General features: G+C 69.6%; 53 protein-coding genes, 1 tRNA gene, 2 pseudogenes and 1 riboswitch (2 of these 57 cut by a window edge). Of the genes and pseudogenes, 27 read left to right on the top strand and 29 right to left on the bottom strand.

Going from position 1 to position 54874, the window contains the following annotated elements; translation table 11 throughout:
- Both acnA and PGN25_16155 read right to left on the bottom strand, forming a co-directional pair.
- Positions 1–454, bottom strand: the beginning of a protein-coding gene (gene acnA / locus PGN25_16150) for an aconitate hydratase AcnA (GenBank protein ID MEH3119070.1). 2246 nt of this gene lie to the left of the window's left edge; 454 of the gene's 2700 nt are visible here — the first part of the coding sequence; it begins with the start codon at positions 452–454; its stop codon lies beyond the left edge, outside the window.
- Positions 455–756: 302 nt separating this feature from the next.
- The gene (locus tag PGN25_16155; protein ID MEH3119071.1) at positions 757–930 is read right to left on the bottom strand and encodes a hypothetical protein; all 174 of its coding nucleotides are present in this window, start codon (positions 928–930) and stop codon (positions 757–759) included.
- A gap of 209 nt (positions 931–1139) precedes the next feature.
- Between PGN25_16155 and ccmA the strand changes: the two genes are divergently transcribed.
- Together ccmA and ccmB are read left to right on the top strand one after the other, a co-directional pair.
- Positions 1140–1775, top strand: a complete 636-nt coding sequence (gene ccmA, locus PGN25_16160; GenBank protein MEH3119072.1) for a heme ABC exporter ATP-binding protein CcmA — start codon at positions 1140–1142, stop codon at positions 1773–1775.
- On the top strand, positions 1772–2440 hold the full coding sequence (gene ccmB, locus PGN25_16165; GenBank protein ID MEH3119073.1) for a heme exporter protein CcmB: 669 nt from the start codon (positions 1772–1774) through the stop codon (positions 2438–2440). Before ccmA ends, ccmB begins: the two co-directional genes overlap by 4 nt.
- Positions 2441–2513: 73 nt before the next feature.
- Here ccmB and PGN25_16170 read toward each other — a convergent pair whose 3' ends face one another.
- Together PGN25_16170 and PGN25_16175 are read right to left on the bottom strand one after the other, a co-directional pair.
- The gene (locus tag PGN25_16170) at positions 2514–2777 is read right to left on the bottom strand and encodes a hypothetical protein (protein MEH3119074.1); all 264 of its coding nucleotides are present in this window, start codon (positions 2775–2777) and stop codon (positions 2514–2516) included.
- Positions 2778–2863: 86 nt separating this feature from the next.
- Positions 2864–3268 (bottom strand): hypothetical protein, encoded by a 405-nt coding sequence (locus tag PGN25_16175; protein ID MEH3119075.1) that lies wholly within the window; start codon positions 3266–3268, stop codon positions 2864–2866.
- A gap of 377 nt (positions 3269–3645) precedes the next feature.
- A riboswitch (cobalamin riboswitch) is annotated at positions 3646–3846 on the top strand.
- A gap of 120 nt (positions 3847–3966) precedes the next feature.
- On the opposite strand from PGN25_16175, the gene PGN25_16180 reads away from it, so the two are divergent.
- The 5 genes from PGN25_16180 (at position 3967) to PGN25_16200 (ending at position 10350) form a co-directional block, all read left to right on the top strand.
- Positions 3967–6207, top strand: coding sequence for a TonB-dependent siderophore receptor (locus PGN25_16180; protein ID MEH3119076.1), 2241 nt, complete (start codon positions 3967–3969; stop codon positions 6205–6207).
- A 165-nt stretch (positions 6208–6372) separates the two neighbouring features.
- Entirely contained in the window at positions 6373–6660 is a 288-nt protein-coding gene (locus PGN25_16185) for a hypothetical protein (protein ID MEH3119077.1), read from the top strand.
- Positions 6661–6826: 166 nt separating this feature from the next.
- The gene (locus tag PGN25_16190; GenBank protein MEH3119078.1) at positions 6827–7141 is read left to right on the top strand and encodes a hypothetical protein; all 315 of its coding nucleotides are present in this window, start codon (positions 6827–6829) and stop codon (positions 7139–7141) included.
- 278 nt (positions 7142–7419) lie between these two features.
- Entirely contained in the window at positions 7420–8628 is a 1209-nt protein-coding gene (locus PGN25_16195; protein ID MEH3119079.1) for an IS701 family transposase, read from the top strand.
- 525 nt (positions 8629–9153) lie between these two features.
- Positions 9154–10350 (top strand): lytic murein transglycosylase, encoded by a 1197-nt coding sequence (locus tag PGN25_16200; GenBank protein ID MEH3119080.1) that lies wholly within the window; start codon positions 9154–9156, stop codon positions 10348–10350.
- 55 nt (positions 10351–10405) lie between these two features.
- Here PGN25_16200 and PGN25_16205 read toward each other — a convergent pair whose 3' ends face one another.
- The 7 genes and pseudogenes from PGN25_16205 to PGN25_16235 all read right to left on the bottom strand — a co-directional run bounded on the left by PGN25_16205 (position 10406) and on the right by PGN25_16235 (position 15931).
- Positions 10406–10798 (bottom strand): HEPN domain-containing protein, encoded by a 393-nt coding sequence (locus tag PGN25_16205; GenBank protein MEH3119081.1) that lies wholly within the window; start codon positions 10796–10798, stop codon positions 10406–10408.
- On the bottom strand, positions 10795–11169 hold the full coding sequence (locus tag PGN25_16210; protein ID MEH3119082.1) for a nucleotidyltransferase domain-containing protein: 375 nt from the start codon (positions 11167–11169) through the stop codon (positions 10795–10797). The genes PGN25_16205 and PGN25_16210 overlap by 4 nt, the downstream gene beginning before the upstream one ends.
- A gap of 142 nt (positions 11170–11311) precedes the next feature.
- Positions 11312–11719, bottom strand: a complete 408-nt coding sequence (gene rplS / locus PGN25_16215; GenBank protein ID MEH3119083.1) for a 50S ribosomal protein L19 — start codon at positions 11717–11719, stop codon at positions 11312–11314.
- Positions 11720–12123: 404 nt separating this feature from the next.
- Positions 12124–12590, bottom strand: a pseudogene (locus PGN25_16220) (polyphosphate kinase 2).
- 123 nt (positions 12591–12713) lie between these two features.
- The gene (locus tag PGN25_16225) at positions 12714–14108 is read right to left on the bottom strand and encodes a murein L,D-transpeptidase (GenBank protein MEH3119084.1); all 1395 of its coding nucleotides are present in this window, start codon (positions 14106–14108) and stop codon (positions 12714–12716) included.
- A 147-nt stretch (positions 14109–14255) separates the two neighbouring features.
- Entirely contained in the window at positions 14256–14981 is a 726-nt protein-coding gene (locus PGN25_16230; GenBank protein MEH3119085.1) for a DUF1796 family putative cysteine peptidase, read from the bottom strand.
- The gene (locus PGN25_16235) at positions 14978–15931 is read right to left on the bottom strand and encodes an acetyl-CoA carboxylase carboxyltransferase subunit alpha (GenBank protein MEH3119086.1); all 954 of its coding nucleotides are present in this window, start codon (positions 15929–15931) and stop codon (positions 14978–14980) included. Before PGN25_16235 ends, PGN25_16230 begins: the two co-directional genes overlap by 4 nt.
- A 230-nt stretch (positions 15932–16161) precedes the next feature.
- Here PGN25_16235 and PGN25_16240 point away from each other — a divergent pair, with 230 nt between their 5' ends.
- Entirely contained in the window at positions 16162–16947 is a 786-nt protein-coding gene (locus tag PGN25_16240; protein ID MEH3119087.1) for a 3-hydroxybutyrate dehydrogenase, read from the top strand.
- A 48-nt stretch (positions 16948–16995) separates the two neighbouring features.
- Here the strand turns inward: PGN25_16240 and PGN25_16245 are convergent, their stop codons facing one another.
- A complete protein-coding gene (locus PGN25_16245; protein ID MEH3119088.1) occupies positions 16996–17352 on the bottom strand; it encodes a CsbD family protein in 357 nt (118 codons plus the stop codon).
- A 137-nt stretch (positions 17353–17489) separates the two neighbouring features.
- Positions 17490–18899 carry a malonyl-CoA decarboxylase gene (locus PGN25_16250; protein MEH3119089.1) on the bottom strand — a complete coding sequence of 470 codons (1410 nt, stop codon included), beginning with the start codon at positions 18897–18899 and terminating at the stop codon, positions 17490–17492.
- 334 nt (positions 18900–19233) lie between these two features.
- Here PGN25_16250 and PGN25_16255 point away from each other — a divergent pair, with 334 nt between their 5' ends.
- From PGN25_16255 to PGN25_16265, 3 genes are read left to right on the top strand one after another with little or no spacing between them, the layout of a single operon-like run.
- On the top strand, positions 19234–20529 hold the full coding sequence (locus tag PGN25_16255; protein MEH3119090.1) for a pilus assembly protein TadG-related protein: 1296 nt from the start codon (positions 19234–19236) through the stop codon (positions 20527–20529).
- Complete coding sequence (locus PGN25_16260; GenBank protein MEH3119091.1) at positions 20526–21128, top strand: pilus assembly protein; 603 nt, start codon at positions 20526–20528, stop codon at positions 21126–21128. Before PGN25_16255 ends, PGN25_16260 begins: the two co-directional genes overlap by 4 nt.
- Before the next feature lies 1 nt (position 21129).
- Positions 21130–21777, top strand: a complete 648-nt coding sequence (locus PGN25_16265; protein ID MEH3119092.1) for a pilus assembly protein — start codon at positions 21130–21132, stop codon at positions 21775–21777.
- Between the two features lie 341 nt (positions 21778–22118).
- Here the strand turns inward: PGN25_16265 and PGN25_16270 are convergent, their stop codons facing one another.
- Entirely contained in the window at positions 22119–22322 is a 204-nt protein-coding gene (locus PGN25_16270) for a hypothetical protein (protein MEH3119093.1), read from the bottom strand.
- A 327-nt stretch (positions 22323–22649) separates the two neighbouring features.
- Here PGN25_16270 and PGN25_16275 point away from each other — a divergent pair, with 327 nt between their 5' ends.
- The gene (locus tag PGN25_16275) at positions 22650–23834 is read left to right on the top strand and encodes an MFS transporter (GenBank protein ID MEH3119094.1); all 1185 of its coding nucleotides are present in this window, start codon (positions 22650–22652) and stop codon (positions 23832–23834) included.
- Here the strand turns inward: PGN25_16275 and cobD are convergent.
- Entirely contained in the window at positions 23827–24819 is a 993-nt protein-coding gene (gene cobD / locus PGN25_16280) for a threonine-phosphate decarboxylase CobD (GenBank protein MEH3119095.1), read from the bottom strand. The genes PGN25_16275 and cobD overlap by 8 nt on opposite strands.
- Before the next feature lie 17 nt (positions 24820–24836).
- On the opposite strand from cobD, the gene cbiB reads away from it, so the two are divergent.
- Positions 24837–25838 carry an adenosylcobinamide-phosphate synthase CbiB gene (gene cbiB / locus PGN25_16285; protein ID MEH3119096.1) on the top strand — a complete coding sequence of 334 codons (1002 nt, stop codon included), beginning with the start codon at positions 24837–24839 and terminating at the stop codon, positions 25836–25838.
- Positions 25839–25844: 6 nt separating this feature from the next.
- On the opposite strand, the gene PGN25_16290 is transcribed toward cbiB, so the two are convergent.
- Complete coding sequence (locus tag PGN25_16290) at positions 25845–27287, bottom strand: cobyric acid synthase (protein MEH3119097.1); 1443 nt, start codon at positions 27285–27287, stop codon at positions 25845–25847.
- A 168-nt stretch (positions 27288–27455) separates the two neighbouring features.
- A complete protein-coding gene (locus PGN25_16295) occupies positions 27456–28199 on the bottom strand; it encodes a cobalt-precorrin-6A reductase (protein MEH3119098.1) in 744 nt (247 codons plus the stop codon).
- Between the two features lie 115 nt (positions 28200–28314).
- On the opposite strand from PGN25_16295, the gene PGN25_16300 reads away from it, so the two are divergent.
- Positions 28315–29595: a DNA polymerase IV gene (locus PGN25_16300; protein ID MEH3119099.1), complete on the top strand. Its 1281-nt coding sequence runs from the start codon at positions 28315–28317 to the stop codon at positions 29593–29595.
- A 7-nt stretch (positions 29596–29602) separates the two neighbouring features.
- Here the strand turns inward: PGN25_16300 and PGN25_16305 are convergent, their stop codons facing one another.
- Positions 29603–30484, bottom strand: a complete 882-nt coding sequence (locus PGN25_16305) for a cell envelope integrity EipB family protein (GenBank protein ID MEH3119100.1) — start codon at positions 30482–30484, stop codon at positions 29603–29605.
- Between the two features lie 512 nt (positions 30485–30996).
- Here PGN25_16305 and PGN25_16310 point away from each other — a divergent pair.
- Positions 30997–31542, top strand: a complete 546-nt coding sequence (locus PGN25_16310) for a GcrA cell cycle regulator (GenBank protein ID MEH3119101.1) — start codon at positions 30997–30999, stop codon at positions 31540–31542.
- Positions 31543–31754: 212 nt separating this feature from the next.
- Here the strand turns inward: PGN25_16310 and phoB are convergent, their stop codons facing one another.
- The 6 genes from phoB to pstS form a co-directional block, all read right to left on the bottom strand.
- Complete coding sequence (gene phoB, locus PGN25_16315) at positions 31755–32459, bottom strand: phosphate regulon transcriptional regulator PhoB (GenBank protein MEH3119102.1); 705 nt, start codon at positions 32457–32459, stop codon at positions 31755–31757.
- A gap of 98 nt (positions 32460–32557) precedes the next feature.
- Positions 32558–33271 (bottom strand): phosphate signaling complex protein PhoU, encoded by a 714-nt coding sequence (phoU, locus tag PGN25_16320; GenBank protein ID MEH3119103.1) that lies wholly within the window; start codon positions 33269–33271, stop codon positions 32558–32560.
- 93 nt (positions 33272–33364) lie between these two features.
- Positions 33365–34180: a phosphate ABC transporter ATP-binding protein PstB gene (gene pstB, locus PGN25_16325; GenBank protein MEH3119104.1), complete on the bottom strand. Its 816-nt coding sequence runs from the start codon at positions 34178–34180 to the stop codon at positions 33365–33367.
- A 39-nt stretch (positions 34181–34219) separates the two neighbouring features.
- Positions 34220–35113, bottom strand: a complete 894-nt coding sequence (gene pstA, locus PGN25_16330) for a phosphate ABC transporter permease PstA (protein MEH3119105.1) — start codon at positions 35111–35113, stop codon at positions 34220–34222.
- A 44-nt stretch (positions 35114–35157) separates the two neighbouring features.
- Complete coding sequence (gene pstC / locus PGN25_16335; GenBank protein ID MEH3119106.1) at positions 35158–36132, bottom strand: phosphate ABC transporter permease subunit PstC; 975 nt, start codon at positions 36130–36132, stop codon at positions 35158–35160.
- A 112-nt stretch (positions 36133–36244) separates the two neighbouring features.
- Positions 36245–37285 carry a phosphate ABC transporter substrate-binding protein PstS gene (gene pstS, locus PGN25_16340; GenBank protein ID MEH3119107.1) on the bottom strand — a complete coding sequence of 347 codons (1041 nt, stop codon included), beginning with the start codon at positions 37283–37285 and terminating at the stop codon, positions 36245–36247.
- A gap of 335 nt (positions 37286–37620) precedes the next feature.
- Here pstS and PGN25_16345 point away from each other — a divergent pair, with 335 nt between their 5' ends.
- Positions 37621–37896 (top strand): hypothetical protein, encoded by a 276-nt coding sequence (locus PGN25_16345; protein ID MEH3119108.1) that lies wholly within the window; start codon positions 37621–37623, stop codon positions 37894–37896.
- 115 nt (positions 37897–38011) lie between these two features.
- Here the strand turns inward: PGN25_16345 and PGN25_16350 are convergent, their stop codons facing one another.
- Both PGN25_16350 and PGN25_16355 read right to left on the bottom strand, forming a co-directional pair.
- Positions 38012–38218: a hypothetical protein gene (locus PGN25_16350; GenBank protein ID MEH3119109.1), complete on the bottom strand. Its 207-nt coding sequence runs from the start codon at positions 38216–38218 to the stop codon at positions 38012–38014.
- Positions 38219–38989: 771 nt separating this feature from the next.
- Positions 38990–39241: a PilZ domain-containing protein gene (locus PGN25_16355; GenBank protein ID MEH3119110.1), complete on the bottom strand. Its 252-nt coding sequence runs from the start codon at positions 39239–39241 to the stop codon at positions 38990–38992.
- A 782-nt stretch (positions 39242–40023) separates the two neighbouring features.
- Between PGN25_16355 and PGN25_16360 the strand changes: the two genes are divergently transcribed.
- The 6 genes from PGN25_16360 (at position 40024) to PGN25_16385 (ending at position 48350) form a co-directional block, all read left to right on the top strand.
- Positions 40024–41319 carry an N-acetylmuramoyl-L-alanine amidase gene (locus tag PGN25_16360; protein ID MEH3119111.1) on the top strand — a complete coding sequence of 432 codons (1296 nt, stop codon included), beginning with the start codon at positions 40024–40026 and terminating at the stop codon, positions 41317–41319.
- A 141-nt stretch (positions 41320–41460) separates the two neighbouring features.
- Complete coding sequence (locus PGN25_16365; GenBank protein ID MEH3119112.1) at positions 41461–43878, top strand: penicillin-binding protein 1A; 2418 nt, start codon at positions 41461–41463, stop codon at positions 43876–43878.
- Between the two features lie 397 nt (positions 43879–44275).
- A complete protein-coding gene (sfnG, locus tag PGN25_16370; protein ID MEH3119113.1) occupies positions 44276–45388 on the top strand; it encodes a dimethyl sulfone monooxygenase SfnG in 1113 nt (370 codons plus the stop codon).
- Positions 45389–45458: 70 nt separating this feature from the next.
- On the top strand, positions 45459–46718 hold the full coding sequence (locus tag PGN25_16375; GenBank protein MEH3119114.1) for an SfnB family sulfur acquisition oxidoreductase: 1260 nt from the start codon (positions 45459–45461) through the stop codon (positions 46716–46718).
- Between the two features lie 74 nt (positions 46719–46792).
- Positions 46793–47212: a hypothetical protein gene (locus tag PGN25_16380; GenBank protein MEH3119115.1), complete on the top strand. Its 420-nt coding sequence runs from the start codon at positions 46793–46795 to the stop codon at positions 47210–47212.
- 19 nt (positions 47213–47231) lie between these two features.
- Positions 47232–48350, top strand: coding sequence for a hypothetical protein (locus PGN25_16385; protein MEH3119116.1), 1119 nt, complete (start codon positions 47232–47234; stop codon positions 48348–48350).
- Between the two features lie 263 nt (positions 48351–48613).
- On the opposite strand, the gene rpsA is transcribed toward PGN25_16385, so the two are convergent.
- Entirely contained in the window at positions 48614–50326 is a 1713-nt protein-coding gene (rpsA, locus tag PGN25_16390) for a 30S ribosomal protein S1 (GenBank protein ID MEH3119117.1), read from the bottom strand.
- A gap of 551 nt (positions 50327–50877) precedes the next feature.
- Positions 50878–51735, bottom strand: coding sequence for a 23S rRNA (guanosine(2251)-2'-O)-methyltransferase RlmB (rlmB, locus tag PGN25_16395; GenBank protein ID MEH3119118.1), 858 nt, complete (start codon positions 51733–51735; stop codon positions 50878–50880).
- Positions 51736–51881: 146 nt separating this feature from the next.
- Here rlmB and PGN25_16400 point away from each other — a divergent pair.
- Positions 51882–51956 (top strand) — tRNA-Glu (locus PGN25_16400).
- A 14-nt stretch (positions 51957–51970) separates the two neighbouring features.
- On the opposite strand, the pseudogene PGN25_16405 reads toward PGN25_16400, so the two are convergent.
- Positions 51971–52514 (bottom strand): annotated as a pseudogene (locus PGN25_16405) (DDE-type integrase/transposase/recombinase).
- Positions 52515–52867: 353 nt separating this feature from the next.
- Between PGN25_16405 and sppA the strand changes: the two are divergent.
- The 4 genes from sppA to PGN25_16425 form a co-directional block, all read left to right on the top strand.
- Positions 52868–53836, top strand: a complete 969-nt coding sequence (gene sppA, locus PGN25_16410; protein ID MEH3119119.1) for a signal peptide peptidase SppA — start codon at positions 52868–52870, stop codon at positions 53834–53836.
- Positions 53837–53877: 41 nt separating this feature from the next.
- Positions 53878–54186: an integration host factor subunit beta gene (ihfB, locus tag PGN25_16415; GenBank protein ID MEH3119120.1), complete on the top strand. Its 309-nt coding sequence runs from the start codon at positions 53878–53880 to the stop codon at positions 54184–54186.
- A gap of 138 nt (positions 54187–54324) precedes the next feature.
- Positions 54325–54693 (top strand): LapA family protein, encoded by a 369-nt coding sequence (locus PGN25_16420; GenBank protein MEH3119121.1) that lies wholly within the window; start codon positions 54325–54327, stop codon positions 54691–54693.
- A gap of 23 nt (positions 54694–54716) precedes the next feature.
- On the top strand, positions 54717–54874 hold the 5' end (the start) of the coding sequence (locus PGN25_16425; GenBank protein MEH3119122.1) for a phosphoribosylanthranilate isomerase. 490 nt of this gene lie beyond the right edge of the window; 158 of the gene's 648 nt are visible here — the first part of the coding sequence; the start codon lies at positions 54717–54719; the stop codon falls past the right edge of the window.

A 54874-nucleotide genomic window follows, 5' to 3' on the forward strand; every position in this document is an offset into this window, starting at 1 on the left:
ATTCCAGCGCCACGTTCTCGTCGAGGGCCTTCGGGGTGCCGAATTCGTCCACGATCACCGAGTGGTCGATGACGAGATCGACCGGCACCAGCGGATTGATCTTCTGGGGGTCGCCGCCGAGGTTCGCCATGGCGTCGCGCATGGCGGCGAGGTCCACCACCGCCGGAACGCCGGTGAAGTCCTGCATCAGCACGCGGGAGGGACGGAAGGCGATCTCGGTCTCGGCCTTGCCCCGGTTGCCGAGCCACGCGACGGCGGCCTCGATGTCGCCCTTGCGGACCGAGCGGTCGTCCTCGAAGCGGAGGAGATTCTCGAGGATCACCTTCATCGAGAACGGCAGGGCGGCCGCATCGGCCAAGCCGTTCTTCTGTGCCTCGGGGATCGAGTAATAGGTGTAGGTCTTGCCATCTGCCTCAAGCGTCTGGCGAGCCTTGAAACTGTCGAGCGATGCCACGGCGAGTCGAGTCCTGAGCTGGCGTTAGCGAACACGGAGCAGGCATGACCTGCGCCACGAGAGGTGTTCGGCCGGTGCGCTCCGAGGAGCGCGCGCCGCCCCGGGGGTGCCCGGGTAGCGAGTGCCCTCGACGGAGCCCCGGCGCCGGGACATTCGCGAAAAGCACTCAGGATGGTGCGCGAGGGGCGGTTTGGACGCCCTTGAATGATCGCGCGGCGCAGCCTGGGCCGGTCTATAGAACGTTTCGAAAATGGCCGCTACTGGCCCGATGACACAGGCGCGCGACTGACAGTGCGGTCGGATCAGGCTTCCGCCGCGGAGGCGGAGCAGCGGCGGACCGCTTCCCGGAACGCTTCGAGCTGGGCCGGGACGAGTCGGGCTGTCAGCCGCTCGCGCCCCGCCACGGCGGCGGGTGCGCGGGCCGCCGCCGCCTCGCTCGGGCGGGACAGGGCCCGCGGGGTCGTCTCGGCATCCATGACCGGACCCTCCTGCCGGCATTCGTTCGCCGGCTGCCGGGTCAATTCCCGGCAAGCGCGGGCGGTTCGCACCGTGGGCGGCGATCGGCTATAGGCCGCCCGTGACAGCCCCGCACCCCGCTCCGGCGGGACGCGCGGACCATCGATCAGCGCCATTCCGCTCCGGGACGACGAGACGTGCGGACTTTCCCAATGCCGAAGGACGATCCGTGCGGCTGATCGTCGAGAATCTCGCCTGCCGCCGCTCCGGACGCCGGATCTTTTCCGGTCTCTCCTTCGATCTCGGACCCGGCGAGGCGCTGATGGTCACCGGGCGGAACGGGGCGGGCAAGTCGAGCCTGCTCGCGATGCTGTCAGGGCGGCTCAAGCCCGATGCCGGGGCGATCCGGGCCGAGGGGATCGGCGAGGCGAGCCTGCCGGAATGCCTTCACGTGGTCGGTCATCGGGACGGGCTGAAATCGGCGCTGACGGCTGCCGAGAACCTCGCATTCGCCCGCGACCTCCTCGGCCATCCGGCAGCCTCCCCGAAAGCCGCGCTCGAAGCGATGGGCCTGCCGCACGTGGCACGCCTGCCGGTCGGCTACCTCTCGGCGGGACAGCGGCGCCGGGTGGCGCTGGCGCGGCTGCTGGTCTGCCGCCGTCCGCTCTGGCTGCTCGACGAGCCGACCGCGGCCCTCGATCTCGCCTCGCAGGGCGTACTCGCCGGCCTGATGAACCACCATCGCGCCGGGGGCGGCCTCGTGGTGGCCGCGACCCATCAGGCGCTCGGCCTGGAGGACGCGCGCGAGCTGCGCATCGGCCCAGGCGCACCCGAGGCGGCGGCTCCGGCGGAGGATCAGCTATGATGCGCGCCTTCTCCGCCCTGCTCGCCCGCGACCTCAAGCTCGCCGCCCGGGTCGGCGGCTCCGGCGCGCTCTCGCTCGTCTTCTTCCTGATGATCGTGGTGCTGGTGCCCTTCGCCCTCGGGCCCGACCTGAACCTGCTCTCGCGGATCGGACCGGCGATCCTGTGGCTCTCGGCGGTGCTCGCGACGCTGATCGGTCTCGACCGGCTGTTTCAGTCGGACGAGGAGGACGGCTCGCTCGACCTGATGACCGGTGCGGCGGTGCCGCTGGAACTCGTCGTGCTCGCCAAGGTGCTCGCCTCCTGGCTCACCACGGGCCTGCCGTTGGCACTCGCCTCGCCCTTGTTCGGCCTGCTGGTGGCGCTCTCGCCGGCCGCCATGGGCGCCACCGCCCTGACGCTGGCGCTCGGCACGCCGGCGCTCGCCTTCATCGGCGCGGTCGGTGCGGCGCTGACCGCCTCGATCCGCCGGGGTGGGCTGATCCTGGCCATCGTCGTGCTGCCGCTGATGATCCCGACGCTGATCTTCGGCGTCTCGGCCGCGGAAGCGGCGCTCGGCGGAACCGTGCCGTTCACGACGCCGCTGGCGGTGCTGGCTGCCTTGAGCCTGATCGCGGCGGTGGTCGGCACCCTGGCCGCCGCCGCCGCGCTGCGCTGGCCGGAATGACCCGAGATCCCGGACGACCTTATGCCAACCGGCGATGATCCCGACGCATCGCCGGTTGCCCTGCGGCTTGGCATTATTTGTCGCAGCCGATGCAGATCCCGGTATCGATCTTGTCGTCCTTCTTCTCCATGCGCGATTCGCGCTCCGACACGGTCGAGTCGCGGCGTTCGCCCCCTCCCCCCGCGGGCGGCATGGTGCGGCCGACGGAGGAGGTGTTGGGCACGTAGATGGTCGAACCGGGGCCGCCGCCGGTCCCGGTCTGAGTCGGTGCCTGAGCTGCGGCCGATGCCGCGAACGCCGTCGCCATGGCCGCGGTGAACAGGATGCGTGTGATCATCGTCGAACTCCCTTGGAGTTCGAACGCAGGAGGCTCGTACCGGTTCACCGGTCGCACGGCTGTCGGCCGGCGCTCGCCGAATCGGCTCAGTCCGGCCAGCCGATCGTGGCCTCGCGCAGTCCCATCACGCGCGCCTCGTCGAGCCCGAACGAGCGGGACGCATCGAACACCTCGCCGGAGATGCTGACATCGCAATCCTCGCCGAGCTCGCCGCCTTGGCAAAGCGCGAGCGCGCGGGCTCGGCTGCGGAATTCGGCCGATGCCACTCGGATCAGCAGCTTGCCGACCGCCCTCACATCGCCGGCCTCGCCATCCGGGGCGAGGCCGACACAGGTCATCTCGTCCGGCGTCGCGTAAACGAGATGGCAATGGTCGAGCGTGACGCGTTCGCCGATACGGTGACGCGCCGTTCCCATGAAGGCCGCGACGTCCACATGGGTCTCCTCCGCCTGCGATCCGGCGGGCAGGAACACCGCAGCCAGCGACAGCACCCACGAGACCCGCATCGACCGAAACGCCTTCGAGTGAGGCCGATCCTCAACCCAACGCAAGTTCCAAGGCAAGTTGCGGGCCGCCAAGAGGGATGACAATCACCCGCAGCCACGGCGGTCGTCGCCCTATCATATGCGAAAAATGCATGCCCCAACCGTGATCGAATCGATTGCTTTGTGCACTGCAGCGTGAGAAACAATGGCCATGCAGGTTCGCGATGGCGTCGCGGCCCTGCTGCCCTTCTTGGGCGTTTCCTCCCTAGACTTCGGGCCGCTCCAACCGGAGCGGCCTTTTTTCTGCCTATCGACTCTGTTGCATCGAAGGCACAGGCCTACAGGCACGCTCGCGGCCACGTTGACCGGAATGGACCACGCCCTCTAGCGTGGCCGCCGACGGTTCCCGCAAGGGATCAAAAGGGAATGCGGTGACGGGCATCGCGCTCGGACTCCGCGGCTGCCCCCGCAACTGTGAGCGGAGAGCCCCCCATCATGACGTCACTGGGCGTGCCTCGCCTGGGAAGACGATGGGGGACGACGACCCGCGAGCCAGGAGACCTGCCGTCAGCCGTGGTCACACGCGAGCCATGCCGGGCGGGGTGCTCCAGCAGGTGTCGAAGCGCGTCGGGCCGTCGGCCCGGGCGTGTCGGCCTCGGTCGCGGTGACGTGCCACCGTTACTGCCCGAGGCTTCGTCCGTCCCATGCCACCCCTCCCCCGCCGCTTCCGCGGCCGGTCCCTCCTGTATGCCGCCCTCCCTCTCGCGATCGCGGCTCCCGCGCAGGCACAGGAAGCGCCGGTCGCGCGTCTCGATGAGATCGCCGTTCAAGGCGCCGCCGGTCTCGGCCTGCCCTCCGATGCTCCCGCCGACGCCGTGGGGGCGGAAGCCGCCGCCGCGCTGCGCAGCCCGAGCCTGACGCAGTCCTCGCCGGTCGGCCTCAACCTGCGTACGCCGTCGCGCTCGGCGAGCCGCCTCGGCCTCACGCCGCTGGAAACCCCGGCGAGCCTCGACGTCATCTCGGGCGAGACCGCGCGCCTGCGCGGCCAGACCAGCGTGCTGGAAGCGGTTTCCCAGAACGGCACCGGCATCACCGCCTTCGGCTCGCCGGGCTCGGGGCTCGGATTCTTCACCGCCCGAGGTTTCGCCGGTCAGAACTCGATCCAGACGCTGTTCGACGGCACTCGGCTCTATGTCGGCGCCAACACCGTCACCTTCCCGTTCGACACCTGGAACGTGGAGCGCATCGAGGTGCTGCGCGGGCCGGCCTCCGTCCTCTACGGGGACGGGGCGATCGGCGGCATCGTCAACGTCGTCTCGAAGAAACCGCTGTTCACGCCCCTCAACGTCGCGCGCTTCGGCCTCGGCGAGGACGGGATCGCCCGCGCGGCGGTCGATTCGACCGGGCCGATCGGCGAATCGCTCGCCTATCGCCTCAACGTCAGCGGCAACCGCGCCGGCGGATGGATCATGCCGGAGGGTGACTTCCGCAATCTCGCGGTTTCGGGGGCGCTGACGCTCCAGGCCAACCCGGACCTCGCCCTCACCCTCAGCCACGATCTCGGCTACCAGGAGCCCACCCGCTACTGGGGGACGCCGCTGGTGAACGGGCGTATCCTCGATGCCATCCGCTTCAACAACTACAACGTTCGCGATTCGAAGATCGCCTGGACCGACAACTGGACGCAGTTCCGGACGGAGTGGACCCCCTCGGCCGACGTGAGCGTGCGCAACACCGCCTACCGTCTCCAGAGCCGCCGCCACTGGCGCGATGTCGAGCAGTACCGCTTCAACCCGGCGACCGGTCTGGTCGACCGTTCGGATTATCTCGAGATCTATCACAGCCAGGAACAGATCGGGAATCGCTTCGACGCGACCTTCCGCCATTCGCTGTTCGGCCTCGCCAACCAGTTCTCGGCGGGCTTCGACGTGAACCACGTCAGCTTCCGCCACACCAACAACTTCAACTTCTCCGAGACGCCGACCAGCGTGCCGCTGACCGGCTACGATCCCGGCCTCTTTCCGGTCGGAGGCCGGGCGAGCCCGGCCTATGCCACACGCACCAATCAAGCCTCGGTCTTCGCCGAAGACCGGCTGTTCCTGACCGAGCGGCTGTCATTCCTCACCGGCGTGCGCTTCGACGCGCCGAGCCTCTACCGGGAGGATCTGCGCAGCGGGGCCACCTTCGAACGTTCGTTCCGGGCGCTCGGCTACCGCTTCGCCCTGCTCTACGAGCCGAAGCCGGACACCTCGCTCTACGCGCAATACGCCACCGCGACCGACCCGGTGAACAGCCTGATCACCCTGTCGCAGCCGCTCGCCGGCTTCGAGCTCTCCACCGGCCGCCAGGTCGAGGTCGGCGCCAAGGGTCTCGTCTTCGGCGGCGCGGTCGAATGGACGCTCGCCGGCTACCGCATCGTCAAGGACAACCCGATCTCGGCGGTGCCGGGGCAGCCCACGGTCTCGACGCAGGTCGGCCAGCAATCCTCGCTCGGCGCGGAGGCCGCCCTGTCCTGGCTTCCCGCGCCCGGCTGGCGCATCGACGCCAACCTCGCCCTGCTGCACGCTCAGTACGACGACTTCACCCAGAACGTCGGCGGCGTCGCCGTCTCCTATGCCGGCAGGCAGCCGATCAACGTGCCGGAGCAGGTGGCCAATCTCTGGGTGAACTGGGCCTTCGCTCGGGACTGGGAGGGACGCGTCGGCCTCCAGCATGTCGGCGAGGTGTTCAGCGACTTCGGCAACACCGCCCGGCGGCCCGCCTATACGCTGGTCAATCTCGGCCTCGACCATCAGGTCACGACCGGCTCCCGCCTGTCGCTCCGGGTCTTCAACCTGTTCGACAAGATCTACGCGATCGACGGCAGCGCGGTGGACGGCGTCGGCACGGCGTGGTTGCTGGGGCGCCCGCGCTCCTTCGAGGTCGCCTACACGATCGCGTGGTGACGGGTAATCGCGGAAGCCGGCGCAAGGGTTGGCGGTTCGGACGGCAGGCGGAGCCGTCATCACGCCGCAGGGGAATCCGGAAACTTCTCGGACCATGGCGGCATTGTCTCCCGATGGTCGCTCCGGCGGATCATCCGCCGGAGCCTTCGCGTCCGGAGCAATCCCATGCGTCGCGTCGTCGTCACCCTCGCCGCCCTGAGCTGTCTCGGCTCAGGCGCGGCCTTCGCCCAGGCACAGCCCCCGGGCGCTCCCGGCGGCCCGTTCCCGCCGGGAACGATCATCCAGCGCCAGACCAACACCACCGGAAACACGGTCGATTACGTGATTGCGCCGGGCGCCACCGGAGCCGACACCATCACCACGGACTCGGCGGCGGGCGGCAATGCCGGTCAGCCGGAGCGGGCGATCCCGCAGGGCAGCGCAGGCGGAGGCGGAGGCGGCAGTTCACGCTGAGGGTCTTCGAGCCGATACTGGTCGATTCGAGCCATGGCTCGGCAGCATTCTGAGGAAAACTAAACGTTGCCAGCGCTGCAACGTCGCGAGGCATGCGGCGTTGGCAAGAGCCGGTAAGCCGACCGTCGACACTCATCCTCGACGGCGTGCCGGGGAGGAAAGCACGATGGGACGAGCGGCCGCGGTCTGCATTCTGGCGATCCTGGCATGCACGGGATCTTCGTGGGCGGCGGCCCGGCTGAAAATGGACGACAAGGCCTCGCTCTGGCCGAGAGCGGGCGCGAGCGAGAAGTTCGACTTCACCGAACGTGTCGGCAAGTCGATGAACACACTCTCGCCCGGGCTCGACAGCCACTATTTCATGCGGTGCCTGGAGGAAGTCGCCAATATCGGCGACACCAAGGAACTCACGATGAGCGACATGGTGAGAACCTGCGTGTCGCTGCACGGCAGTCGTTCCGGAGAAGCCGGTGCGGAGTGATCACTCAAGGCGAAAGCCGCGCTGTCGCCGAGACCGATCGTGAGGAGGGTGCAGCGTCGTGAAATGGTGCGCCATTCAGAACAAAAGTGCGAACACGTATGTGCTTGAGTTCACAAGATAGTTTCAGAGGCATGTCGTCGCTTGGTGTCGAGCGGCTGGTGTGTGCCCTCACCGAGCTACACTCCACGAGGGTGGTCCGCGATCCCAGGCCTCGATGACGGGCAGAGAGCTAGCATTACAGTTGCGTTTTTGGCGAGGTTCTGACTCCTTGCGGCACCATGATTCGCGCATCATGGACGCCGGGGGCCTCGATTGAGGCGACGCTGGAGCTCTGGGCCTCTTCGCTGCGGGAGGTGAAGGGACGCATGCGCCCGCTGTTTTCTCAGGAGCGGGTGGCGGCCTCGGCGGGAGCATTCCTGGACGGACTGCTCGGCGCGGAGCGGCGCAAGACCAGTTGGATGCGGGCGGAAGCTGCGGGCGATCCCGGGCCCTGGCGTCAGCAGGCCGTGCTCGGTCGCGGACGCTGGGATGCCGACGCCCTGCGCGACGTCGTGCGGGACTATGCCCTGGAAACCCTGGCCGACCCGGACGCGGTTCTGGTTCTCGACGAGACTGGCTTTCTCAAGCAGGGCAAAGCCTCGTGCGGTGTGCATCGCCAGTACACCGGCTCGGCCGGAAAGATCACGAACTGTCAGATCGGCGTGTTCGCGGCTTACGCCTCGCACCACGGTCACGCGTTCATCGATCGGGCCTTGTACCTGCCCAAGACCTGGACCTCGGATCCGGCCCGGCTGGCCGCCGCCCACGTGCCGGAGGGGACGAGCTTTTCGACCAAGCCGGGATTGGCTCTAACGATGATCGAGCGGGCGATGACCGCCGACGTGCCGTTCTCCTGGGTTGCGGCCGACACCGTCTATGGGGTCGGCGACATCGAGATGGCTCTACGGCGCGCGGGCAAGGGCTACGTGCTCGGGGTCAAGACCGATCACCTGTTCAATTCCTGGGTCGGCAAGCCGCTGGTGGCCGGCACCGCCGAGGCGATCGCGAACGGCCTCGCTCCGACGGCCTGGACGCGCCTGTCGGCGGGCGAGGGCACGAAGGGCGCGCGGCTGTACGACTGGGCTTACTGCGAGTTGGCCGACCTCGACGGTGCCGACTACGATCAGGCCGGCCTGTGGACGCGCGGCCTGCTGATCCGCCGTAGCCTGACTGACGGCGAGCGGGCGTACTTCACGACGTGGTGCCCGGCCGGCACGTCGGTCGCGACCCTGGCGACGGTCGAGGGCCAGCGTTGGACGATCGAGGACGCGTTCGAGACGGCCAAGACCGAACTTGGGCTCGCTCATAATGAGACCCGTTCCTGGCACGGCTGGCACCGGCACGTCAGCTTGGTGATGATGGCCTTCGCCCTGCTGGCCGTAATCCGCCATCACGCCAACGCGCCGCCCCCAAAAAGACGGGCGCGGCCGAGACCGCCCGCGCGCTGATCCGCTGGTCGGTCCAGGAGATCCGCCGCATCGCGGTGCGGCTGGCACAGCGGCGCATCCAGCCCGCTCACGTCATCGCATGGTCGCTCTGGCGACGGGCGCATCAGGCGACCGCCCGAAACGCCCATCTCAAACGCCGTGCGTCAGCCGACAGGGGACGTCAACGGCGTAAGCCCAGCACAATGAACAGCAAGCAAAAATGCTTTAAAACGCAACTGTAATGCTAAGAGGCATGTCGTCGCTTGGTGTCGAGCGGCTGGTGTGTGCCCTCACCGAGCTACACTCCACGAGGGTCCGCGATCCCAGGCCTCGATGACGGGCAGAGTGCACCATCAAACCCTGGGATCAAACAGCTAATCTCAATCCCGACTACCTCGAAGCCCTCGTCCGACAGACACCCATCCAAGCGAAAGAAACCTGAAGCGATTCCCCTGCGCTCCTGCACGATCCTCACCCTTCGTTAACCCTCGTATCGCCTGAATCGCACGCGAGACATCCCCTTCAACTCACACGGAGCGCCGACCCATGCCGACGCCAGCCACCCGCGCCAGCCTGATCGGGCTTGCGCTGACCAGCGGCCTCCTCGCCGGCCCGGCACGTGCGGATTTCCAGTCCTGCCTCTCGGGCATCCAGGCGCAGGCCGCAGGGGCCGGCGTCTCGGCGCAGACCTTCCGGGCGGCCACGGCGAACATCGCCTACGACGACAAGGTGATCGAGCTGTCCCAGGCGCAGCCCGAGTTCAAGACGCCGATCTGGGACTACATGTCGGCGCTGGTCGACGACGAGCGGGTCGAGGACGGACGCGCCGCCATGCGCCAGCACGCCCAGGCGCTCGCCAATGCGGAGGCGCGCTACGGAGTCGACCGCTACACCATCGCCGCGGTCTGGGGCGTCGAATCGAATTTCGGCAAGAATCTCGGCAAGATGCCGCTGGTGCAGTCCCTGGCGACGCTCGCCTGCTCCGGCCATCGCCGCCGCGACTTCTTCCGCACCGAGCTGATCGCCACCCTGAAGATCATCGAGCGGGGCGACATCGAGGCCTCGCGGCTGACCGGCTCCTGGGCCGGCGCCTTCGGCCAGACGCAGTTCATGCCGACCACCTATCAGCGGCTCGCCGTCGACGGCGACGGCGACGGGCGGCGCGACGTGGTCGATTCGGTGGCCGACGCGGTCGCCTCCACCGCCAACTTCCTGCGCGTCGCCAAGTGGTCGAACGCGCAAGGCTGGGGCTACGAGGTGCGGTTGCCGCGCGGCTTCACCGTCGCGGCCGCCGGCCGCAAGAACAAGAAGCCGATCGGCCACTGGGCTTCTCTCGGCGTCACCCGCGTCGACGGCAAGCCGCTGACGGGGGCGGGGCCCGCCGGCATCCTGGCGCCGGCCGGCATCGACGGCCCGGCCTTCCTCGTGACGAAGAACTTCGACGCGATCTACTCCTACAACGCCGCCGAGTCCTACGGCCTGGCCATCGCCGTGCTTTCGGACCGCCTGCGCGGACGCCCCGGCGTCCAGGCCGACTGGCCGACCGACGACCCGCCGCTCTCGCGGGCCGAACGCCGCGACCTCCAGAGCCGCCTGATCGCCCGCGGCTACGATGTCGGCGAGCCGGACGGCAAGGTCGGCTCCAAGACCCGCGAGGCGATCAAGGACGTCGAGCGCCAGCTCGGCATGCCGGCCACGGGCCGGCCGGGAGGCAAGGTGCTGGAGGCGCTGCGGCGGAGTTAGCCAGCGACGCGGCGCGTGCCCGATCGTCCATCTCGCATGCGGGAGAGAGCAAGCGTCATTCTGAGAAGAACCGTCTTCGCATCGTCACCACGAATGCTTCGGCCTGGGTGAGAGCCCACTCGGCTTCCTCGACCGAAGGTGCGCCGGCCATGTAGTCTGCACGGATGCGAACATCCTGAAGGCGGTTGAAAGCGCGACCGAACGCGGCATCGACTTGGCCGGTCTGCACCAGCGCTTGGCCGAAGGCGGCGATCACCCCTGCATGCGTCTTGACGTTCATCCCCTCACGGAGATGACCGGTCACCATCAACGAGGCTCTCGCCGCGTCGAACATGGCGTAATAGGCCCGGCTGCAAGCGCCTTCGGTATCGCCGGCCCCAAGGAGGCGAGCCGCCTGCAACGCTCGCTCGGCCTTGCCGATGAAGGCGAGGGCGAGCGCGTTCGTCACAGGCGCACACCATCTCGCCGGATGCTCGCGATCAAAGTGGGGTTGGGAAACCGCTCGGGATCCCGCCACTCGCTCTCCCATAGCGGCACGGCCTGAACCAGCAGACCGGTCTCCATCAGGATGTCGAAGGCAATCTCGGCCATCTCACCCGAAACATGGCTGCGCTCGGCGTTGTCACCGTCCAACACGACGGCCAGATCGGCATCGCTGTCAGCCTGATGCGTTCCCCGGGCTCGACTTCCGAACAGGAAGACCGCGCGAACAGGATAATTTTCACCGATCCGCTTGAGAAAAGCGCGCACGCCGCGCTCCGTCACGTCGTCCGGAAACGGCGATCGACGAGCTTCCGTATTCGGCTTCAGATCGGACATCGGCCTGTGATGCGTTCCGCACCGGCTCCGCATACCGGTCCGTCATATATGTGCATGAAAACTTGAAACAAAAAACCCGCCCCGAGGATCTCGGGACGGGCGCGTCGGCGAAAGCGGCCCGCAGAGCCGCTTCCGGAAAAGATCACTCCGCGGCGGTGGCGGCGGCAGCCTTCTCGGCCTTGGCGGCCTTCTCGGTGCGGTCGGTGCGCTCGACGATACGGGCCGACTTACCGCGACGGTCGCGCAGGTAGTACAGCTTGGCGCGGCGGACCTTGCCGCGGCGGGCCACCTTGATCGAATCGATCATCGGCGAGTGCACGGGGAAGACGCGCTCGACGCCCTCGCCGTAGGAGATCTTGCGGACGGTGAAGCTCTCGTTGAGGCCGCCGCCGCTCCGGGCGATGCAGACGCCCTCGTAGGCCTGGACGCGGGTGCGCTCGCCTTCCTTGACGCGGACGTTGACGATGACCGTGTCGCCCGGCTCGAAGTCGGGAATGGTCTTGGCGAGGCGGGCGATCTCTTCCCGCTCGAGCTGCTCGATGATGTTCATTGGAAACGCTCCGGCCGTTGCGCCCGTCCGGCAAGGACCGGGCGTCAGGATTTCGGCATCCTGTTGTGAGTTGGCCGGGCCTGTACAGGATGCGCGCGGCTTTGTCGATGGGCTCGCTCAGTCGCGGGACGGAACGGTCATCGCCTGCGGGATCGGCGCCCGGAGTCGTCGGCGCGACGCACGCGGTCCGGCAGCACGACGGGCGGATGCTCGACGGGACCGTAGGGGATCTGTTCGAGCAGGTGGCTGATGCCGTTGATACCGTTTCCGCTTGATCGCTTCGGGTTTGGCCCCCCCTCCGTCATCGCGAGCGGCCGCGAAGCGATCCAGGGCGCGACAGGTCCGGAAAGGGCGCGCCCTGGTTTGCCACGGCTTCGCCTCGCAAGGACGCAGGACAGGCCGAACTCATCAACCGGATATCGTATGAGCCAGGCGCGGCGCTCGTTGTCCGCCTCGACCACCCACCAGGGCGCCTCGGGGATGTGGGTGCGGGCCAGCATGTCCCCCTTGGCGCGGGTGTAGTCCTCCCAGCGGCGGCGCGATTCGACGTCCATCGGCGAGAGCTTCCACTGCCTGAGCGGATCGGCGATGCGCATCCGGAAGCGCAGGGCCTGCTCGGCGTCGGTGATCGGGAACCAGGACTTCACCAGCCGGATGCCGGAGCGCACCAGCATGCGCTCGAACTCGGGCACCGAGCGGAAGAACTCCTCGACCTCGGCCTCGGTGCGGAAGCCCATGACGCGCTCGACGCCCGCGCGGTTGCAGCAGGAGCGGTCGAACAGCAGGATCCCGCCCGCCGCCGGCAGGTGGGCGACGCAGCGCCGGAAGGACCATTGCGTGCGTGCGCTTCGTTCGGGGCAGGCAGCGCCGCCGGGCAACCGGCGATGAGTCGGGATCATCGCCGGTTGGCATGACCCGGCATCGCGCAGACAGGTCCGCGCTCTGCCGCGGCCCCGCATCTTTGCACGTTTGCACGCGCCCCGTTCGAAGCGCTTCAGTTCCGCACGGAACCGGTCGTCGTCACGGCGGCCTGCGGCTTCACGGCAGCGGAGGACGTCGTCTCCTTCGCCGGTTTCGGTTTGGAAGCCCCGGCGCCCTTCTCGTCCTTGCCCGGCTTCTTGACCGGCTCCTTGCCCAGAACCTTGCCGAAGACGCTCGGGTCACCGTCCGCATCCGCCACGGCGATGCGGTGCGGCCTGTCGGCCTTGCCGGCATCGGCCTTTGCGGCCTCTTGCACGGCCACCACCGTGGCGGGTTTGGCGTGCTCCTTGCGGGCGGCCGCGGCCTTGGTCGGACCGGGGGCGTCGGCCGACGCCGCCGCGACCAGGACGGGCTTGCCCTTGGCGTCGATCTCGAACTCGTTCGGCCCCAGCGCGAGGCTCTCCGGCCGACTGATCTCGCCGAGAGTGTGCCGGCCGTAATCCTTGGCGGTGTAGGCCAGTTCCTTGTCCTTGTCGTCCTTGTCCCTGTCGTTCTCGATCAGGCTCGCGAACGTCGGGCCTTCCGGCTTCTGCGGGCGAAAGACCGGATTCTGGCCGCCGTCCTCGTAGACCACGCGGGTGGCGGGCGTGCCCTTGGCGATCAGCTCGGCGATCTCGTGGTTGTCGCGCTCGCGCCTCTCGGCGACCAGCGGATCGGCCCGCGGCGTGCAGTTGCCCGCGGCCACGTCGGCTCCGCCGAACACGTACTTGGTGCCGCAGGCCGCGACCCGCGGCTCCTCCTTCAGGGCCTCGAAGTAATCCGAGCCCTCCTTGAGGTTCTTCCAGAACGGCGCGTTGGGATCGTTGCGGAACTTGGCGATGTTGGCCGCCGTCATCCGGAACGGGTAGGACTGGAACTGGAAGGCGCGCTGGCCGCCGTTGAAGGCCTCGCGGGCGATCGCGTAGATTTCCGACATCGAGGCGTCGGTCATGGCGAAGCAGCCTGCCGACGAGCAGGTGCCGTGCACCATGATGTAGTTGCCGGTGCCGCCCTTGGCGCGATCCACCGCGTTCGGGTAGCCGACGTCGAAGGACAGATAGTAGCTGGAGTTCGGGTTCATCTGACCCGGCGTGATCGCGTAGAAACCCTCCGGCGCCTGCCGGTCGCCCTGCTTCGTCTTGGGGCCGAGCTGGCCCGACCAGCGGCAGATCGGGAAGGTCTTCAGGAGCGCGTACTGGCCGTTGCCCCCGCGCTTCCACACCTCCATCTCCGCTTCCTTCTTGTAGGCGCGGATCAGGATCGGATCGGATTGCTGCATCCCCCTGGTCTGCATCAGCGCGACCGTCTGGGGCGGGATCGGGGTCAGGCTGCGGCTCGAGACGCCGCCGAGCATGGCGCTGTCCTGGCAGGCACCGAGAGTCGTCGCCAGGGTCACGAGAGCAGCAGCCGCGAACGGACGCACAGCCATGGGGAACCCGTCCTTACGTGTCCTCGCCCGCGGGGCACCTCCGGCCACCTTGCGGGCGTCACTCCCCGAACCCAATAGCCTCGCTAAGCTTACCCGGAGCTTACCGCAATGCGGTTCTCCACTTTGTCGACGGCCGTTGCGAATCGGTCACGGTTCCGCGGGAAATCGCGCCCGCTCGCGCACCACGTCCTTCACGAAGGCGTCATCGGCCGGATCGGAAAAGCGCAGGCCGGCCGAGGCGGAGCGGGTCTCGACCCGGAGCCAGTCGAGATGCCGCTCCTGCGCCAGGACGTCGACCGCCTGCCGCCCGGCTCGATGCAGGTGAAGGATCGTGAGGTGGTTGGCCGCCCCCCGTGCCTCCGCCCGGGCGGCGAGCAGGTCGCGGATGCTCCGCATCACGTCCGGATCGGTCGGCAGGGCGGTCATCAGGTAGAAGCGGTTGCGGGCGCCGGACCGGTCCAGGGCCGCGCGCAGGCGCCGGACACCGGCCTGCAGGAACCGGTAATCCTCGTCGCTGCCGGCCGGGTCGTGGTGATTGAACACGAAGGGGATCGCGTGCCGGTCGCGGTAGAGGCGGTGGCGGCAGCGGGTCTCGTCCGGAGCCTGCCGTTCGTGCAGCGGCGTGCTTTGATAGTGGCGTCGGTCGAGAAGCTCGGAAAAATCGTCGGCGAGGCAGTCGCGGACCATGCCCGGCGAGGAGAAGATCCAGTCGAAGGGTGCCGACCACGTACGCAGGCCGAGGCTCTTGAGGATCTGCGCCGTGTGGCAGTGGCTGCCCAGCGAGATGTGGTTGACGGCACCGGGCTCGCGGGTGTCGCGCCGGCCGAGCCGGCGCAGACCGTGCAGCAGGCCCGTGCCGAAGGGACGGCTCACAGCTTGCGGCCGATCTCGAGGAATTTCTGGGCGCGCCGGTCGCGCACCTCCTCGCGGCTCAACCCCTCGAACGCGGCGAGCGTGCGGGCGACGGCCTCGCCGGTGGCGTCGAGGGCGGCCTTGCGGTCGCGGTGGGCGCCGCCGGTGGCTTCCGGCACGATGCCGTCGATGATGCCGAGCCGCAGCAGATCCTGCGCCGTGATCTTCATGGCGGTGGCGGCATCGTGCGCCCGGCCCTGGTCGCGCCACAGGATCGAGGCCGCGCCCTCCGGCGAGATCACGCTGTAGATGGCGTGCTCCAGCATCAGCACCGTATTGGCGGTGGCGATCGCGATGGCGCCGCCCGAGCCGCCCTCGCCGATGACGACGGCGACGTTCGGCACGCCGAGGGACAGACAGGCCTCGGTCGAGCGGGCGATGGCCTCGGCCTGGCCGCGCTCCTCCGCCTCGATGCCGGGGAAGGCGCCGGCGGTGTCGACGAAGGCGATGACGGGCAGGCCGAAGCGGTCGGCGGTCTCCATCAGGCGCACCGCCTTGCGGTACCCCTCCGGCCGCGCCATCCCGAAGTTGTGCCGCAGCCGCGCCTCGGTGGTCGCGCCCTTCTCCTGGCCGAGCACGCAGACCGGGCGGCCGCGGAAGCGCCCGAAGCCGCCGAGGATCGCCTCGTCCTCGCCGAAGCTGCGGTCGCCGGCCAGCGGCGTGAACTCCTCGATCAGCCCGGCGCAGTAATCGACGAAGTGCGGCCGCTGCGGGTGGCGGGCGACCTGCGTCTTCTGCCACGGGGTCAGGGCGGCGTAGATCTCGGCCAGAGCCTGAGCCGCCTTGGCCTCCAGCCGCCCGACCTCCTCGCTGATCGAGACGGCGCCGTCGCGCTGGCCCAGGGCCTTGAGTTCCTCGAGTTTCGCTTCGAGTTCCGCCACGGGCTTCTCGAAGTCGAGATAGGAGCGCATCACCGCCATCGATCGTCGGTCCAACTTCTGTTCGGCACCCGCCCGGAGCCCCCAGGGTCGGCGCCTTTGGGCCGGCGCGAGGTGTTCGGGGATGCGGGCATGGGTGTCAACCGCCGCTTTGCGTCAGGGCGTGCGGCGCAGCAAGATCGACTTCGCGCGGCCGTTGGGGCAAGTCCTGCGGCACGTCCTGCGCGGAGAGGGTCCGCGCGGCCCGCAATCGGAGGGAGTCCATGAGCCTCAAAGGGAAAGCCGCCGTCGTCACCGGCTCGACGAGCGGCATCGGCCTCGCCATCGCCCGCGGCTTTGCGGGCGCGGGGGCCGATGTCGTCCTCAACGGCTTCGGCAAGCCCGACGAGATCGAGCGGACACGCACCGGCATCGAGAGCGAGTTCGGGGTCAGGGCCGTCTACTCGCCCGCAGACCTGACCGAGCCCGACGCGATCGGCGGCCTGATCGCGCTGTCGGTCGAGTCGTTCGGCAGCATCGACATCCTCGTGAACAATGCCGGCGTCCAGTACGTCTCGCCGATCGAGGCGTTCCCGGTCGAGAAGTGGGACCAGATCATCGCGCTCAATCTCTCCTCGGCCTTCCACACCCTGCGGGCCGCGGTGCCGCACATGAAGGCGAAGGGCTGGGGCCGGGTCATCAACACCGCCTCGGCGCACTCGATGGTCGCGTCGCCCTACAAGTCGGCCTACGTGGCGGCCAAGCACGGCGTCGTCGGACTGACGAAGACCGCGGCCCTCGAACTCGCCACCCACGGCATCACCGTGAACTGCATCTCGCCCGGCTACGTCTGGACGCCGCTGGTCGAGAGCCAGATCCCCGACACGATGAAGGCGCGCGGGCTCACCAAGGAGCAGGTGATCGAGGACGTGCTGCTGAAGGCGCAGCCGACCAAGGAGTTCGTCACCGTCGATCAGGTGGCGGCGCTCGCCGTGTTCCTGTGTTCGGACAGCGCCAGCCAGATCACCGGCACCAACCTCGCCATGGACGGCGGCTGGACGGCGCAGTAGCGCCGCCGGCAGCGGAGCGCGGGAACGGCCGCGCTCCGGTTTCGACGCTCAGCGGCGCGAATGCAGCAGCAGGGCGAGGCCGTAGCCGACCGCTCCGGCGATCAGCAGGGCGAGGAAGGGGTTCTCGCCGACCTGCGTCTCGACCCGCTCGCGCCCGTCGCGCAGATAGGTGCCGCCGTGGCGGCTGACGCGGTCGTAGGCGTCGCCCGCATAGTCGCCGACATCGTCGGCGATGTCGCGCACCGTGTCCTTCGCCTGCCCGTAGAGGCGCTGCGCCCGGCCCTCTGCCTCCCGGTAGCGGCCTTCCAGCGAATCCCGGTTCGAGCCGAGCGCATCGCCCACCGCGCCCTGCGCCCGGCCGCCGAGATCCTTGGCGGTGCCGACGATGCGATCCGTGTCAACCATGGCGGAACTCCTGTCCTTCTCCATGCCCGCCACCCCGAGGGCCGTCGGCGGGCGTCGGACAGAAGAACGTCCGAGGAGAGAATCGGTCCCGCAGCGCGGCGAAAAAGCGGGGTCGGTGCCGGGAAGACGGAGCGGGCCTACCCTGCCTCGGCCAGAACCACGGCCCGCGGCGGTGGCAGGTTGGAGCGCAGTTCGCGGCTGACGGCGGAGGAGGTCGCGACGGTGCCGAGATTGACGTAGGTCTCGTGGTTCTTCTCGATGGCCGCGAGGTCGTAGAGATAGTTCACCATCAGCCCGTAGGACTGGCGCAGGCCCTTCTTCGAGGTGTCGCCGAGGAAGTTCATGCGCTCCAGCCGGGCGCCGTTGCCGAGATGGAAGCGGGCGACCGGATCGAGGGGGCGGCCCTTCTCGTTCTTGGCGCGCAGGAAATAGGCGGCCGCCGCCGGCAGCATGGCGCGCCGCACCGCCTCGCACGTCGCCTTGTCGCCGCGCCAACCGTCGGTATCGAGCAGGCGCAGGGTCTCCACGTCCTCGCGCGTCAGCCCCTGCGGCGCGTCGGCGCCGCGCTCGCGGTCGAGCCAGGTGCGGAAGCCGGGCACCGGCGAGAGGGTGACGAAGGTCTTCAGCGAGGGAATCTCGCGGGCGAGATCCTCGACCACCTGCTTGATCAGGAAGTTGCCGAAGGTGACGCCGGCCAGGCCCTTCTGGCAGTTCGAGATCGAGTAGAAGATCGCGGTGGTGGCGCCGAGGGCGGGCACCGGCTCGCGCCCGTCGGCGAGGATCGGCTGGATCGCCGGGGCGACGGCGGAGGTCAGCGCCACCTCGACGAAGATCAGCGGCTCGTCGAGCAGCGCCGGATGGAAGAAGGCGAAGCAGCGCCGGTCCGTCGGTTCGATGCGGCGGCGCAGTTCGTCCCAGTCGGCGATCTCGTGGACCGCCTCGTAGCGGATGATCTTTTCGAGGATGTGGGCCGGGGTCGACCAGTCGATGTGGCGCAGCACCAGGAAACCCCGGTTGAACCACGAGGCGAACAGGTGCTCGAAATCTCTGTCGAGGCTCACCGCCGCGTCGATGGTGCGCGGATCGGCGCCCCGTTCCTTCAGGCGCCTGCGCAGCACGAACAGATCCTCGCGCATCCGCACCAGGGCCAGCGTGCCGCCGCGGGCGAGGTTGAGGCGGCGGATCAGTTCCTGCGAACGCGGCTCGGCCGCCTCGTGCAGCAGCCCGAGATTGGCCCGCGTCGGCTCGGCGCGATAGGCGGCGATGGCGTCGTCGACCGCCGCATGGTCGGCACCGAACTCGGTCGCGACGAGTTCGAGGAAGGCGAGCCGCTCCTCCAGGGGGAACGCGGCGTAGCGGTCGAGGATCAGCCGGGCCAGGGCCACGCCGGAGGCCTCGCCGCGCCGGGAGATCAGATCCTCGCACAGCCGCGCGAGATCGCCCGCGCTCGCGCTGCGCGCGAGATCGCCCCGGGGAAGCCCGATGAGATCGCGGCCGCGGTCGCCGATGGTCTGGATCAGATCGCCGAGGAACGAGATCGCCGCCATGACCGAAACGCCTCTGCAAGCTGGCGGTCCGAGCGCCCCGAGGCGACCCGGCGACCGTGGCCGGAACCTAGGGCCTGCCGCGCCTGCGCGCCAGACGCGCCGATGCCCCGCCCGTCGATTCCCGCCCGATGCACAGGAAGTCCGGCGACACGGCCCGGAGACGATTCGCGGCCCATCCGCTCCTGCGTGACGATTCTCCGCGGCCGGGATCGTCACGCAGGGCCAGTTCGCGATTCACGGGATAGGCGCGAGTCTCAAACAACAAGTTAAACATTTTTAAATTCCCGAACAATACACGATCACAGCACAATTGCAGACAATGTCCGTTTCCATCATGCTGCGCATCGAGAAATTCCGGCGCCTTCGCAAGGACGAATACGGGTCACTCCCCGTCATCCTGGCGATCGCGCTGGTTCCGCTTGCCGGCCTCGTCGGCGGCGTGGCCGATTTCGGCCGCGCCATATCGGAGCGCACGCGACTGAACAGCGCGCTCGATGCGGCGGTGATCGTCGCCGCGAAGGCGGCGCAGGATGCGGACACCGCCAACAAGTCGAGTGCGGACGTCAAGTCGCTCGCGGAGAAGGCCGGCACGGACTATTTCAACTCGGTTCAGAACCTGCCCGCGGGCACGGTGCCGACGGTGACGGTCACGGTGGCGAACCGCACGGTGAGCGTGACGGGAAACTACACCGCCGCCGTATCGACGACCCTGCTCGGCGTCCTGGGGATCAAGAGTTTCTCCCTGACCGGCAATGCCGCCTCCGAACTCAGCCTGTCGCCGATGGTCGACATCTACCTGCTCATCGACGTGTCCGGATCGATGGCGATCGGGGCGACGACGGCAGACATCAAGAAGCTCCAGGACAAATTCGGTTGCGCCTTCGCATGCCATGACGGCGCGTCCTTCTCGGAAGGCACCGGATGGAGAAAAACGACCTACAGCGATTCCTTCGATTGGGCACAAAAGAACGGCGTCAATCTCCGCATCAATGAAATCAACGTCGGCATCACCGCGTTCGTGACGTGGCTGAAATCTCAATCATCCGCCAACCGGCGCCTGCGCATTGCCGTTTATTCATTCAGCAACGGCATCGCGCCGATCGTGAAACTGACCGAAACCCTCGACAGCGCCGCAAACAATCTCCCCAGCGCACCGAGCGCATCGAACACGACGGAAGGGGGCACCCACTTCTCCGACATCATGCCGACCTTCGCCTCGATCGTCGGGACGAGCGGCGATGGGACCACGACCGCCAAGAAGCTGGTCATCATCGCCACGGACGGCGTGCAGGATCCGAACCGGCTCTGGAGCCTCAGCGGGTACGAATGGATGCGCCCACAGGTGCGCCCCTTCGATCCGGCCGACTGCCGGAAGGTCGATCGGAGCGTGTCGGTCGGCGTGCTCTACGCGCCCTACATCAACCTCTCGCCGGATTGGGGCTATCTCGCCACGCTCGGGATGCCGAGCCAGATCGGCAACAAGGGCACGCGCTTCGACGACATCGTCCCCCAGTTGAAGCAATGCGCGACCTCCGCCGGGCTGTTCGTCGATGCTTCGACATCCGCCTCGGTCGGCGACGCCTTCAAGAACATCTTCAGCAGCTTCACGACGGTGAGGCTGTCCCGATGAGCCGTCGGCCGGCCGACGGGCTCTCGGCGCACCTGCGCCGCTTCTCGCGGGACGAGGGCGGCGTCTACGCCGTCGAGTTCGCCTTCTTCGGCACCCTGCTGGTCATCCTCGTGATGGTGCTGCTCCAGTACGCGATCGTCTTCCTCGCGCGCCAGAACCTGGACAACGCGATGCAGGTCGCCAAGCGCTCGCTTCTGACGGGAAATTTCCAGAAGGCGAATGCGGGATCGACGGATCAGGCCAAGATTCTCAGCGCCTTCCGCGCACAGATGTGCGGGACCTCGGCCGCTCTGGCCATCTTCTACACCTGCGACAACCTCAAGGTCGACGTGCAGGTTTCCGGCACGTTCAATCCGAGTTCGTCGAGCGGTTCCGCCGTGGACGGCAGCACGGGCGATTGGACGAAGGGTTTCGGCACCACCTATGTCTGCCCCAGTCCGCAGAGCATCGCCGTCGTCCGGGCGGCGGTGAAGCTTCCGCTGTTCGTGCCGATGTTCAACCTCGGCTTTCCCGGCTTCTCCGGCAACGCGGCGCTGCTGCAATCGGCCGCCGTGTTCCGCGTCGAGCCCTATCAGGGCGGCAGCGCGGGAACCTGCTGATATGAGCCGCCTGGATGTCCGAACCCGGCTGCAAGGGCCGATCCGACGCTTCGCCCGCCAGGATTCCGGGAGCGCCGTGATCGAGTTCGCGATTCTGGTGCCGATCCTGGTCATCCTGATCTACGCGGTGGCCGAATATTCGAACGCGATCGACAACCGCAACAAGGTCAGCGCGCTGACCCGGACACTCGCCGACCTCGTGTCGCAGGGCGGCAAGCAGAACCCGATCTCGGCCGCGGAGATGAGCAGCATCGCGGCGGCGGCCGAACCCGTTCTCGCCCCGTTTCCAGCCTCGCGCGCGACCATGACGATCTCGGCGGTGGGCGTCACGTCGAGCGGCAGCAAACAGGTTCCCTACATCTGCTCGAACTGGTCGACAGCGACCAAGCCGAAGACGGGCCTCTCCAGCACGCTGAATCTCCCGACGAACTTTCAGCGCAAGGGGGCGCGCTTCGTGCTGGCCGAGGTGTCGATGCCCTATCAGCCGCTGTTCGCGACGGTGCTGGGCCGGTTCATGACCGGGTTCGACCTCAACCTCACCTGGACCGACGCCATCGCGTGGCCCGTCCGGGGCGGTCAGAGCTACGCGTCGGGCGACGATCCGGAGATCGTGCTGCCGGACGGTCAGGAGTGCCGCAAGACGATGTAGGGGCGAAACGACCGTCGCCGCATCGAGCGGAGGATGGCGCGCCCTCGAGAGCGGGACGCATCCAGGGCCATCGCCTGAAGCGATGGCCCTGGTTTTGTTGGCCAGGATTTCCTTGGCCAGCCTCAGTCGCCGGCGCCGGCTTCCGCGGGCTCAGGCTTTCGCTCCGCTCGATGCTTCTCAGGACCATGGTCCTGAGAAGCCCGCTCCGCGCGGCGCTCTTCGCCCCGCGAAGCCGCTCAGGCGGCTTCGAGCGATGGCCCTGGGGACGCACACCCGTGGAGGGCTGCATCCCGCTCGAAGGGAGCGAGCCGTTGCGAAAGCGAAGAGGAAGGGCGCGTCGGTCAGATCTCCTGGTCCTGATCGTCCGCGAGGGCAGCCGTGTCGGCCCGTTCGCGCCAATCCGTCACGCCGTGCGCGCGGGCGAAACGGAGTTCGGCCGCTTTCAGGGCACGCTCCGGGTCGCGGGCACGGGCGATCTCGACGCAACCGACCGTAAAGGGCATCCCGAGAATCTGCTTCGCGAAGTGGACGCGGTAGTTCGGCATACACAACTCCTTATCCTGAAGCGGCTGCGCGTCTTCCCGCGGAGATGTGCGCCATACAAGGCGCACCTGCAACCGCCCGCCCGGTCAAGCCGCTGCAAAAGCTACGCCTTTTCCGGAGCAATCCTTCATATAGGTTGCTTCGGCAGGCATGCTACCGCCGGGCACCTGAACGGGGACGGACACTCTGCCGCGCGACGGTTCCGACCCTGCTCCCGCCGACGGGGCTGGCCTTGGGGGCGCGGCCTGCCGTAAGGGGCGGTCCATGCCGCCCGCACCGCCCGACCGCCTCTCCTCGCGCCAGTCTTCCCCGAAGCGGGCCGCGCAGCGATGAGTCCCGATGCGGCCGGGCCTCGCGGGATCGCTCCGACGACGCGCCTCGGGCTCACCCTGATCGCGGGCGGGGCGGTCGCCAACATCTACTACAACCAGCCGCTGCTCGCGGTCCTCGTCGCCGAGTTCGGCGAGCGGGCGGCGCTCGCCGTGCCGACCGCGAGCCTCGTCGGCTACGGCCTCGGCATCCTGTTCCTGGTGCCCCTGGGCGATGCCCTGCCGCGGCGCGATCTGATCGCGTGGCAGTTGCTCGGCCTCGCGCTCACCCTCGTCGCCGCCGCGCTCAGCCCGAACCTCGCGACGCTCACGCTCGCGAGCCTCGCCATCGGCATCCTCGCCTGCGCCGCGCAACAGGCCGTGCCCTTCGCCGCCGAACTCGCCCCCGACGCGAGCCGTGGGCGGATCGTCGGCGGCGTGATGACCGGGCTGCTCTCCGGCATCCTGCTCGCCCGCACCGCGAGCGGCCTCGTCGGCGCCCGTTTCGGCTGGCGCGCCGTGTTCTTCGCCGCGGCCGGCCTCGCCCTGGCCATGGCCCTGGTGGCCCTGCGCACCCTGCCGCGCATCGTGCCGAAGCAGCGCCTGCGCTACCGCGCGCTGATGGCCTCGCTGCTGTACCTCGTGCGCAGCCAGCCGGTGCTGCGCAACGCCGGCCTGTCCCAGGCGCTGCTGTTCGCGAGCTTCAACGCCTTCTGGGCGACGCTGGCCCTCCTCGTCGAGGCTCCGCCCTTCGATCTCACCGCGGCGGGCGCGGGCCTGTTCGGCGTCATCGGCGTGGCGGGCGCGTTGATCGCCCCGCATTCCGGCCGCTACAGCGACCGGCGCGGGGCGCGGCCCGTGGTGATCCTCGGCTGCCTCCTGGTCGCGGCGGCCTTCGCCGTGCTGGCACTGGCCGGGGAGGTCTCGCTTCTCGCCATCGGCGCGGGCGTGCTGCTCCTCGACATCGGCATCAACGGCGCGCTGATCGCCAACCAGACCCGCGCCTACGCCCTGATGCCGGGCGCGCGCGGGCGCATCAACACCGTGCTGTTCACCGCCGTCTTCATCGGCGGCGCGGCGGGCGCCTTCCTCGGATCGCGCGCCTTCCTCCTCGCGGGCTGGCCCGGCGTCTGCGCCGTCGGCGGCGTCTGCGCCCTCGGCGCGCTCGTCGTGTCCTGGCTCGGCGGGCGAGACAGGCTCACTTGAGCACCCGCGAGAGGCGGCACCACGCCGCCTTGTCCGGCGGCAGGCCGAAGCGCAGGCGCTCGGGAGCCTCGGGGAAGCGCCGCACGGAGATCCCGGCCTCGCCGAGGCGCCGGAACAGGGCGGGCGCGTCCGCGAAGGTCGCGGTGCGAAACAGGGCCGTGCCGCCGAGGATGCGCCCGCCGGCCCGCGCGATCATCCGGTCGAGGCGCGCCGCGTCCCGCGCGCGCGCGGCGGCGGCCTCGCGGCGCCAATCGGCATCGGCCAGAGCCGCGCAGCCGGCGGCGATCGCCGGGCCCGACACCGCCCAGGGTCCGAGAGCGGCCTCGATGCGCCGCACCAGGGCCGGCTCGGCCAGGGCGAAGCCGAGCCTGAGGCCGGCGAGCCCGTAGGTCTTGCCGAAGGAGCGCAGCACCACGAGGCCGGGCCGGGGCACGGCCGGATCGACGGCCTCGAAATCGGCGAAGGCCTGATCGAGCACCGCGAGGCCGCCGGCCGCGGGCCGAAGCGCCTCGGGCGAGAACACGCGCCCGTCCGGGTTGTTGGGGCTCACCGCCACCACGACCTCGGCGCCTTCGGCCGCGGCCGGGTCATCCACCACCCGCACCGCGTGCCCCGAGCGGATCCAGGCGGCGGCGTGCTCGGCGTAGGTCGGCCCGACCACCGCGACGCGGGCGGTCGGAACGAGCCGGGGCAGCATCCCGATCAGGATCTGCGTGCCCGGCGCGGCGGCGACGTGGTCCGGCCCCGGCGCACCGTAGGCCGCCGCCGCCGCCGACTTGAGCCGGGCGAGATCGGCGGGGGAGGGCAGACGCCGAAGGGCGCTGGCCTCCAGCGGCGGCAGCGGGTAGGGCACCGGATTGATGCCGGTCGAGAGGTCGATCCACGGCTCGGGCGCGCCCGGAAACAGCCGGCGGGCCGCGTCGAGATCGCCGCCATGCGGGATCGCGTCCCCCGAACCGTCCGACAACACGCCGCGCCCTTCCATCCCGACCCGCACCGACGATGCCCTGGCCCACCCCGACCCATCCGCCGGACACCCTCGGCATCCTGGCGCTCGCCCTGCTGATCGAGGCCGTGTCGGGCTATCCGGACCGCCTCTACAGGGCGCTCGGCCATCCTGTCACCTGGATCGGCCGTCTGATCGCCGCACTGGAGCGCCGGCTCAACCGGGGCGAAGCCGCCGCGCGCCGGCTCGGCGGCGTGCTGGCGCTCGCCCTGCTGCTGGCCGTGGTGGTCGCCGCCGCGCTCGCCCTGACCGCGCTCGCCGGGCTCGCCGGCGACGGGCTCGGCCTCGTGCTTCTCGCGATCCTCGCCGCGAGCCTGCCGGCGCAGCGCAGTCTGTTCGTCCACGTCCGGCGCGTCGCCGCCGCCCTGCGGACGGAGGGCTTGTCCGAGGGCCGGAGAGCAGTCTCGATGATCGTCGGGCGCAATCCCGAAACCCTCGACGAGGCCGCCGTCTGCCGGGCCGCCATCGAGAGCTTGGCGGAGAACTTTTCCGATGGCATCGTCGCGCCGGCCTTCTGGATCGGTGCCGGCGGGCTCGCGGGCGGCGCGCTCTACAAGGCGGTCAACACCGCCGACAGCATGATCGGCCACCGAACGCCCCGCTACGAGGCGTTCGGCTGGGCCGCCGCGCGCCTGGACGACCTCGTGAATCTGCCGGCCTCGCGGCTGACGGCCCTGCTGCTGATCGCGGCGGCGGCGCTGAGCCGGGACGCCTCGCCCGCGGGGGCGTGGCGGGCGATCCGCCGCGATGCCGGGCGCCACCGCTCGCCCAATGCCGGCTGGCCGGAAGCGGCGATGGCGGGGGCGCTCGGCCTGCGGCTGGCCGGCCCGCGCATCTACGGCGACACCCGCGTCGAGGACGCCTGGATGGGCGACGGCCGGGCCGAGGCGAGCGCCGACGACGTCTTTCGCGCGCTGAAGCTCTACCGCACGGCCTGCGCGCTTCAGTTCACCCTGGTCGCCGCCGGCGCCGGGATCTGGCTCTCCCTCACCCGGTAGATCCCCTCAGCGCAGGGCCAGCAGGCGATCGCAGTCGAGATGGGTTTCGAGGTGGTCGGCGAAGCGGTCGAGGGTCGCCTCGATGCCGGCCTCGTAGCGTTCGCCGCTCGCCGCGGCGCCGAGCCGCGCGAGCCAAGCGGCGCGCTGGCGATCGTCCGCGAACAGGCCGTGGACGTAGGTGCCGGCCACGAGCCCGTCGTCCGAGACCGCGCCGTCGGGCCGGCCGTCGGAAAACCGCAGGAGCGGGCGGGTGGTGTCCGGCCCGGACGTGTCGCCGACATGCATCTCGTAGCCGGTGAAGGGCTCGCCGTCGGCCAGCGTCGTGCCGGTCACCGCGACGAGGCGCTTGTCGCCGGTCATCACCGTCTCGATGTCGAGCAGACCCAGACCCGGCAGCGCGCGCGGCGCGCCCTCGATGCCGTCGGGGTCGGCGATGGAGCGCCCGAGCATCTGGTAGCCGCCGCACAGTCCCAGCACGCGCCGGCCCCGGCGCAGATGCGCCCGGATGTCGATGTCCCAGCCCTGCGCGCGGAGGAAGGACAAATCGTCGATCGTGGTCTTGGAGCCCGGCAGGACGATCAGGTCGGCCTCCGCCGGGATCGGCTCGTCGGGGGCTACGAACCGCACCGCGACGCCGGGTTCCTGCCGCAGGGGATCGAGATCGTCGAAATTGGCGATATGCGGCAGCCGCGGCACGGCGATCAGCGGCCGGCCGCCGCCGGTCGTCCGAGCGGGCGCATCCAGCGCCACCGCGTCCTCCGGCGGCAGGCGGCCGGCCTCGGGAAAGAACGGCACGAGGCCGAGCGGGGTCCAGCCGGTGCGCTCCGCGATCAGCGCCATGCCGTCGGCAAACAGCGTCGGGTCGCCGCGGAACCGGTTGACGATGAAGCCGCGGATCATCGCCGCGTCGTCGGGCTCCAGCACCGCCTGCGTGCCGACGAGGCTGGCGATCACGCCGCCCCGGTCGATGTCGCCGACGAGCACCACGGGCGTCTCCGTGGCTCGGGCAAAGCCCATATTGGCGATGTCGCCGCGGCGCAGGTTCACTTCCGCCGGCGAGCCCGCGCCCTCCACCAGCACGATGTCGGCCTCGCGCTTCAGCCGCTCGAAGCTGTCGCGCACCGAGGCCATCAGGCGCGGCTTCCACGACTGGTATTCGCGCGCCCCGGCGGTTCCGATCATCCGCCCCTGCACCACCACCTGCGCCCCGACATCGCTCTGGGGCTTGAGCAGAACCGGGTTCATGTGGACGGAAGGCGCCACCCGCGCCGCACGGGCCTGGAGCGCCTGGGCGCGCCCGATCTCGCCGCCGTCCGCGGTGACGGCGGCGTTGTTCGACATGTTCTGCGGCTTGAACGGGCGCACCGACAGGCCGCGCCGAACGAAGGCGCGGGCGAGGCCGGCCACCAGCAGCGACTTGCCGACATCGGACCCCGTCCCCTGGATCATCAGGGCGCGGGTCACCGGCTCGGCTCTGCTTCGTGCGCGGACATGCCCCTGCCATGGCACCGCCGCCGCCCGGCGTCGAGCCGGTTTTAGTGTCTCTCACAAAACGCCCGCTGCGCGGTCGTTAACAGAACGAGAACGGCCAGTGACCGGGCGTTTTGTGAGGCACTCTTAGCGGGCACGCAACCCGGCGAGCCAGTCCCGCGCGCCCGCCGCATCGGGCACGGAGGGCACGTCCGGCAGGGCAGGGGGGCGCACGATCACCACCGGCAGGCCGAGCCGGCGCGCCGCCTCGATCTTGGGATAGGTCGCCGCCCCGCCGGAATTCTTCGTGACCAGCACCTCGATCCCGGTCGCGCGCATGAAGCGGGTCTCGTCCGCCAGCGTGAAGGGGCCGCGGGCGCTGACCGTGACGAGGCCCGGCACCGGCAGGGCGTCGCCGACCGGCTCGATGGTGCGCACGACGTAGGCGTGCTGCGGCGCCCGGGCGAAGGCGGAGACCTCCTGCCGCCCGATCGTCAGGAACACCGTTTTCGCCGCCGCACCCAGGGCCTCGACGCTCGCGGCGACGGTCTCGACCTCGGTCCAGGCGTCGCCCGCCTGCCGCGTCCAGGCCGGTCGGCGCACGGCGAGCAGAGGCACGGCACGGGCCTCGCAGGCACGCGCCGCGTTGGCCGAGATGCGCGCGGCGAAGGGATGGGTCGCGTCGATCACCGCCGCGATGCCGTTCGCGCCGATCCACTCGGCCAGCCCCGCGGCGCCGCCGAAGCCGCCGATGCGGGTCGGCACCGGCCCGGGCCGCGGCGCGGCGGTGCGGCCGGCGAGCGAGAGCGTCAGCGCGACCTCGGGATCGCCGGCGAGCTGTGCGGCGAGCGCGCCGGCCTCGCCGGTGCCGCCGAGCACGAGAATCCGCATGGGATGGCGCGGGCGAGGCCCCTGGCCGGCGCTTCCGGACATCCCTACAACCATTCCTGCCTACAACCATTCCCGCCCGCGAGAGCCCGGCGCCGAGGCGGGCAAGGTTTTCGACGTGAGACCCTTCTGCCGCGATTGCCTGACGATGCAAGCCGAGGGCGCCTTGCGCTGCCGCGGATGCGGCTCGCCGCGGCTTCTCGCCCATCCGGCCCGCGACACCCTGAGCATCGCCCATGTCGATTGCGACGCCTTCTACGCGGCGATCGAGAAGCGCGACGACCCGTCCCTGCGCGACCGGCCGCTGATCGTCGGCGGGGGCAGGCGCGGCGTGGTCTCGACGGCCTGCTACCTCGCCCGGATCTCGGGCGTGCGCTCGGCCATGCCGATGTTCGAGGCGCTCAAGCGCTGCCCCGACGCCACCGTGCTGCGGCCGGACATGGAGAAGTACGCCCGCGTCGGGCGCGAGGTGCGGGCGATGATGCTGGCGCTGACGCCGCTGGTCGAGCCCGTCTCCATCGACGAGGCCTTCCTCGATCTCTCCGGCACCGAGCGGCTGCACGGCACGAGCCCGGCCCTGACGCTCGCCCGCTTCGCCGCGCAGGTCGAGGCCGGGATCGGCATCACCGTCTCGGTCGGGCTCTCCGCCAACAAGTTCCTGGCCAAGATCGCCTCCGACCTCGACAAGCCGCGCGGCTTCTCCGTCATCGCGGGCGAGGAGGCCGCCGCCTTCCTCGCCGACAGGCCGGTCGGCATCCTGCCCGGGATCGGCGAGAGCGCCCGCAACCGGCTCGCCGGGCTCGACATCCACCGCGTCGGCGACATCACGCGGGTCGATCCCGTCCGCCTCCAGGCCTCGCTCGGCCGGGACGCCCTGCGCCTGCTGGCGCTCGCCGAGGGCCGGGACCCGCGGCCGGTGCGCCCGACGCGGGAGACCAAGAGCGTCTCGGCCGAGACGACCTTCTCGACCGACCTGAGCCGCTTCGAGGACCTGCGCCCGATCCTGTGGCGCCTCTGCGAGAAGGTCTCGAGCCGCCTGAAGCGGGCGGAGCTCGCCGCCGGCAGCGTCACGCTGAAACTCAAGGACGCCCGGTTCCGCCTGCGCACCCGCACCCGCGGCGGCCTGAAACCGACGCAGCTCGCCGACCGGCTGTTCCGCGAGGGCGAGCCGATGCTGCGCGCGGCCTGCGACGGCACCGCCTTCCGCCTGATCGGCATCGGCGGCGGCGATCTCTGCGGCGCGATCCACGCCGACCGCGGCGATCTCGCCGATCAGGGCATCGAGCGCGTCGTCCGGCGCGAGGCCGCCCTCGATCGCCTGCGGGACAAGTTCGGCAGCGGCGCGATCCAGCGCGGCCTCGTCTTCACCGGCGAACCGGAGCCGCGGCGCCGAACCTGAACCGACGCTACTTCCTGCACGCACCCTCGGCCTTCGCATCGGCCTTGGCATCGGCCTTGGCGAGATCGAGCCGGCTCATGGTGCCGTCGATGGCGAAATCACCGTAATCGAGGTGCAGCCGCCCGCTGACGCCGTCCTCGTAGAGGTCGAACGTGAGGGTGTAGATCGGCGTGCGCTCGCCCTCGCCGGCGGTGAAGTAGCTCAGCGTCACCGGCCAGCGCCGCATCGCGGCGCGATCGCCCTCGCGCAGCGGCTTGTCGCGTTCGGTGTCGGCCGCCGGGGCGGCGCTCGGGCGGCCGATCACGGCCAGCGTGTCGTAGACCTTGCGGCCATCGTCGGAACCGTCGAACACCTTGGCGGAAACCGTGGTCTCGCCGGCCTTGGCCGCCTCGATCAGGCGGATCATGTGGTGGATCGGGAACAGCACCGCGCCCTGGGCCTGGAACTGGTCGCGCTTGGGCTCCTTCAGCTTCACCTTGAGCGTGTCGGCGGCCGCCTCGGCCGTGCCGTCCACGGCCGGGGAGGGGGCGTTGTTGAGGATCGTCGTGGTGCGGAAGCGGAAGCTCTTGCCGTCGCCGTTCTCGAAGGTGGTGCTGCGCAGGTCCGACGTCCGGTCGCCGGATTCGGCGGAGTCGAGCAGCGTCACCTGCCGGGTCTGCATCGTGAAGCCGCGGCAGGCATCGCCCGAGAAGTCGATGACGATCCGCCCACGCACGCCCTCGACCGCCCGCGTGCCCTCGGAGCGGGCCAAAGACAGGTCGTAGACCGCGCGGTGGTTGGCGAGCCGGATCGCCGTCCCATCGGGCACGGGGGCGGCCGGCCCGGCGGCCAGGGCGCTTCCGGACATCGCGGCCAGGACGAGCAGGGCCGGCGCGAGGCGCAGTCGCATGCGATCTCCCATGATCCGTCGTCCACAGGCGGGGGACCGGCGGACGCCGTCCGTCACATAGTCGTCCGGGCCGGGGGAACAATCTTTTTCGGTTGCCTCGGGAGAACGGCCAAGGTTTGCCGGCAAGGCCTGTCCGGCGCACCCGTCCACGGGATCGAGGCGACGCCCGCACTCCTGGATTTGGGAAAGTGCAATTTTACGCAACGTGTTGACGGCGCGCGGCCCATTCCGCGGCTTGGCCCTCCGGCGCCGCCGCCGCATGGTCGTCACCCGGCCGAATGCCGGTGGAAACCGGCCCGCGAGACGTGCCGACCCTTGCTCCGCGGTCGAGCTGTCCTGTAGTCTCCACCCGTCGCCAGCGATGGGTTTGGCGTCTGTTAACCGACATGTGCTGGGCCGCCGCGCGCGCCCCGGCGATGGGTATTTCGCCGTGCGGAGCAGCGGTCGACCGGCCGTGCCTTCCGCGCAGCCCGATGGCATGAATTCAAGGACGTTGCGACGTGGAGGGGGCAATGACGGAAGCGGTCCCGAGCTGGACGGACGAGCGCGTCGAGCTGCTTCGTCGCCTGTGGGATGACGGCTTGAGCGCCAGCCAGATCGCCCTCCAGATCGGCGGCGTCTCGCGCAATGCGGTGATCGGCAAGGTCCACCGCCTCGGCCTCGCCGGACGGGTCAAGCCGATCGGAGCGGCGGCCAGCCCGGGGCGCCGCAAGGACGACGGGATCGAGGCGGTCGCGATCGAGACGCTGGCGGTCGAGGAGCCGACCCTGCCGGAGCCGCCCGCGATCGTCGCACACCGGCCCGCGCCGGACTTCCCGCTGCCGCCGAAGCCGGCGGCGCCGGAGCCGGTGGCGCTCGCGGTCTCCGAGCGGGTCACCATCATGGACCTGCGCGATTCCATGTGCCGCTGGCCGATGGGCGATCCGACCTCGCCGGAATTCCGCTTCTGCGGCGCCCGCGCCATCACCGGCCTGCCCTACTGCACCCAGCACGCCCAGGTCGCCTACCAGCCGGCGGCCGAGCGCAAGCGGGATCGCCGGGTGGCCGGGTTCCGCTAGTCTTTTGGAAATGCCGCGCGGCGCTTGTCGAAACGCCCGCGCGGCGGGTGAGCCGGGCGCCTCCTTGATGACCGTCGCGAGGCTGGATCGCTTCGCCTGACGGCTCGCGATGACGGTGTGAACCTGCTCTCGCGTCATTGCGAGGCGGAGCCGAAGCAATCCAGGGCGCGACGCCAGCCGATAACCCTGGGACCGGGCCAAAGGGCCCGCTCTCACTCCGCGCCCGAAAACGTCTCGTCGAAGGAGTAGCCGGAGCCGCGCACGGTACGGATCGGGTCGCTCTGGCGCGGCCGGTTGATCGCCTTGCGCAGGCGGCCGACATGGACGTCGACCGTGCGCTCGTCGATGTAGACGTCGTGGCCCCACACGCCGTCGAGGAGCTGCTCGCGCGAGAACACCCGGCCGGGGCTCTGCATCAGGTGTTCGAGCAGCTTGAACTCGGTCGGCCCGAGATGGATCTCGCGGCCCTGGCGGCGGATGCGGTGGCTGACCCGGTCGAGTTCGATGTCGCCGGCCACCAGCATGTCGGCGACGTGGGCCGGCTTGGTCCGGCGCAACAGGGCGCGGACCCGGGCGAGCAGCTCCGGCACCGAGAACGGCTTGACCACGTAGTCGTCGGCCCCCGTCGAGAGGCCGCGGACCCGGTCGGCCTCCTCGCCCCGGGCGGTCAGCATGATGACGGGCAGGCGCTCCGTCTCGCGGCGGGCGCGGATGCGCCGGCACAGCTCGATGCCCGAGAGGCCCGGCACCATCCAGTCGAGCAGGACGAGGTCGGGCGTGGTCTCGCGCAGGCGCAGGTCCGCCTCGTCGCCGCGCACCGCCACGTCGACCGCGAAGCCCTCCGCTTCGAGGTTGTAGCGCAGCAGCGTCGTGAGCGATTCCTCGTCCTCGACGATCAGGATGCGCGCACTCGTCATCACCCGTGTTCCCATCCGTCGCGCCCGGCCGGTCCCGTAAGGGCGGCGGCCGGAGGCGCCTCCTCAACCCGTCCCATCGCCGGCCGATGCCGCCGGCGTCAGGCGCCCGGCGTCACCGTGGCGTAGTTCGAAGCGTCGTTCTTGGGCCGCTCGCCGGCCGGGTTCTCGCCGGTGACGAGATACTCGATGGTCTCGGCGACGTTGGTGGTGTGGTCGCCGATGCGCTCGACGTTCTTGGCGCAGAACAGCAGGTGCGTACAGAACGAGATGTTGCGCGGATCCTCCATCATGTAGGTCAGGAGTTCCCGGAACAGCGAGTTGTAGAGCGCGTCGATGGCGCTGTCGCGCTCCCACACCTCGCGGGCGGCGGCGACGTCGCGGCTCGCATAGGCGTCGAGCACGTCCTTGAGCTGCTCCTGGACGAGGTCGCTCATGTGCTGGACGCCGAGCACGATCTTCTGCGGCTGGGCCTGATCGCTGATCGCCACGACGCGCTTGGCGATGTTCTTGGCGAGATCGCCGATCCGTTCGAGGTCGCCCGAGACGCGGATGCCGGAGATCGTCTCGCGCAGGTCGATGGCGAGCGGCTGGCGCCGGGCGATGAGCAGGACCGAGCGCTCCTCGATCTCGCGCTGGAGCGTGTCGAGGCGCTTGTCGGCGACGATCACCGCCTGGGCCAGGGTCGCGTCGCGGCGCACCAGCGCCTCGGTGGCGTCCGTCATCATCTTCTCGGCCACGCCGCCCATCTCGGCGATGGTGCGGCGCAGGTTCTCGAGGTCGGTGTCGTAGGAGGAGACGATATGCTCGGCCATGTCGCGAATGTCCCGATCAGGCGCCTGAACGAGCGCTCCACCGCCGGATCGAACCTCGGTCCGGTGGTGGAGGGCGGGCTGTAGCGAAGGATGTCAGCCGAAGCGGCCGGTGATGTAGTCCTGGGTCTGGCGCTTGGACGGGTTCATGAAGATCTTCGAGGTCGCGTCGAACTCGATCAGCTCGCCGAGATACATGAACGCCGTGAACTGCGAGATGCGCGCGGCCTGCTGCATGTTGTGGGTCACGATGACGATCGTGAAATCGGTGCGCAGTTGCTCGATCAGTTCCTCGATGCGACCGGTCGAGATCGGGTCGAGGGCCGAGGTCGGCTCGTCGAACAGGATCACCTCCGGGCGCTGGGCCACGGTGCGGGCGATGCACAGGCGCTGCTGCTGACCGCCGGAGAGCCCGGTGCCGGGCTGCTTGAGCTTGTCCTTCACCTCGTCCCAGAGCGCGGCCTTGCGCAGCGACTCCTCCACCCGCCCGTCGAGCTCGGATTTCGGCAGCTTCTCGTAGAGGCGCAGGCCGAAGGCGACGTTGTCGTAGATCGACATCGGGAAGGGCGTCGGCTTCTGGAACACCATGCCGACGCGCGAGCGCAGTTCGTTCAGGTCGATCTTCGGGTCCAGGACGTTCTGGCCATCGAGCAGGATCTGCCCTTCCGCACGCTGCTCCGGGTAGAGGCTGTAGATGCGGTTGAAGGTGCGCAGCAGCGTCGACTTCCCGCAGCCCGAGGGACCGATCAGCGCGGTGACCTGCCGGTCGCGGAAATCGAGGTTGATGTCCTTCAGCCCGTGGAAGCTGCCGTAGTAGAAGTTGAGGTCCTTGCAGGCGATGCGCACGGGCGCCTTGACGTCGGCCGGGCTGCGGCCTTCGAACTGGCTGCGGATCGCGGGGGAGGCGCTCATCGGATCTCTCGTCGGTAGGAGGGCTGTCCGGGGGCGGCCTCAGCGCGCCCGCTGGTCCTTGATCACGAGGCGGGCCGCCACCGACAGGACGAGGATGGTGACGGTGATGAGCAGGGCGCCGGCCCAGGCGAGGCTCTGCCAGTTGGGATAGGGCGACAGCGCGAACTGGTAGATCATCACCGGCAGGTTCGGCACGCCGCCGAGCAGGCTGGCGTTGAACCAACTGTTGTTGTTGAGCGCCGTGAACAGCAGCGGCGCGGTCTCGCCGGCGATGCGGGCGAGCGCCAGGATGATGCCGGTGACGACGCCCGCGCTCGCCGCCCGCCACGCGATGGAGCGGATGACGAGGGAGCGGGGCGCGCCGAGCGCGGCGCCGGCCTCGCGCATCTGGCTCGGCACGAGGCGCAGCATGTCCTCGGTGGTGCGCACGATCACCGGAGTGGCGATGATCGCGAGCGCCACCGCGCCGGCCCAGCCGGAATAGGTGCCCATCGGCCGGACCATCAGGGTGTAGACGAACAGGCCGATCAGGATCGAGGGCGCCGAGAGCAGCACGTCGTTGAGGAAGCGGATCACGTCGGCGATCTTCGAGGCGCGGCCGTACTCGGCGAGGAAGGTGCCGGCCATCAGCCCGATCGGCGTGGCGATGACGATGCCGATCAGCGTCATCACGAGGCTGCCGAGGATGGCGTTGGCGATGCCGCCGCCCTCGGAGCCCGGCCCCGGCGTCGGCGCCGTGAACAGGGCGGGGGTGAAGCCCTTCACGCCCTCGACGATCAGCATCAGCAGGATCGAGCCGAGCACGAGGATGCCGAGCAGCGTCGCGAGCGTGCTCGCCAGGATCAGGATGCGGTCGGCGATCCGGCGGCCGGAGCGCACGCGGCTGACCGCGGGGGTCCGGCCGGCCGTCGCGAGGGGGTTGCTGGCATCCATGACTCGTCGGTTTCCGAGGCTGGCGGCGGTGCGGACGTTTCGCTTCAGGCGACCTTGGCGCGCCGCACCAGCAGGCGCGCGACGATCAGCACGAAGAAGGTGATGATGAAGAGCAGGCAGCCGAGCGCCATCAGCGACGAGAGCTGGAGCCCGTCGGCCTCGTTGAACTCGTTGGCGATGCGCGAGGCGATGGTGGAGCCGGGATCGAAGATCGAGGCCGAGAGGCGGTTGGCGTTGCCGATCACGAAGGTGACCGCCATCGTCTCGCCGAGCGCGCGGCCGAGACCGAGCATGATCGCGCCGATGATCGAGACGGAGGCCTGCGGCACGAGGACGTGGCGGACCACCTCCCAGGTGGTGCAGCCGATGCCGTAGGCGCTCTCGCGCAGCACGGTGGGGATCTGGTCGAGCATGTCGCGGGTGATCGAGGCCACGAAGGGCACGATCATGATGGCGAGGATGATGCCGGCGGTGAGCACGCCGACGCCCGAGGGGATGCGGGCATAGAGGACGGTGCCGAGCACCGGCATGCCCTCGACGAGGTTCGAGACCGGCACCTGCACGAAGCGGGCGAACAGCGGCGCGAACACGAACAGGCCCCACATGCCGTAGATGATGCTCGGCACCGAGGCGAGCAGCTCGATCGTCATGGCGACCGGCTTGCGGGCCCAGCCGGGACAGAGCTGCGTGAGGTAGACCGCGATGCCGAGCGAGACCGGCACGCCGATGATCAGGGCCAGCAGGGCCGCGGCCACGGTGCCGATGACGGCGGGCAGCGCGCCGAACTGCTCGGTGCCGATGTTCCAGGCGCTGGAGGTGAGGAAGCCGAAGCCGAACTCGGAAAAGGCCGGCCACGCGCCGTAGACGATGGAGCCGAGGATGCCGGCGAGCACCGCCAGCACGAGCAGGGCCGAGGCGTAGGCCGCGCCCTGGAAGAGCCGGTCGGCGCTCTTGCTCGGGGCGGTGCGGGCCGTGCCGCTCGCGCGGGCCAGGGCGATGGACTGGGTCAAGGCGGTCATCCGCGGGAGGCTCTTCGAATGGGTGGCGTTTAGCGCGCCGTGGCGCGCGAGGCGAGCCGGACACCCGGAGAAAGACCCTCTCCCGATCGCGGGAGAGGGTCGAAGACTTCGGTTACATGCCGAAGACGGGCTTGCCGTCCTTGCCCCTGATGCCCTTCCACTCCTCGTGGATCAGGCCGACCACGTTGTCGGGCAGCGGCACGTAGTCGAGTTCGGTGGCGAGCCTGTCGCCGTTCCCGTAGGCCCAGTCGAAGAACTTCAGCACCTCGCCGGCCTTGACCGCATCCGCCGGCTCCTTGTGGACCAGGATGAAGGTGGCGGCGGTGATCGGCCACGCATCGTCGCCGGCCTGGTTGGTCAGCGTGATGCCGAAACCGGGGGTCGACTTCCAGTCGGCGCTGGCGGCGGCGGCCTGGAAGGCCTTTTCGTCGGGCTGCGGGTACTTGCCGGCCTTGTTCTCGATCAGGGCGTAGGCGAGCCTGTTCTGCTTGGCGTAGGCCGACTCGACGTAGCCGATCGCGTTCGGAACCTGCTTCACGGTGGCGGTCACGCCCTCGTTGCCCTTGCCGCCCTGGCCGACCGGCCAGCTCACCGTGGTGGCGGCGCCGAACTCCTTCTTCCAGGGCTCGGAGACGGAGGAGAGATAGGTGGTGAAGATGTTGGTCGTGCCGGAGGCGTCCGAGCGGTAGACCGGCGTGATGTTGGCGTCGGGCAGCTTCACGCCCTCGTTCAGCTTGGCGATCTTCGGGTCGGACCACTTCAGGATCTTGCCGGCGTAGATGTCGGCCAGGAGCTCGCCGGTCAGCTTGACCTTGCCGGCCTCGACGCCCGCGACGTTGATCACCGGCACGACGCCGCCCATCACCGTCGGGAACTGGACGAGGCCGTCCTTCTCGAGCTGGGCGGGCTTCAGCGGCGCGTCGGTCGCGCCGAAATCGACGGTCTTGGCCTGGATCTGCTTGATGCCGCCGCCCGAGCCGATCGACTGATAGTTCAGGCCCGTGCCGGTCTCCTTGCGGTAGGCTTCCGCCCACTTCGAGTAGACCGGGAAGGGGAAGGTGGCACCGGCGCCGGTGATCTCTGCGGCCAGGGCCGAGGTCGCGAACTGGGCGGCCGCGAGGCCGACGGCCAAGGCGTAAGCGAAGGGTTTCACGAGCATCTCCGTAGGGTGTCGGACACGCTTGCGAACCGGACCCGATCGGAAACCGGTTCGCTGCGGCATCGTGGCCCAAGTAGTGCACCGACGCGCCGCCTCTATGACCGGCACATGACGGTGACATGACAGCGGTCGGAGACGCGGAATTTCGCTGAGGATGGGACCGCTTGGCGCTCCTCGGGCGTTGGCGGTCAGGTGCTCGGACCATTTGGCCGGGGATTCGCCGAAGCGCCCGCCGCAGCCGTTCCATCGGGCTCGACGGCAAGGGGCGTCTCGCGAAAGCTCCCGACCGGCATGGGTTCGGGCTTGCAAGTCCGAAGGAGACCGTCGGCGTGACGGAGCCGCAGCCATCCCGCGACGAGGATCCTTTCCTCGATCCGGCCGACCCGCAGGAGGCGGCATACAGGGCGCTCCACGCGGAGCGGGCCGCCCTGGAAGAGGAACTGGCGCTGCTGCAGCAGCGGCAGCGGTTCGGGCACGATGCGGGAGACATCGAAGCGGCCCGGCTCACCGAAGCCGCCCTGCTCAAGGACCTCGATCGGATCCTGACCATGATTCGCGCGGCCGAGATCCGGCGCCGGCAGCCGCAGGCCCGGCGCTGGCAGTAGCGGTCAGCCGCCGACGCGGTTTCGGCCGGAGACCGGAGCCTCGACTCGAATCGCGGCGCCGCACCCTGCCGGCGGTCGGCGTTTCCTCCATCGGGTTCGGGGCGCGCGGACCGGGTCAGGCGCTTCGCCGCCGGTCACGCTCCTTCTGCCGCAGGCGCAGCAGAAGCTCCACCTGCGTGTCGGTGATCGGCTGGGCGTCGCACCGGTCGACGTAGACCTCGCGCAGCCCCTGTCCGATCCGGTCCCGCGTCTCGCCGTTGAGGGCCGGCATGCCGGCCTCGACGATCGAGCCACCGAGGTCGTTCGTCGCGAGATGTACCATGGATCGACCGGGCCAAGTCTGAAGGAACGGTGTCGCCCCGCGGATGAGGGGGCGATGGTGCCCGAGATTGCGCCGGGATGGTTAACGAAGACTTACAATGCTCGAACCCATCGATACGGGCGCGTTTTTTCGAGCGCCTCGTCATTTCTCGATTCGGATCGGCGGCGCCGGGCGCATCGGCCCGCATGCGTCGCTCCTCCTGGAACGATCATCCGCTGCGGACCGCTTCGATGGAATGAACCGTGTGCGCCGACGCACGTCACAGGGGACGGATTTCGACGGCACCAGAGCCAGCCGGCCGAAATCATGTCGTTGCGGCAGATGCTTGGGCAATACGACCCGCGCGTGGGGCGATCATGACCGATCGCGTCGACGGACGGTCGGGATGACCGGCCGAACCGGACCCGTTTCCTCCTATGTCGTTGGGCTGCCCGCCCCCATGCGGTACGCAGGCGACAGGCGGGTCGGCTTTCTCGGGAGAGTCGGCCCGCCACGCCCGGCCCATGCGCCCTCGGCGCGACGTCGGCGATACGCGGCCGGCGCCATCCTTCCCGCCGCCCCGCTTCGCGCCGCCGCCGGGGTCGGCGGAATCCTCGCCGGACACGCTGCCGCTGCCATGATCCTGCGGCGTCAGGCCGGGGCCGGTCCGGCGCCTCGGGCTTCTCGCCGGACGCGGTGTCGGAGTCTTCCCGGTGCCGGCCATCGGGCACCTTCCGCGGATCAACCCGGTGAAGCCCGTCCGGGTTCGCGAGGCCCGCGTCCGGCGGGTGCCTATCGAAACTGTGCCGCGATCGTCTCGTCCGTGCGCCACAGCGTATGGCACACCTTGGTGGAGGCGAGACGCATCGCCGTCAGCATGAACACCTCGGGAACGATCGATGCGTCGGGCACGACGATCTCGACGCCGTGAGCGGAGAGGTCGTGAACCAGACAACCGATGGAGGTGTGCTCGTCGATGGCGATCCAGCCTGTTTCGGCAGTCGGATGATGCGCGTCGAACCGGTGCTGGACATGGCTGGACATCGAGGCACTCTCAAGCGGGTTGAAGACTGCCATTTGCGGGACAACGCCGCGTTTCGTCATCCGCTCAAATTCGAAAGATCGGACGTTAATCCGAGGTAACGCCCCGTACCTGATCGAACGGACGACGGGCGCGGTCAGGTCGAAGCGGGACCTCGGGATGCGCGGGACGGAGGCAGCAGCGACGAGGCGAACGTCTCGCTCGGTCGGCTCCGGGTGACCTGGACCCTGCGCTGGAGGGCGGGGTGGACAACCGTCCGCCCCGAACCCGCAGGCACGAAGAGAACGTCCCCCTCGATCGGCTCGTCCCGATCCGGCGGCGGTGCCTCGACCGGCATCGGCACCGGCGCGTGTCGCCGGTCCGGCACCAGCCTGGATGCCCCGAACGCGGCAAGGCCGGCCAGCCCCCAACTCAGCGACGTCAGCGAGGGCCGACCTGCGCACATCATCACGACCAAGCCACCCAGGGCGGCGGTCGCGCCCAAGGCACGATACGCGGAAGCGGAAGACGTCATGGCCGCATCGTGCCGGCCGGCCTTTACCGGCGCATTCACCCAAAGCGTCGCATTTGAAGAAACGGGCCGGTCGGCATGAGGAACGACGCGTTCGCCGAAGCAACCGACTCGAACAGGCCCTGAGCCGACCGGGCCGGGCGGCCTGCAGCCGGAGGTGGTGTCGCCCGCGCACAACAGCGGCACCGGGATTGCCGGGATCGGGGTGAGGAACGGTTAACCATCGCGGCCGTATCCCGTATCGGAGAGGCTCCCCGGAACCTTGGCCGACCGATGCCGCCCCGCACCCGCCCGCCCCGCACCGGACTTGCCCACGGATGGGCCGCCCTCGCGCTGGCGGGCAGCCTGTTCCTGGTCGCCGGCCCCGCGCCCGCCCAGGACGGCCCCAATGGTGCGGCGGTGGCGATCGCCGCCGAAACCGTCGTCCGGGACGGCACCACGCGGTTGACCCTCACCCTGTCGAAACCCGTCGAGGCCCGCGCCTTCGTGATGGAGCGGCCCGACCGGGCGGTGATCGACCTGCCGGAGGTGAACTTCCAGATCGGGCATGAGACCGGCCAGGCGACCGGGCGCAAGCGCGACGGACTCGTCGCCTCGTTCCGCTACGGCCTGTTCGCTCCGGGCCGCTCGCGCATCGTGGTCGATCTCGCCGGTCCCGCGGTGGTGGAGGCCATCGAGACCACCAGGACGCGCGAGGGCGCGGTTCTGCTCTCGATCCCCTTCCGCAGGGTCGACCGCGACAGCTTCCGCAAGGCGGCGGTGGCGGGCGATCCGAGCCCCGCCGCGGCGGGACGATCCGCGCCCGCCCGCGAGGCCGCCGACACCCGCCCGCTGATCGTGATCGATGCCGGCCACGGCGGCACCGATCCCGGCGCGATCGCCGCCACCGGCGTGTTGGAGAAGGACATCGTCTTCGGCTTCGCCCAGTCCTTCGCCGAGCGCCTGGAGCAGAGCGGCCGCTACCGCCTCGTGATGACCCGCGACCGCGACGTGTTCGTGCCGCTGGGGGAGCGCGTGCGCATCGCCCGCGAGGCGAAGGCCGACCTGTTCGTCTCGATCCACGCCGATTCGATCTCGGCCGCGCCGCAGGTGAAGGGCGCCACGATCTATACCGGCTCGGAGAAGGCGACCGACGGCGAATCCGCCCGGCTCGCCGAGCGCGAGAACCGGGCCGACGCCGCCGCCGGCACCGAGTCCGGCGACGGGCCGACCGACGTCGCCGACATCCTCCAGGAACTCACCCTGCGCGAGACCCGCGGCTTCTCGGCGGGCTTCGCAGGCCGGCTGATGGGCCAGCTCTCGCCGGTGATGGAGATGAGCACGAAGCCGCACCGCGAGGCCGGCTTCAAGGTGCTGCGCTCCCCCGACGTGCCCTCGGTGCTGATCGAACTCGGCTACCTGTCGAGCAAGAGCGATCTGGAGAAGCTGCAATCGGAGGAATGGCGCGCGCGGGTGACCGGCTCGATGGCCAAGGCCGTGGACCTGTTCTTCTCCGGCCGCGCCACGCTCTCGCGGCCCGCGCCGGTCCCGCCGCGCAAGGCGGCGGCCATCGCCCCAGTTTCACCATAGAGCCGGTGTCGATACGGGGCTCGACGAGCCCCCGTCCGCTTGCAAGAAGCGCGGCCGCGCGGGGCCTCACCAGAGCCCGCGGCAGGCCCGCGCGCCCGCCTCCATCGGCGCGCAGCGGACGAGCGACGGAACAGACCCCGGATGCGTTTCATCCTGCGATTCTTCGCCTTCCTGTTCTCGGCCGGCGCGGTGGTGTTCTGCATCGCCGCCGCGGTCGGGGCGTTCTTCTACTGGAAATACAGCCAGGATCTGCCCGACCACGCCGCGCTCGCCAATTACGAGCCGCCGGTGATGACCCGCGTGCACGCGGCGGACGGCTCGCTTCTGGCCGAGTACGCCCACGAGCGGCGCCTCTACCTGCCGATCCAGGCGATGCCGAAGATCGTGGTCGCCGCCTTCCTCTCGGCGGAGGACAAGAACTTCTACAAGCACGGCGGCATCGACCCCGAGGGCATCGTGCGCGCGGTGCTCACCAACGCCCAGTCCGGCAAGAAGCAGGGCGCCTCGACCATCACCCAGCAGGTGGCCAAGAACTTCCTGCTCTCCTCCGAGCAGACCTACGACCGCAAGATCAAGGAAGCGCTGATCGCGCTGCGGATCGAGTCGACCTACTCGAAGGACAAGATCCTCGAACTCTACCTCAACGAGATTTTCTTGGGGACGATCGTTCCGGGGCGTAACCTGCACGGCGTTGCCGCCGCGGCGCTGGATTACTTCGGGAAATCCGTCCACGAGCTGACGATCAACGAGGCGGCCTATCTCGCCGCCCTGCCGAAGGGGCCGAACAACTACCACCCCTACCGGCGGACTCAGGCGGCGCTGGCGCGGCGCAACGAGATCATCGGTCTGATGGCCCAGAACGGCTACATCACCGCCGAGGAGGCGACGGAGGCCAAGAAGCAGTCGCTCGGCGTCAACCCCCGCGTCGCCTTCCCGAACGCGGCCAACGCCAACTACTTCACGGAAGAAGTCCGCCGCGAGATCTCCGAGCGCTACGGCCAGAGCAAGCTCTACGAGGGCGGGCTGTCGGTGCGCGCCACCCTCGACCCGAAGATGCAGGCTCTCGCGCGCAAGGCGCTGATCGACGGCCTCGTGCGCTACGATCAGGGCCGCGGCTGGCGCGGGGCCGAGCACCGGGTCGACCTCACCGGCCGCGACTGGGGCCAGGCGGTGGCCGAGATGCCGGCGCTCGGCGACATCGCCCCCTGGCGGCTCGCCGTGGTGCTGAACACCAGTGGCGGCGTGGCGCAGATCGGCCTGCAGCCGAAGCGCGAGGCCTCCGGAGCCGTCTCGAAGGAGCGTGAGACCGGCGCGATCGCGGCGGAAGGCGTGAAGTGGACCGGCCGCGCGGTCGCCACGGCGCTCAAGGTCGGCGACGTGGTCTATGTCGAGCCGATCGATCCCGCCAAAGGCACCTACCGCCTGCGCCAGAAGCCCGAGGTGTCGGGCGCCATCGTCGCGATGGACCCCTATACGGGGCGCGTCCACGCCATGGTCGGCGGCTTCTCCTACGAGGAATCCGAGTTCAACCGCGCCACCCAGGCGATGCGCCAGCCCGGCTCCTCGTTCAAGCCGATCGTCTACTCGGCGGCGCTCGACAACGGCTACACCCCGTCCTCGGTGGTGCAGGACGCGCCGATCACCATCGAGGCCGGTCCCGGCCAGGAGGCGTGGTCGCCCTCGAACTACGACGGCAAGTCGGGCGGGCCGCACACCCTGCGCTACGGCATCGAGCACTCGAAGAACCTGATGACGGTGCGGCTGGCCAAGGACATCGGCATGCCCTTGATCGCCGAGTACGCCCGCCGCTTCGGCGTCTACGACGACCTGCTGCCGGTGCTGCCGATGTCGCTGGGCGCGGGCGAGACCACGGTGATGCGCATGGTCACCGCCTACTCGATGCTGGCCAATGGCGGGCGGCGCATCCGCCCGACCCTGATCGACCGCATCCAGGACCGCACCGGCGAGACGATCTACCGCCACGACAACCGCAAATGCGTCGGCTGCGACGCGGAGAAGTGGTCGGGCCAGGACGAGCCGAAGCTGGTGGACGAGTCCGAGCAGGTGCTCGACCCGCTCACCGCCTACCAGATGGTCTCGATCATGGAGGGCGTGGTCCAGCGCGGCACCGCGACCCTGCTCAAGCAGATCGGCAAGCCCCTCGCGGGCAAGACCGGCACCACCAACGACGCCAAGGACGCGTGGTTCGTCGGCTTCTCCCCGGATCTCGCGGTCGGCGTCTATCTCGGCTTCGACAAGCCGCGCTCGCTCGGCGACCGGGCGACCGGCGGCGGCCTCGCCGCCCCCATCGCCCTCGACTTCCTGAAGGTGGCGCTCAAGGACAAGCCGCCGACCCCGTTCCGGGTGCCGCCGGGGATCAAGCTGATCCGCGTCAACGTGGCCTCGGGCACCCGCGCCGGCTCGGGCGAGGGCGGCGGCACCATCCTGGAGGCGTTCAAGCCCGGCACCGCGCCGCCGGACGCCTACGTCGCCCCGGCCGCCCCCACGGCGGTGCCGCCGGATACCGGTGCCGCCGCCCAGGCCGGCGGCGTCTACTGAGCGCCCCTCTGGACTGTCTTGAGACGAGCGTCGGACCGCTCGAATGCCTCATCCGGCTTGCGTCGCGGTCCTGGATTGCTTCGCTTCGCTCGCAATGACGGAGTGGATCCCGCCTCCCCGTCATTGCGAGGCGGAGCCGCCCTCAGGGGCGGCTCTTTTCGTTTGGGCGGCGTGGGGGTGCCGACAGGCGATCGTATTCAACGAAGACGTTCTTCGCCGGCCCGCGCGCGCCGAAGAACGGCCTTTCCCGAAAGCGTGAAAAAACGCCCGATCATTCCTTTGACGAAAGGACTCGGCGCGGCAATGATCTGCAACAACGACGCGAGATCGCAGTAGAATGCGCTCGCGACACAAGTTGTTCCAGATCATTCCTCTCGAAGACGAGCGACGTGCCGCCATGACCGCCCGAACCGATCTTTCCTCGCCCGAACCGATCCGCTTCGCCTACTGGGTGCCCAACGTTTCGGGCGGACTCGTCATCAGCAGGATCGAGCAGCGCACCGGTTGGGACATCGACTACAACCGCAAGCTCGCGCAGATCGCGGAAGCGTCCGGCTTCGACTACGCCCTGACGCAGATCCGCTTCACCGCCGGCTACGGCGCCGAGTACCAGCACGAATCGGTCGCCTTCAGCCACGCGCTGGCGGCGGCGACCACGCGGCTGACGGTGATCGCCGCGATCCTGCCGGGCCCCTGGAACCCGACGCTCGCGGCCAAGCAGATCGCCACGATCAGCCAACTCACGGAAGGGCGGATCGCGGTCAACATCGTCTCGGGCTGGTTCTCCGGCGAATTCCGGGCGATCGGCGAGCCCTGGCTCGACCACGACGAGCGCTACCGCCGCTCGGAGGAATTCATCCGCTCGCTTCGCGGGATCTGGACGCAGGACAATTTCAGCTTCCGCGGCGACTTCTACCGCTACAGCGACTACACCCTGAAGCCGAAGCCGGGCGCGCGCCTGCCGGAGATCTTTCAGGGCGGCTCCTCGCGGGCGGCGCGCGACATGGCGGCCCGCGTCTCCGACTGGTACTTCACCAACGGCAACACGCCCGACGGCGTGCGGGCCCAGGTCGAGGACATCCGCGCCAAGGCGGCCGGGAACGGCCATTCGGTGAAGGTCGGCGTCAACGCCTTCGTGATCGCCCGCGACACGGAGGAGGAGGCCCGCGCGGTGCTGCGGGAGATCATCGACCACGCCGACCCGGAGGCGGTGCGGGCCTTCGGCCACGAGGTGAAGAACGCCGGCAAGGCTTCGCCGGAGGGCGAGGGCAACTGGGCGAAGTCGAGCCTCGAGGATCTCGTCCAGTACAACGACGGCTTCAGGACCAACCTGATCGGCACGCCCGACCAGATCGCCGAACGCATCCTCGCCCTGAAGGATGCCGGCGCCGATCTCGCGCTGCTCGCCTTCCTGCACTTCCAGGAGGAGGTGCAGTATTTCGGCGAGCAGGTGATCCCGCGGGTGCGTGCGCTCGAAGCCGCGCGCGAGCGCCGGGCCGAGGCGGCCTGACGACAAGACCCTCCCCCCTCTGCGGGGGAGGGATGATCCCGCGCCTTTCCTCCACCGACGGAGACCGCCCATGACCATCGCCGTCAGCCCCACCACGGCCGAGGCCGGAAGCCGGCCGCAGGGCGTGCCGGGGCCCGCCCGCCCGCAAAAACCCGCCCACGTCATCCGCGACGACGCCGAGGCGATCCGCATCGCGCACGACCTCGCCGGAAAATTCCGCGAGGGCGCGTCCGAGCGCGACCGCACCAACGCCCGTCCGCTCGAGGAACTCGACGCCTTCTCCCAGAGCGGCCTGTGGTCGATCAACGTGCCGAAACGCTTCGGCGGGCCGGAGGTGTCCTACAGGACGCTGGCGCAGGTGATCGCGATCATCGCCGCCGCCGACCCCTCCATCGCGCAGATCGCGCAGAACCATCTCGGCATCGTCGCGGCGATCCGCACCGTGTCCGACCCGGAGCAGCAGGCGCTGCTCTTCGCCGAGGTCCTGAAGGGCACCCGCTTCGGCAACGCCTTCTCCGAGCGCGGCAGCAAGCGCGCCGCCGAGTTCGAGACCCGCTTCACCGATCACGGCGACCACGTCATCGTGCGAGGGCAAAAGTTCTATTCCTCGGGCGCCCTGCTCGCCCATCTCGTGCCGATCGTCGCCCTCGATGGAGAGGGTCGCGCCTGGTACGCCATCGCCGAGCGCGACGCAGCCGGCCTGACCGTGATCGACGACTGGTCGGCCTTCGGCCAGCGCGGCACCGCCAGCGGCACCGTCCTCGTCGAGGACGTGCGGGTGGAGAAGAGCCATCTCGTGCCGGGCTACCGCGCCTACGAGGCACCGCGGGCGGACGGGGCGATCTTCCAGATCATCCAGGCGGCGGTCGATGCCGGGATCGGCCGCGAGGCGCTCGACGACACGATTCGCTTCGTGCGCGAGAAGGCCCGGCCCTGGATCGACAGCGGAGGGGAGCGGGCCGCGGACGACCCCTACACCATCCGCGCCATCGGCGACCTGACGATCCGCCAGCACGCGGCGGAAGCGCTGCTCGACCGGGCGGGCCTCGCCATCGACGCGGCGGTGGCGAACCCGACCGCCGAGAGCGTGGCGGCGGCCCAGCTCGCCACGGCCGAGGCCAAGGTGCTCACCACCGAAGCGGCGCTCGCGGCCTCGAACACTTTGTTCGAACTGTCGGGCACCCGCTCGACGCTGGCCGAGCACAACCTCGACCGACACTGGCGCAACGCCCGCACCCACACGCTTCACGATCCCGTACGCTGGAAAGTCGCGATCGTCGGCAACCATGCGCTCAACGGGGTGAACCCGCCGCTCCACGCCTGGAGCTGATAGATGACGGGGCGGCTTGCGCGAACCGCCCCGCCGTCCGATCCTGGAACCGGACGACGGACGGAGCCGGGACCATGGCGCGCCACATCCACCGGACCTGGCTTCCCACCATGGCCAAGCCGAAGCCGGCCCTGCCGGACGAGTGGGAGAAGCGGACGATCGTCACCGCCTGCGAGGCATTCATCCGCGACGTGCTCAAGCCCCGCTTCCTGCCGGAGATCCGGCCGAGCGAGTTCAATTACGTGATCGACCTCCGCGGCACCTGGGCCGGGGGACGCTACCGCTTCCTGATGCGCTACCGCGTCGGATCGGGAGAGAACGCCGGCGAGGAGTTCGACGCGCCCTTCGCCCGGATCGTCCGGACGGGACGCGACCGCTTCGACATCGACTGGATGCGCCATACCGGACAATGGTGGCCGCTCCACGAGGGCAAGACCCTGAAAGACGCCTTGCATATCCTGGAGACCGATGGCGTCCTGTTTCCCCACTGCTGAAGAGGCGCAGGGGGGAGCCATGAGCGAATACCAGTATTACGCCTTCCAGGCGGTGGACCGGCCGCTCTCCCAGGGCGACCGGGCGGCTTTGCGCGCGATCTCGACCCGGGCCGAGATCACCGCCACGACCTTCGAGAACCACTACGAGTGGGGCGACCTCAAGGGCGATCCCAAGGTCTTCATGGACCGCTGGTTCGACGTCCACGTCTACCTCGCGAACTGGGGCACGCGCCGCCTCATGCTGCGCCTGCCCAAGCGGCTGATCGACCGGGCCACCCTCGTGCGCTTCGTCGGCGAGTACGACGGCGCGACGCTGCGGGCCTCGGGCGACAACCTCGTCCTCGACATCGTGAGCGATCCCGAGGAACCCGGCGACGAGTGGACCGACGACGGCAGCGGCCGGCTCGGCGAACTGGCGCCCCTGCGGGCCGATCTCCTCGCGGGCGACCTGCGGGTGCTCTACCTCGTCTGGCTGATGGCGGCGCAGGCGGGCGCCCTCCCGGAGGATGCGGAGGAACCGCTGCCGGGGATCGGTCCGCTGACCGGCCCGCTCGCCGCCTTCGCGGAGTTCTTCGGGATCGACGCGGATCTCGTCGAGGCCGCCGCCGAGCGGAAGCCGGCCGGCCCCGAGGCTTCTCCCAAGGCGGCGCGAGCGGCGGTCGAGGCCCTGCCGGAGGCCGAAAAGACCGCCCTGCTCCTGCGCGTTCTGGACGGCGACGGGCTGGTCGGCACCGAACTGCGCCGGCTCGCCCGCCCCCCGGCCGGAGACGGCCCGGTGCCGCGCAGCCTCGGCACGCTGCGGGCGCGGGCGGAGGCGGTTCGCGCCGCGCGGGAGCGGGCGGAGGCGGAGCGGCGCGAGACCGAGCGGCGGCGAGAGGCGGAGAAAGCCGAGAAAGCCCGCCGCGCCCGCATCGCCGCGGTGGCGCGCCGGGGCGAGAGCGCGTGGCGGGAGGTCGAGGACGAGGCGGAACGGCGCAACGCCTCCGGCTACGACCGGGCGGCCCAGCTCCTCGCCGACCTGAGGACGCTCGCCGAGGAGGGCGGCACCTCGGACGCCTTCCACCGACGGCTTGCCGCGATCCGCGAACGCCACACCCGCAAGCCGCGCTTCATCGAGCGCCTCGACGCGCTGGGCTGAGGGATCTGCGCCATAGGGCGCGGCGCGGGAGCGTTTCGGCATCCCCGTCTCGCAGGGCGCGGTGGAACGCAGGAAAGCCCCGCGTCCGGGCCGCCCGCATGCCCTCGTTGTCGGCCTGGACCGGCGCGCATCTGGCGCCGGGTTGCTACGCCGCGATGAGGCGGCGTGCGAGGGCTTCGTCCTCGCGCTCGCCTCGGGACGCATCGAAAACAGGATCAAACGCGTTCGGGGCCGGCAGAGCCGGCCCCGAGTGTCGGCGAGGATTACTCCTCGTCGCCGCCCTTCTTCTTGTTGAAGGCGGCGCCGAGGATGTCGCCGAGCGAGGCACCCGAATCGGCCGAGCCGAACTGGGCCATCGCCTCGCGCTCCTCGGCCACTTCCAGAGCCTTGATCGAGACCTGCACGCGGCGGGCCTTGCGATCGAACTGGATGACGCGGGCGTCGAACTTCTCACCGGCGGCGAAGCGCTCCGGGCGCTGGTCGCCGCGGTCGCGGGCGAGCTCGGCGCGGCGGATGAAGGTCTGCATGTCGGTGTCGACGAGCTTCACCTCCAGGCCGGAATCCTTCACCTCGACGACTTCGCAGGTGACGATCTGACCCTTCTTGATCTCGCCGGCTTCCGCGAAGGGATCGCCGCCGAGCTGCTTCACGCCGAGCGAGATGCGCTCCTTCTCGACATCGACGTCGAGAACCTGGGCGCGCACCATGTCGCCCTTCTTGAACTCCTCGATCACCTGCTCGCCGGGACGGTTCCAGTCGAGATCCGACAGGTGGACCATGCCGTCGACATCGCCTTCGAGGCCGATGAACAGGCCGAACTCGGTCTTGTTCTTGACCTCGCCCTCGACCTCGGAGCCCACGGGGTGCTTCTCGGCGAAGGCCTCCCAGGGGTTCTGCAGGGTCTGCTTGAGGCCGAGCGAGATGCGGCGCTTGACCGAATCGACCTCCAGGATCTGCACCTCGACCTCCTGGGAGGTGGAGACGATCTTGCCCGGATGGACGTTCTTCTTGGTCCAGCTCATCTCGGAGACGTGGATCAGGCCCTCGATCCCCGGCTCCAGCTCCACGAAGGCGCCGTAGTCGGTGATGTTGGTGACGCGGCCCTTGAGCTTGGCGCCCTCGGGGTAGCGGGCGGCGATGCCCTCCCACGGATCGGCGAGAAGCTGCTTGATGCCGAGCGAGATGCGGTGCGTCTCGTGGTTGATCTTGATGATCTTGACCTTCACCGTCTGGCCGATGGTCACGACCTCCGACGGGTGGTTCACGCGGCGCCACGCCATGTCGGTGACGTGCAGCAGGCCGTCGATGCCGCCGAGATCGACGAAGGCGCCGTACTCGGTGATGTTCTTGACGACGCCGTCGATGACCTGACCTTCCTCGAGGTTGGCCACCAGCTCCGAGCGCTGCTCGGCGCGGCTCTCTTCGAGCACGGTGCGGCGCGACACGACGATGTTGCCGCGGCGGCGATCCATCTTGAGGATCTGGAACGGCTGGGGCGTACCGAGCAGCGGGGTGACGTCGCGCACCGGGCGGATGTCGACCTGCGAGCGCGGCAGGAACGCCACGGCGCCGTCGAGATCGACGGTGTAGCCGCCCTTGACCTGGTTGAAGATCGTGCCGGTCACGCGCTCGTTGGCCTCGAAGGCCTTTTCGAGCTTGACCCAGCTCTCCTCGCGGCGCGCCTTGTCGCGCGAGATGACGGCTTCGCCCAGCGCGTTCTCGATGCGGTCGACGTAGACCTCGACCTCGTCGCCGACCTTGAGCTCGCCCTCGCGGCCCGGGCCGGTGAATTCCTTGAGAGGGACGCGCCCCTCGGTCTTGGCGCCGATATCGATGACGGCGACATCCTTCTCGATGCCGACGACGGTGCCCTTGACGACCGAACCCTCGGTGATCTCATGCTGGAGGAAGGACTCCTCGAGCAGGGCCGCGAAATCCTCGCGGGCCGCGGTGCTTGCGTTCAGACCAGCAGACATTCTTTCTCCTGAATGGCCTCGCTCGGGAGGCCGGCGTCGACGGCTCGTGCTGCGGAACGCCCCCGTTCACCGCCGCCCGCCGGATGGACGATCCGGCCGGGCTCACCTCCTCTCGGAGGGCCGACGCATGCTCAAAGCGATGGTCGAGGGCCGATCTCCCCGGCGATGCGGCCGCCGGGCACGGAAGCCCGGATCCTGACGCCATCGTTGAGGAAATCGGTGCGAGCGATACCGGATCCGGGCGCCGGACGCAACGTGGGCGGTGAGGGATTCAGGGCCATCGCTCGAAGCCGCCTGAGCGGCTTCGCGGCGCGAAGAGCGCCGCGGCCGGTCGTGGGTTGCACGCCTCCGGCGCGCCCCTTCGGGTCCGGGTTCGCCTTCGGCGCACCGGAATGACGGCCGTCCGGTGCTGTGGCGGCGCCTCCGCATCCAGAGGTCGCATCCCGTCAACCCGGGTTCGCAGCCCTGGTGAGGATCGCGAGGACGGCGAAGTCCCGTCGCCACGACCTGTCCGGATGACGCTCGTCTTGGGGATCAACTCGTCTTGGGGATCAACCCGTGACTTCGGTTCGGCCGGGCTGCCCGCCGGTTCGAGTCAGGGCATAGAGCGTGATCGCCGCCGCGTTCGAGACGTTGAGGCTGCGGATCGCCCCGACCGCGTCGATGCGCACGAGCAGGTCGCAGCATTCGGTGGTGCGCTGCCGCAGGCCCTTGCCTTCCGCACCGAGCACGAGCACCGCCGGGCGGCGGGGGCCGACCGTATCGAGGGGCGTGCCGGCGTCCGAATCGAGACCGATCCGGGTGAAGCCGCACTCGCCGAGCGTGATCAGGGCCTCGGCGAGATTGCGCACGATCACCAGCGGCACGTGCTCCAGGCCGCCCGAGGCCGATTTCGCGAGCACGCCGGTGGCGTTGGGCGAGTGACGCGCGGTGGTGACGATGGCGGTGACGCCGAAGGCCGCCGCGGTTCGCACGATCGCGCCGACGTTGTGCGGGTCGGTGATCTGGTCGAGCGCCAGCAGCAGCGCGTCGTCGGGCATCGCGTCGAGGGCGGGCGCGGCGAGCGGCTCGGCCTCGGCGTAGAGGCCCTGATGCACCGCGTCGGGCCCGAGCAGCCTGTCGATATCGCTGGGACGGACGATCTCCGGCTCGATCGGCAACGCGGCGAGCTCCTCCTTCAGGCGGGCGAGCGCGTTCTCGGTGGCGAGCAGCCGATGGAAGCGACGGCCTGCATTCGCGAGAGCCTGCGAGACGGGGTGCCATCCGTAGAGCACGACATGGTCGTGTCCCTCCCGTGCCGCCGGACCGCCCCGCTGCTGTGTCCGCGGGCGGTGCCGGAACGCGTGCGGCTTGGATCCGTGCGACTTGGATCCGTGCGGCTTGGCCGGGCCGTCGCGCGGCGGGGTCATGGGCGTGTCTTTCGAGGCGGGAGGGGATGCGGCGGATCAGGCGCCCGAGAAACCGACCTGACCGCTCCGCGTCAAGCCGCCGATTGATGCGGCAAGGCCGTTGCCGTCCGTCCGCAACCCGATTATAGACCGGTCGCCGTCGGACAGCGCCCTTCGTCTATCGGTTAGGACGTCAGCCTTTCACGCTGAAAAGGCGGGTTCGATTCCCGCAGGGCGCGCCACACTGTTGTTGCCCCTAAATGCCTGACGGGGCCTCGCGGGTTTGCGTGATGTACTCGCGGGGTGATCGGTAGCCTAGCGCCTCGTGCGGGCGGACCTCATTGTAGTGGGTGAGCCCAGGCAGGCAGTTGCTCAAGAACGGTGCGTGCATCGGGCGTCGGGTTCAGGCGGACATAGTCGCGCTTGAGCGTGCGGACGAAGGCTTCGGCCATGCCGTTGGACTGCGGGCTGCTGACCGGTGTGGTACGCGGGACCAAGCCGATGTCGCGCGCAAAGCGCCTGGTGTCGCCGGCGACGTAGGGGCTGCCGTTGTCGCTGAGCCACTCGATCGGCTCGGCCAGGCGGTTCACGGGCCCGAAGCGGTGTTCGACGGTTGCGACCATCAAGTCGCGGACGTCCTCGGCGGTGATGCCGCCGGTGGTGGCGACGTGTCCCATCGCTTCCCTGTCACAGCAATCGAGCGCGAAGGCGACACGCACCTTCTCGCCGTTGTCGCAGTTGATCGCCAACGCGTCGGAGCACCAGCGGGTGTTGCGCCGATCAACCGCGACACGGCCGTCGCTGAAGCGAGACCCTGTCAGGTCATTTAGGGGCCATCTCATCGCTGGAGGCGACGAGCGGGGCGCCTTGTACGGCCGGGGGCGGAGCAGGCTCTTGCCCGCTCGCCTCGGGCGGCGCTAAACACGGTCGCGGACTCGGAAGCAGCGACCGAACCGAGGCCCATCAAGGACTTGTCCTCGATCGGACCGGTTCTCCTGCGTCGGCGGCGAACCACGTCGCAACAGCGGTTCGCCGCCGCGGGACCGACAGGTGGCCGGATCGAACAAGGCCACGCCTCGGCAAGGGTGTGGCCTGTGCGGACCCAACGAGACAACGGTCGCTCAGGGCGGCTTGGAGAGGAGTACATCGTCGGATGGCCGCAGACGTCGAGTTTCTCATCGACCGCCGCCGCCTGCGCCGCAAGCTGACCCTGTGGCGGGTGCTCGGCATCGGCGCCGTCATCGTCGCCGTGGGAGCGGTCGGCTACCGGGCGCGGGTCGGCGAGGGCCGCTTGTTTCCGGCCACCGAGAACCAGATCGCCCGCATCTCGATCGGCGGCTTCATCACCGGCAGCGAATCGACCCGCAAGCTGATCGAGCGCGTCGGCGAGTCGAAGGCGGTACAGGGTGTGGTGATCTCCATCTCCTCACCCGGGGGCACCACCACCGGCTCCGAGGAACTGTACCGGAACCTGCGTGCGCTGGCGGCGAAGAAGCCGATGGTCGCCTTCGTGGACGGAACCGCGGCCTCGGGCGCCTACATCACCGCGATCGCCGCCGACCACATCGTCGCGCGCGAGACGGCTCTCGTCGGTTCGATCGGCGTCTTGTTTCAGTATCCGGACGTGTCGGGGCTGCTCGACAAGGTCGGCGTGAAGGTCGAGTCGGTCAAATCCTCGCCGCTGAAGGCGGAGCCCTCGGGCTTCAGCCCGACCTCGCCGGAGGCTCGCGCCGCGCTCTCGGCGATCGTCCTCGACACCTATGGCTGGTTCAAGGGGCTGGTGGTCGAGCGCCGCGGCATGAACGACAGTCAGATTGCCGCCGTCGCCGACGGCCGCGTGTTCAGCGGCCGCCAGAGCGTGCCGCTGAAGCTCGTCGACGAACTCGGTGGCGAGCGTCAGGCGGTGGCGTGGCTGGAGGCGGAAAAGCAGGTTTCCAAGAACCTGCCCGTGAAGGACTGGAAGCCGAAATCCGAGGGTGGGCTCAAGCTCTGGTCGGCCCTGGGCCTCGGCGCGGACCTGCTCGGCCTCGAAGGGCTGGCGAGCCGCCTGCGCGCGGCCGGGGAGGAAACCGCCGGACTCGCCGGCGGCGGTCTCCTGGCCGTCTGGCGCCCGGCGCCCTGAGGTCCCGCGCCGCGTCCGCCCCGCATCCGGAAGAGAGCCGCATGATCAAGTCGGAACTCGTGCTCAAGATCGCCGAGCAGAACCCCCATCTCTACCAGCGCGATGTCGAGACCCTCGTCAACGCGATCCTCGACACCATCGCCGATGCCCTCGCCCAGGGGGATCGGGTGGAGTTGCGCGGCTTCGGCGCCTTCTCGGTGAAGCGTCGCGAGGCACGGCGCGGGCGCAATCCCCGTACCGGCGAATCCGTCGCGGTCTCGGAGAAGGCGATCCCCGTCTTCAAGACCGGCAAGGAGATGCGTCTGCGCCTCAACCAAGCCGGGATCGGCGACGAGCACGCGAGCGCCTGACCCGTCGCGGCGTCGGGTCGGCCGTGGCGGCGGTGCGCAGGCGCACTAAATTCCGACCCGAACCTTTCGCGACTGCCGCTCGGCAGCGCCGTGGCCGGGCCGGCCATAGGCCCGATCGTCCCGCCGGAGATCCGTTGCATGATCCGTTTCCTGAAGGCGCTGGTGCTGTTGCCGGTGGCCGTGGTGGTCGTCCTGCTGGCGGTCGCCAACCGTGAAGCCGTGACCCTCTCCTTCGATCCGTTCTCGCCCGAACCCGTGTTCAGCCTGGTCCTGCCGCTCTACGCCGTGGTGTTCGGCGCGGTGGCGCTCGGCATCCTCGTCGGCGGCATCGGAAGCTGGCTCGGCCAGAGCGGAACCCGCCAGCGGGCGCGCTACCACCGGCGCGAGGCCGACCGTCTCGCCAAGGAGGCGGCGGAGCTGAAGACGTTCGGCACGCCGGGTACCGAACCCGTCCATACCGGGGCCGGCACCCGCAACGCCCTGCCGGCACCGGCAGGAGCCCACTGAGGGCGAGGATATCCGTTCGGGCCATGCAGAGCGTGCGCGTCAAGATCTGCGGGCTCAGCAGCGAGGCGACGCTCGATGCGGCGCTCGATGCGGGCGCCGACCTCGTCGGCTTCGTCCACTTCCCGAAGAGCCCGCGTCACGTCACCCTGGAGCAGGGCGGCCGTCTCTCGCGCCGGGCGCG

The organism is Methylorubrum populi (assembly GCA_036946625.1).
In the GTDB taxonomy this organism is placed as follows: Bacteria; Pseudomonadota; Alphaproteobacteria; order Rhizobiales; family Beijerinckiaceae; genus Methylobacterium; species Methylobacterium populi_C.

What these genes read in the sequence shown, in the direction of transcription:
- PGN25_16155 (MEH3119071.1), bottom strand. Translation starts at nt 930, where the DNA reads ATGGATGCCGAGACGACCCCGCGGGCCCTGTCCCGCCCGAGCGAGGCG.
- ccmB (MEH3119073.1), top strand. Translation starts at nt 1,772, where the DNA reads ATGATGCGCGCCTTCTCCGCCCTGCTCGCCCGCGACCTCAAGCTCGCC.
- PGN25_16170 (MEH3119074.1), bottom strand. Translation starts at nt 2,777, where the DNA reads ATGATCACACGCATCCTGTTCACCGCGGCCATGGCGACGGCGTTCGCG.
- PGN25_16180 (MEH3119076.1), top strand. Translation starts at nt 3,967, where the DNA reads ATGCCACCCCTCCCCCGCCGCTTCCGCGGCCGGTCCCTCCTGTATGCC.
- PGN25_16185 (MEH3119077.1), top strand. Translation starts at nt 6,373, where the DNA reads ATGCGTCGCGTCGTCGTCACCCTCGCCGCCCTGAGCTGTCTCGGCTCA.
- PGN25_16190 (MEH3119078.1), top strand. Translation starts at nt 6,827, where the DNA reads ATGGGACGAGCGGCCGCGGTCTGCATTCTGGCGATCCTGGCATGCACG.
- PGN25_16195 (MEH3119079.1), top strand. Translation starts at nt 7,420, where the DNA reads ATGATTCGCGCATCATGGACGCCGGGGGCCTCGATTGAGGCGACGCTG.
- PGN25_16200 (MEH3119080.1), top strand. Translation starts at nt 9,154, where the DNA reads ATGCCGACGCCAGCCACCCGCGCCAGCCTGATCGGGCTTGCGCTGACC.
- PGN25_16210 (MEH3119082.1), bottom strand. Translation starts at nt 11,169, where the DNA reads ATGTCCGATCTGAAGCCGAATACGGAAGCTCGTCGATCGCCGTTTCCG.
- rplS (MEH3119083.1), bottom strand. Translation starts at nt 11,719, where the DNA reads ATGAACATCATCGAGCAGCTCGAGCGGGAAGAGATCGCCCGCCTCGCC.
- PGN25_16225 (MEH3119084.1), bottom strand. Translation starts at nt 14,108, where the DNA reads ATGGCTGTGCGTCCGTTCGCGGCTGCTGCTCTCGTGACCCTGGCGACG.
- PGN25_16235 (MEH3119086.1), bottom strand. Translation starts at nt 15,931, where the DNA reads ATGCGCTCCTATCTCGACTTCGAGAAGCCCGTGGCGGAACTCGAAGCG.
- PGN25_16240 (MEH3119087.1), top strand. Translation starts at nt 16,162, where the DNA reads ATGAGCCTCAAAGGGAAAGCCGCCGTCGTCACCGGCTCGACGAGCGGC.
- PGN25_16245 (MEH3119088.1), bottom strand. Translation starts at nt 17,352, where the DNA reads ATGGTTGACACGGATCGCATCGTCGGCACCGCCAAGGATCTCGGCGGC.
- PGN25_16250 (MEH3119089.1), bottom strand. Translation starts at nt 18,899, where the DNA reads ATGGCGGCGATCTCGTTCCTCGGCGATCTGATCCAGACCATCGGCGAC.
- PGN25_16255 (MEH3119090.1), top strand. Translation starts at nt 19,234, where the DNA reads ATGCTGCGCATCGAGAAATTCCGGCGCCTTCGCAAGGACGAATACGGG.
- PGN25_16260 (MEH3119091.1), top strand. Translation starts at nt 20,526, where the DNA reads ATGAGCCGTCGGCCGGCCGACGGGCTCTCGGCGCACCTGCGCCGCTTC.
- PGN25_16265 (MEH3119092.1), top strand. Translation starts at nt 21,130, where the DNA reads ATGAGCCGCCTGGATGTCCGAACCCGGCTGCAAGGGCCGATCCGACGC.
- PGN25_16270 (MEH3119093.1), bottom strand. Translation starts at nt 22,322, where the DNA reads ATGCCGAACTACCGCGTCCACTTCGCGAAGCAGATTCTCGGGATGCCC.
- PGN25_16275 (MEH3119094.1), top strand. Translation starts at nt 22,650, where the DNA reads ATGAGTCCCGATGCGGCCGGGCCTCGCGGGATCGCTCCGACGACGCGC.
- cobD (MEH3119095.1), bottom strand. Translation starts at nt 24,819, where the DNA reads ATGGAAGGGCGCGGCGTGTTGTCGGACGGTTCGGGGGACGCGATCCCG.
- cbiB (MEH3119096.1), top strand. Translation starts at nt 24,837, where the DNA reads ATGCCCTGGCCCACCCCGACCCATCCGCCGGACACCCTCGGCATCCTG.
- PGN25_16290 (MEH3119097.1), bottom strand. Translation starts at nt 27,287, where the DNA reads ATGATCCAGGGGACGGGGTCCGATGTCGGCAAGTCGCTGCTGGTGGCC.
- PGN25_16295 (MEH3119098.1), bottom strand. Translation starts at nt 28,199, where the DNA reads ATGCGGATTCTCGTGCTCGGCGGCACCGGCGAGGCCGGCGCGCTCGCC.
- PGN25_16305 (MEH3119100.1), bottom strand. Translation starts at nt 30,484, where the DNA reads ATGCGACTGCGCCTCGCGCCGGCCCTGCTCGTCCTGGCCGCGATGTCC.
- PGN25_16310 (MEH3119101.1), top strand. Translation starts at nt 30,997, where the DNA reads ATGACGGAAGCGGTCCCGAGCTGGACGGACGAGCGCGTCGAGCTGCTT.
- phoB (MEH3119102.1), bottom strand. Translation starts at nt 32,459, where the DNA reads ATGACGAGTGCGCGCATCCTGATCGTCGAGGACGAGGAATCGCTCACG.
- phoU (MEH3119103.1), bottom strand. Translation starts at nt 33,271, where the DNA reads ATGGCCGAGCATATCGTCTCCTCCTACGACACCGACCTCGAGAACCTG.
- pstB (MEH3119104.1), bottom strand. Translation starts at nt 34,180, where the DNA reads ATGAGCGCCTCCCCCGCGATCCGCAGCCAGTTCGAAGGCCGCAGCCCG.
- pstA (MEH3119105.1), bottom strand. Translation starts at nt 35,113, where the DNA reads ATGGATGCCAGCAACCCCCTCGCGACGGCCGGCCGGACCCCCGCGGTC.
- pstC (MEH3119106.1), bottom strand. Translation starts at nt 36,132, where the DNA reads ATGACCGCCTTGACCCAGTCCATCGCCCTGGCCCGCGCGAGCGGCACG.
- PGN25_16350 (MEH3119109.1), bottom strand. Translation starts at nt 38,218, where the DNA reads ATGGTACATCTCGCGACGAACGACCTCGGTGGCTCGATCGTCGAGGCC.
- PGN25_16355 (MEH3119110.1), bottom strand. Translation starts at nt 39,241, where the DNA reads ATGTCCAGCCATGTCCAGCACCGGTTCGACGCGCATCATCCGACTGCC.
- PGN25_16360 (MEH3119111.1), top strand. Translation starts at nt 40,024, where the DNA reads ATGCCGCCCCGCACCCGCCCGCCCCGCACCGGACTTGCCCACGGATGG.
- PGN25_16365 (MEH3119112.1), top strand. Translation starts at nt 41,461, where the DNA reads ATGCGTTTCATCCTGCGATTCTTCGCCTTCCTGTTCTCGGCCGGCGCG.
- sfnG (MEH3119113.1), top strand. Translation starts at nt 44,276, where the DNA reads ATGACCGCCCGAACCGATCTTTCCTCGCCCGAACCGATCCGCTTCGCC.
- PGN25_16375 (MEH3119114.1), top strand. Translation starts at nt 45,459, where the DNA reads ATGACCATCGCCGTCAGCCCCACCACGGCCGAGGCCGGAAGCCGGCCG.
- PGN25_16380 (MEH3119115.1), top strand. Translation starts at nt 46,793, where the DNA reads ATGGCGCGCCACATCCACCGGACCTGGCTTCCCACCATGGCCAAGCCG.
- PGN25_16385 (MEH3119116.1), top strand. Translation starts at nt 47,232, where the DNA reads ATGAGCGAATACCAGTATTACGCCTTCCAGGCGGTGGACCGGCCGCTC.
- rpsA (MEH3119117.1), bottom strand. Translation starts at nt 50,326, where the DNA reads ATGTCTGCTGGTCTGAACGCAAGCACCGCGGCCCGCGAGGATTTCGCG.
- rlmB (MEH3119118.1), bottom strand. Translation starts at nt 51,735, where the DNA reads ATGACCCCGCCGCGCGACGGCCCGGCCAAGCCGCACGGATCCAAGTCG.
- sppA (MEH3119119.1), top strand. Translation starts at nt 52,868, where the DNA reads ATGGCCGCAGACGTCGAGTTTCTCATCGACCGCCGCCGCCTGCGCCGC.
- ihfB (MEH3119120.1), top strand. Translation starts at nt 53,878, where the DNA reads ATGATCAAGTCGGAACTCGTGCTCAAGATCGCCGAGCAGAACCCCCAT.
- PGN25_16420 (MEH3119121.1), top strand. Translation starts at nt 54,325, where the DNA reads ATGATCCGTTTCCTGAAGGCGCTGGTGCTGTTGCCGGTGGCCGTGGTG.